Source organism: Klebsiella sp. GFKo11 (genome assembly GCF_056490265.1).
In genome coordinates, this window is record NZ_CM151369.1 from 4,473,539 (window position 1) to 4,531,209 (window position 57,671).

A 57,671-nucleotide genomic window follows, 5' to 3' on the forward strand; every position below is an offset into this window, starting at 1 on the left:
GGCATTCCCTGGTTCGAATCCAGGTACCCCAGCCATATTTCTTCGATGTTTGCGGTTCACCGCGACGGTATTGGGGTATCGCCAAGCGGTAAGGCACCGGTTTTTGATACCGGCATTCCCTGGTTCGAATCCAGGTACCCCAGCCATCGAAGAATATGATAAGATTTTGGCTACGTAGCTCAGCTGGTTAGAGCACATCACTCATAATGATGGGGTCACAGGTTCGAATCCCGTCGTAGCCACCATACAAGGACTTATTGATTTAGTTCGATAAATCCAAAAAAATTGTTGGGGTATCGCCAAGCGGTAAGGCTCTGGTTTCTGATACCAGCATTCCGAGGTTCGAATCCTCGTACCCCAGCCAATTTTAAAAGTCGCTCACATTGTGGGCGCACCCGTTGGGGTATCGCCAAGCGGTAAGGCTCTGGTTTCTGATACCAGCATTCCGAGGTTCGAATCCTCGTACCCCAGCCACTTAATAGTAAAAAGCTCGCTTCGGCGGGCTTTTTGCTTTATGAAATCCGAAAAATCTAATCTGAAGTTTACATCTACGTTAGCTCTGGATACATTGCAGAGAAAATGCGTAAAAGGATTTGCGATGAACTATCAGGTTTTCCCGATTTTTACCCGAATAACAACGCTGCTCTTTTTTCTGTTCAGCTTCATGTCTTGCTTCTTCGGGATTTCTGCCTTATTAACATATTGTGTTCTGGTTGGTTTATTCTTTCCTATTAGCATATCAATGCGTCTTCATCGCCTCAACGAAACTGGTATCGCGCTTACGCTTACTGAAAATACCCAATGGATAACCTATATTCATGGCTTCCCGGCTCAGGAACAACGCGCTGTACTTAAAAATCCATGCTTCTGGTCAACAGAGAGAATCCAACAATTTTTTATCCGCTGCTTTGTGGGAAAGATGGTTTTACAGGGGAGCTGTATCGCCATACTTGCTTATGAGTTTCAGTCTTTCAAAGGAAGCGAGGTTTCCGTAATACTTGCATTGCTGGCGTTACTGTATCTGCTCTATATGTCAGCCAAAAGCGCACATATGCTCTATTTAGTAGCGACTAATCAATGGCAGTGTGAATCCCTGACAACCTCCAGAGGAAGTATCTGGTATCAGGGATTCTTGCCAACAAAAGAAGGTAGAGACACGCTGTTTGCAAGGTTATGTTAAACGCAGATTACAATCCCAACGCGTACTTCAGTGCCTGTCGCTTCAGGACACCAGCTCGCCCGGCAGCCATCAGACCGATATTTCGCAGCATACGGATTGGTGCCAGATCGTTGCTGAACCCGGCATAAAACAGATCCATCCCCGTTTGCATAATCAGGTTATCTGCTCTGCGCCGGGCCTGGTAGCGCTTGAGTACAGGCAGACTGGCCCACTCTTCACCATGCTCGCGCGCACGAGAAAGAATATCCAGCAACGCATCAACATCACGATAGCCTAAATTCACCCCCTGCCCCCCCAGCGGATGAATGGTGTGCGCGGCGTCGCCCACCAACGCCAATCCCGGCTTAACGTATTGCAGCGCGTGGCGACGGGTCAGCGGGAATGCACCCGCGCTTAGCGGTGTGACCTCACCCAGACGAGACGGGAAATGGCGGGCAATTTCTTGCCGCAGCTGAGCCATATTCATTCCCTGCAGTTGGCGGATCCGCGCGGGCGTGTCGTACCACACGAGTGAAGCCCAATGGTCGAACAGCGGTAAAAATGCGCGCGGTCCCGTTGGAGTGAACTGCTGCCAGGTACTATCACCGGGATCGTCCACGCACTGCACGCTTATCAACATACAGGATTGCTGATACTGCCACGCCTGGACGCCGATTCCCGCCAGTTGCCGTACCTGCGAGTTCGCGCCGTCCGCGCCAATAACCAGTCGTGCGTCGTACTGATTATCATCAGTCAACGTTAGTGAAGCATGCGTTTCTTCGTGGCGCATTTCCTTCAATGACGCTCCCACATGAAGAGAGACTTGCGCATGGGCTTCCAGCGCCTGCCATAAAGCAAGCTGGAGGACGTTATTTTCCACCATGTAGCCCAGCTCAGGCAGCTCTAGTTCTGCCGCATTAAAGGCAACATGGGCACTTTCCCACTCCCAAGTCTCTAGTTGACGATAAGCATGGGCGCGCATCGCCCGAACTGAATCCCAGACACCCAGACTTTTCAGTAATCCTACGGATGAAGCGCTGATTGCCGAAATACGCACATCTGGAACCGAGGTCGCATCAAAAGTTGGCGGCGCATTTTTTTCAATCACCGTCACCGTAAAGCCGCGCTGTGCCAGCCCCAATGCCAGGGCGCCGCCAACCATTCCGCCGCCGACGATAACGACATCTGTTGCATGAATTGTCATGGCTATTATCCTTAAACTCGAATCCCTTGAGTTTACCGGATTTTTATTCACCTTGCGGTGATTACGGTCGTACTGGTCAGGGCGCGGTCAAAGCATTACAATACGCGCCCTGCAATCCTGGCTTTATATCCGTCACCCTTCACATTGCAGAGCAACATCCGGTGAAGACGCTGACTTTGGGTATACCTAATTAAGCATGAGCAAGTCGATGACAAAAAAACTCCATATTAAAACCTGGGGCTGTCAGATGAACGAATACGATTCATCAAAGATGGCCGATCTGCTGGATGCCACGCACGGGTTTCAACTCACCGAAGTGGCAGAAGAAGCGGATGTGCTGCTGCTCAATACCTGCTCAATCCGTGAGAAGGCCCAGGAAAAAGTTTTCCATCAGCTCGGTCGCTGGAAACTGCTGAAAGAGAAAAACCCCAACCTGATCATTGGCGTTGGCGGCTGTGTGGCTTCTCAGGAAGGCGATCATATTCGCCAGCGCGCTCACTATGTCGATATTATTTTCGGGCCGCAGACCCTGCACCGCCTGCCGGAAATGATCAACTCCGTACGCGGTAATCGCAGCCCGGTTGTCGATATCAGCTTCCCGGAAATCGAAAAATTCGATCGCCTGCCGGAACCCCGTGCCGACGGGCCAAGCGCATTTGTTTCGATCATGGAAGGCTGCAACAAATATTGCACCTATTGCGTGGTGCCTTACACCCGCGGTGAAGAAGTCAGCCGCCCGAGCGACGATATTCTGTTTGAAATCGCACAGCTCGCGGCTCAGGGCGTGCGTGAAGTTAACCTGCTCGGGCAGAACGTGAACGCCTGGCGCGGTGAAAACTACGATGGCACCCCTGGCAGTTTTGCCGATCTTCTGCGCCTGGTTGCGGCGATCGACGGTATTGACCGGATTCGTTTTACCACCAGTCATCCGATCGAATTCACCGATGACATTATTGAGGTTTATCGCGATACACCAGAGCTGGTGAGCTTCCTGCATCTGCCGGTGCAGAGCGGTTCTGACCGCGTACTGAATCTTATGGGGCGTACCCATACGGCTCTGGAATACAAAGCGATTATCCGCAAACTGCGCGCGGCACGTCCTGATATTCAGATTAGCTCCGACTTCATCGTCGGCTTCCCTGGTGAAACCACCCAGGATTTCGAGCAGACCATGAAGCTGATTGCGGATGTGAATTTCGACATGAGCTACAGCTTTATCTTCTCCGCGCGCCCGGGCACCCCGGCAGCCGATATGGTCGATGACGTACCGGAAGAAGATAAGAAACAGCGCCTGTATATTCTGCAGGAGCGAATCAACCAGCAGGCAACGGCATGGAGCCGTCGTATGCTCGGCACCGTGCAGCGTATTCTGGTGGAGGGCACTTCACGTAAAAGCGTTATGGAGCTTTCCGGCCGTACCGAGAATAACCGCGTGGTCAACTTCGAAGGTTCACCTGAGATGATTGGCAAGTTTGTCGATGTCGAAATCACCGACGTCTGGACAAACTCTCTGCGCGGTAAAGTGGTACGTACCGAAGACGAAATGGGCCTGCGCATCGCAGAAACGCCGGAATCGGTGATTGCTCGTACCCGTAAAGAAAACGATCTTGGCGTCGGTATCTACCAGCCATAATCCGTTCAGGCCTGCCGACTCCGGCAGGCCTTGTATTTCCTCTCCTGAACCCAATATCTACAGCGATGCTTGCGCCATATTCCGATGACGTGAATAATTTCCTGACAGGCCGGTGAACGTTTACCTTCCGGCTACCTATGCATAAGAGGAACAGTTTGAACACAGACACTCGCGAAATCACCCTTGAGCCCGCTGATAATGCCCGTCTGCTGAGCCTTTGCGGCCCGTTTGATGACAACATTAAACAGCTGGAACGCCGTCTCGGCATCGAGATTAATCGTCGTGACAATCACTTTAAAATAACCGGTCGCCCGATTTGCGTCACCGCTGCGGCGGATATCCTGCGCAGCCTGTATGTCGATACTGCACCGATGCGCGGCGAACTTCAGGATATTGAACCAGAACAAATTCACCTGGCGATCAAAGAAGCCCGCGTGCTGGAGCAAAGCGCCGAAAGCGTGCCGGACTTCGGCAAGGCCATCAATATCAAAACTAAGCGTGGCGTGATCAAACCGCGCACGCCGAATCAGGCGCAGTATATTGCCAATATTCTTGACCACGATATTACCTTCGGCGTTGGTCCTGCCGGGACCGGGAAAACCTACCTTGCAGTTGCTGCTGCGGTCGACGCGCTGGAGCGTCAGGATGTTCGCCGTATTCTGCTGACCCGTCCGGCCGTTGAAGCCGGGGAAAAGCTGGGCTTCCTGCCTGGCGATTTGAGTCAGAAAGTCGACCCGTACCTGCGCCCGCTGTACGACGCGCTGTTCGAGATGCTCGGTTTTGAGAAAGTCGAGAAGCTGATTGAGCGCAACGTGATTGAAGTCGCGCCGCTGGCCTATATGCGCGGTCGTACGCTGAACGATGCCTTTATCATCCTTGATGAGAGCCAGAACACTACCATCGAACAGATGAAGATGTTCCTGACCCGTATTGGTTTTAATTCCAAAGCGGTTATTACCGGCGACGTGACGCAGATTGACCTGCCGCGCAGCACCAAATCCGGCCTGCGCCACGCGATTGAAGTGCTGGCCGAAGTCGATGAGATTAGCTTCAACTTCTTCCATAGCGAGGACGTGGTGCGCCATCCGGTTGTCGCCCGCATCGTTAATGCCTATGAAGCGTGGGAAGAAGCGGACCAAAAACGTAAAGCAGAACAGGCCGCCGAGCGTAAACGCGAAGCCCAGGAGCAGGAACACAAATGAGTCAGGTTATTCTCGATTTACAGCTGGCTTGCGCAGATAACAGCGGTATGCCGGATGAGGCGCAGTTTCAACGCTGGGTTGATACCGTCATCCCGCAGTTCCAGGAAGAGTCGGAAGTCACGATCCGTCTGGTCGATGAAGCGGAAAGCCATGAGCTGAATATGACCTATCGCGGGAAGGACAAGCCGACTAACGTGCTGTCTTTCCCGTTCGAAGCCCCACCTGGCATCGAATTACCACTGCTTGGCGATCTGGTCATCTGCCGTCAGGTCGTCGAGCAGGAAGCAAAAGAGCAAAACAAACCGCTGGAAGCGCACTGGGCGCATATGGTTGTCCACGGTAGTTTGCATCTTTTGGGCTACGACCATATCGTTGACGAAGAAGCGGAAGAGATGGAATCCCTCGAAACAGAGATAATGCTTGCTCTGGGCTATGAGGATCCGTACATTGCCGAGAAGGAATAACCTGCCGCCGGCTTTGCCGGCGACTGGCCGCTATGCCGGACGCTGAGTATACGCGTGACGAGCGACTATTTAACCAACATGAGAACCCATACGACGCCATGAGCGACGACAATTCACACAGTAGCGACACAGTAAACAGCAAAAAGGGATTTTTCTCCCTGTTACTCAGCCAGCTCTTTCACGGTGAACCCAAAAATCGTGACGAACTACTGGCGCTGATCCGTGATTCCGGGCAAAACGATCTTATCGACGAAGACACGCGCGATATGCTCGAAGGGGTAATGGATATCGCCGACCAACGCGTCCGCGACATCATGATCCCTCGCTCGCAGATGATTACCCTGAAACGCAACCAGACGCTGGACGAGTGCCTCGATGTGATCATCGAATCAGCCCACTCGCGTTTCCCGGTGATCAGCGAAGATAAAGATCACATTGAAGGGATTTTGATGGCCAAAGATCTGCTGCCGTTTATGCGCAGCGACTCGGAAGCCTTCAGCATGGAAAAAGTGTTGCGCCCGGCGGTTGTCGTGCCTGAAAGCAAGCGGGTTGACCGTATGCTGAAAGAGTTCCGCTCCCAGCGTTATCATATGGCTATCGTTATCGATGAGTTTGGTGGCGTCTCGGGTCTGGTGACCATTGAAGACATCCTTGAACTGATCGTCGGCGAGATCGAAGACGAATACGATGAAGAAGAAGATATCGATTTTCGTCAACTGAGCCGCCACACGTGGACGGTACGCGCGCTCGCCTCAATCGAAGATTTCAACGAAGCCTACGGAACCCACTTCAGCGACGAAGAGGTCGACACCATCGGCGGACTGGTGATGCAGGCATTTGGTCATCTGCCAGCCCGCGGCGAGTCTATCGACATTGATGGTTACCAATTCAAGGTCGCAATGGCTGACAGCAGACGTATTATTCAGGTACATGTAAAACTTCCTGATGACGCGCCTCAGCCGAAGCTGGAAGACTAATCCAACGGGACGATTAACCTAAATGGTATTTGCCTCTCTTATTGAACGCCAGCGCGTACGCCTGCTGCTGGCGTTGTTATTCGGAGCCAGCGGAACGCTGGCTTTTTCACCTTATGATGTCTGGCCAGCGGCGATTATTTCGCTAATCGGTTTGCAAGGTTTAACCCTTAATCGTCGACCGGTGCAAAGCGCCGCTATTGGTTATTTCTGGGGGCTAGGCCTGTTTGGTTCCGGGATTAACTGGGTCTACGTCAGCATCGCGCAGTTCGGCGGGATGCCGGGGCCGGTCAACGTTTTCCTGGTTGTTCTGCTGGCGGCTTATCTGTCCCTTTATACCGGGTTATTCGCCGGTATTCTTTCGCGCCTGTGGCCGAAAACCAGTTGGATACGCGTGGCTGTCGCTGCACCGGTAGTGTGGCAAATTACCGAATTCCTGCGCGGTTGGGTATTAACCGGTTTCCCATGGCTACAATTTGGCTACAGCCAGATTGACGGGCCCCTGAAAGGCCTAGCCCCTGTTATGGGCGTTGAGGCGATAAACTTCCTGCTGATGGTTGTCAGCGGCCTGCTGGTGCTGGCGCTTATGCAGCGTAGCTGGAAACCGCTGATCGCCGCCGTAGTGCTGTTCGCCCTACCCTTCCCGCTGCGTTACATTCAGTGGTACCAGTTGCTACCGGAGCGAGCCACCCAGGTCTCGCTGGTACAAGGGGATATTCCTCAGGAGATAAAGTGGAATGAGGGCCACCTGGCCAGAACGCTGGAAACTTATCTGGATCTCACCCAGCCGCAAATGGGCAAATCTCAGCTCATCATCTGGCCGGAGTCGGCAATTCCGGATCTGGAAATTAACCAGCAGCGGTTCCTCAGCACGTTGGACGATCTACTACGGTCGAAAAACAGCTCACTGATCACCGGCATCGTCGATGCGCGTTTGAACGCGCAAAATCGCTACGATACCTACAACACGATTATTACCCTGGGCAAAGACAATCCTTACAGCTACGACTCAAAGAATCGCTACAACAAGAACCACCTGGTACCGTTTGGCGAGTTTGTACCGCTGGAATCGATCCTGCGTCCGCTGGCTCCGTTCTTCGATCTACCGATGTCCTCTTTCAGCCGTGGTCCTTACGTGCAGCCACAGCTTGTCGCGCATAATATGCGTCTGACGGCGGCCATTTGCTATGAAATTATTCTTGGCGAACAGGTGCGCGATAACTTCCGCCCGGATACTGACTTCCTGCTGACCATCTCTAACGATGCGTGGTTCGGGAAATCTATCGGTCCGTGGCAGCACTTCCAGATGGCGCGGATGCGTGCGCTAGAGCTGGCCCGTCCGCTGCTGCGCAGCACAAATAATGGCATTACTGCCGTCATCGGCCCACGCGGTGAAATTCAGGAGATGATCCCGCAGTTTACTCGTGCCGTATTGACCACCAAAGTGACCCCGACGTCTGGTCTGACACCGTACGCCCGTACGGGGAACTGGCCGCTGTGGGCACTGACCGTCCTGTTTGGTTTTGGTGCACTACTGATGAGCCTGCGAGCTCGCAAGCAGTAAGCAAAATGGGGGGAAACGAACGCTCTTCCCCCATGTCCCATTAGTCAACATCAGGAAGACAGGCTACGTCACCATACTGCGGGTGACGAACCAGCACCCTCGGAGCAAGCGACTTATCGCGATCCAGCACCGTCAGCGCTTTTGCCCCCAACACGTATATCTGCTTGCCATCGGCTGAAAACCGAACTTGCCTTGCGCGGCTGGCAGGGTAACCCCCCACAACCTGGCTCGCATCCACGCTGAGCAGAACGATATATCCTTCCAACCCATAGGTCGATAGCGCGATATATCGACCATCCGGGCTTATCGCTTCAGCAGAATAGATACTTCGGCTGCACCATTGAGCCAGTAGCTTCGGCTGCTGTGATGTCTGGCCAATCCGTGAAATTCCCAGGCTGTCGGCAAAAATAACCTCACCCGTTTCCGGGCGAAAACCGACAACGCTCGTCATCCCCTGGGTATCCCCCGCCGGATAATCCACCTTCTGGTGGGTACTGGTATCAATGCGCACGATATCGCTTCTCCCCATATCGGGGACCAAAAGCGTTTTTTCATCCGACGAGAGCGCAATTGGCCTTATGTTAGAGCCGCCACTCTTACCTGCTCCGTCATATGTTCCCAGTGGAATATCGCCGATCGGCTGATATGACGTAAGGTCAATAGCTGAAATAGTGTTGCTGGTCCGGTTCATTATCCAGGCACGCTTACCGTCGCGAGAAATCACCATCGCGTCCGGGCTACGCCCCGTCGCCACCCGAATCACCGACAATGAATCCGGTTCAAACCCTGTCGCATAGAGCCGCGTTTCATCCGGACTAAGCTTCAGCGCCCTGACCCCCCGATCGCCACAATCACTACAGCGCCCTTTGTAATTTGCGGCCCTTACCGTACCAGTAAACGTCCTCAAAACCTTGTGCTGTTCCAGGCTGTAAACCGTGATGGTGTTGTTATCCTCAACCGCCGCGTACAGCGTCTTTCCATCCTTACTCAGCGCGATGTCGTTAATGTCAGGTATCTCAGCCAGTGTCCTGCCGCGGGCCTCCTCATTGCTTACCGGCTCTGGCAGCCTGATCATATGCTTTTCACGTTCATCAGCCAGCACCTTTCTTCTCAGCTGCCGCTCTTTCTCAACGGACAGGGGATAAAACTCATCACGCAGGCTCGCCCTGACCTCCAGGTCCGATTCATCAATCTGCCGGTGCGCAAGCCACGTCCCGCCCAGCAACAGCGCGCAGCAGCCGCAAAAGAGTAATGCATCCAGAAGCAGCTTTTTTCGCGATCCCATCTGAATCAGGACTATCGCAAAACCGATGGCTGCTCCGGCGCACAGTCCGCCGACGTGGCTGGCATTATCAACCTCCTGCTGAGTACCATACCAAAGCGTTAGCACGACCATGCCCAGCACGGAATACAATCTTCGCCGATCGTTTTCACTGCGCGTGCCTGGCTCCGCAAAAACCAGCGCGACTATTGATGCACCGGCCAGCCCCATAATGGCGCCGGACGCACCGATGCTGATAATCACCTGCGGTGCCAAAGACAAAAAATGGATGACAGTTTCACCACCAGTCCCCCGGTCGCTCAGTGCATAGCAGGCGCTCACGAGAGAACCGAAAGAGCCGGATAGCAAATACACAACCAACAGACGCCACCTGCCCAGCAATCTTTCAGCAACAGCGCCAATAACCGCCAGAGCAAGCATATTCAAGAACAGATGAGAAAAAGAGCCATGGAGAAAAAGGCTGGCAACCAGTCGCCAGGATTCGCCGGTTAACGTTAGCGCCGCAACGTTTGCTCCTAAGTGAATCAGCGTCGCGTGATTAATATCACCATCCACAGATGATCGAGAAAAATAGCCAAACCAAACCACGTTCAGGGCAATAAGGAGAAATGTTACATAAGGGATCTTAACGACGACGAAAGAAGGCGAGTTGAAATGTTGTGCAGCCATAGCGATTTTCTTCCCTGAAAATATGAACGCTAATAAGACCGCTATTTTAACTTAGAAATCAACTTATGCCGATGTGAACAGGGTGATCTCTCACTCAATTCAGCTTACTTCACCAGGTTCTGGCACGTGAATTGCAAAATAAATCTTAGAGATGAATTGCATTCGTCTACTGGCCACACGCTTGCACCGACACGGAGCAAGAGCAGCACTTAAACAGTGCAGCAAAGGATTTATGCCTCTTATTGGTGCGGTATGCTTCGCAAAAATCAACAATATAAGAGCAAAATCTTTACATTAAGCCAAACTAAATGCTAACAAGCATATACAAATACTGCACACAAAGATGGCAGCAATAAAAAGCACACACATTCACAATGGGCATCAATAGCGTCAATGACGCTGAGGATAAGGAGTCGGATATGCAATTACGTAAACTCGCCGCAGCAATGCTGGCCATAGGTCTGACCGCCAGCGCGGCGCATGCAGAAGATGCTGCACCTGCCACCGGGCAGAGCACTCTGGATAAAATTGCCAAAAACGGCGTGATCGTCGTTGGCCACCGTGAATCCTCCGTTCCGTTTTCTTACTATGACAACAAGCAGCAAGTCGTCGGCTATTCTCAGGACTACTCCAACGCCATTGTTGATGCTATCAAGAAGAAGCTGAACAAACCTGACCTGCAGGTAAAACTGATTCCGGTCACCTCGCAAAACCGTATCCCGCTGCTGCAAAACGGTACTTTTGATTTTGAATGCGGCTCCACGACTAACAACCTCGAACGGCAAAAACAAGCGGCCTTCTCCGACACGATCTTTGTTGTCGGTACGCGCCTGCTGGTGAAAAAAGGCGGTGCGATTAAAGACTTCGCGGACCTGAAGGATAAAGCCGTTGTTGTGACGTCGGGAACGACCTCAGAAATTCTGCTGCATAAGTTGAACGATGAGAAAAAAATGAATATGCGCATCATCAGTGCGAAAGACCATGGCGACTCTTTCCGCACCCTGGAAAGCGGTCGTGCAGTGGCCTTTATGATGGATGACGCGCTGCTGGCTGGTGAGCGAGCAAAAGCGAAGAAACCGGATAACTGGGAGATTGTAGGCACCGCTCAGTCTCAGGAAGCCTACGGCTGTATGCTGCGTAAAGACGATCCGCAGTTCAAAACGCTGGTAGACGAAACCGTCGCCCAGGCCCAGACCTCTGGCGAAGCGGCAAAATGGTTCGACAAATGGTTCAAAAACCCAATTCCGCCGAAGAACCTGAATATGAATTTCGAACTCTCTGAAGAGATGAAAGCGCTATTCAAATCACCAAACGACAAAGCTCTTAACTAATTAAAAAAACAAGGGGCGGGAAATCCTGCCCTCCCGATTGTTACTACAGCACGGACAGACTATACGGTGGCTGGTCGTTCCCCAGCCGCCGTGAATACCGCAACAAGCTGAGCAACAATCTTCGAGGGTAGCGCTGCTACCCTTTTTTTTCCAGGAGTCATTTATGTCAATAGACTGGAACTGGGGCATATTCCTGCAACAGGCCCCGTTCGGCAACACCACCTATTTAGGCTGGCTTTGGAGCGGTTTTCAGGTCACCGTCGCACTGTCGGTAACGGCCTGGATTATCGCCTTCTTCGTCGGTTCACTATTCGGTATTTTACGCACCGTTCCCAATCGCCTGTTATCAAGTATCGGTACCTGTTACGTTGAACTCTTCCGTAACGTCCCGCTTATTGTGCAATTCTTCACCTGGTATCTGGTGGTACCTGAACTGCTGCCGGAAGACCTTGGCATGTGGTTTAAGTCCGAGCTGGATCCGAATATTCAGTTCTTTGTCTCTTCCATGTTGTGTCTAGGATTATTCACTGCCGCTCGCGTCTGTGAACAGGTCCGCTCCGGCATTCAGTCGCTGCCGCGTGGACAGAAAAACGCCGGGCTGGCAATGGGGCTGACGCTGCCGCAAACCTACCGCTATGTTTTGCTGCCTAACGCCTACCGCGTTATCGTGCCACCAATGACTTCTGAAATGATGAACCTGGTGAAAAACTCGGCTATCGCCTCCACCATCGGGCTCGCCGATATGGCCGCACAAGCGGGTAAACTGCTGGATTACTCGGCTCACGCCTGGGAATCGTTTACCGCGATCACTCTCGCCTACGTGTTCATCAACGCAATTATTATGCTGGTAATGTATGTGGTTGAACGTAAAGTTCGCCTGCCGGGCAATTTGGGAGGCAAATGATGTACGATTTTGACTGGAGTTCCATTATTCCCTCCATGCCATACCTATTGGCTGGCCTGGTTATCACGCTAAAAATCACCGTTATCGCAATTGTTATCGGGATTGTCTGGGGAACAATTCTGGCCGTTATGCGCCTGTCGAGCTTCCTCCCGCTGGCATGGTTTGCTAAAACCTATGTTAACGTTTTTCGCTCTATCCCGCTGGTGATGGTCCTGCTGTGGTTTTATCTGATTGTTCCGGGCTTCCTGCAAAACGTGCTGGGATTGTCGCCGAAAACCGACATTCGCCTGATATCCGCGATGATTGCATTCTCCATGTTTGAAGCGGCGTACTACTCGGAAATTATACGCGCCGGTATTCAGAGTATCTCACGCGGCCAGTCCAGCGCCGCGCTGGCGCTGGGGATGACCCACTGGCAATCCATGAAGCTGATTATTTTGCCGCAAGCGTTTCGCGCCATGGTGCCACTGCTGCTCACCCAAGGTATTGTTCTATTTCAGGATACCTCACTGGTCTACGTCCTGAGTCTGGCAGACTTCTTCCGCACCGCCTCCACTATCGGCGAGCGCGACGGAACCCAGGTTGAAATGGTCCTGTTCGCAGGGGCCGTATATTTTATTATTAGTCTCAGCGCATCGCTGTTGGTCAGCTGGTTGAAGAAAAGGACTGTGTAATGATTACCCTGAAAAACGTTTCAAAATGGTATGGTCACTTTCAGGTACTGACCGATTGCTCCACGGAAGTGAAAAAAGGCGAAGTTGTGGTCGTTTGCGGGCCATCGGGTTCGGGCAAATCAACGCTGATTAAAACCGTTAACGGTCTGGAACCCATTCAACAAGGTGAAATCATCGTTGACGGCACCACGGTTAATGATAAAAAAACCAATCTGGCCAAACTTCGCTCCCGCGTTGGGATGGTGTTCCAGCACTTTGAACTGTTCCCACATCTGTCAATTATCGAAAATCTGACGCTGGCTCAGGTCAAGGTGCTTAATCGCGATAAAGCCGCTTCCCGCGCCAAAGGGTTAAAATTACTGGAGCGTGTAGGTCTCTCAGCTCATGCAGATAAATTTCCAGCCCAGCTTTCCGGCGGTCAACAACAGCGTGTGGCGATTGCCCGGGCGCTATGTATGGACCCTATTGCGATGCTGTTTGACGAACCCACCTCTGCGCTTGACCCGGAGATGATTAACGAAGTACTGGACGTCATGGTTGAACTGGCTAATGAAGGAATGACTATGATGGTGGTGACCCATGAAATGGGCTTTGCCCGCAAAGTGGCCAACCGGGTGATCTTTATGGATGAAGGGAAAATTGTCGAAGATGCTGATAAAGAAGCCTTCTTCGCTAATCCTCAATCCGAACGAGCTAAAGATTTCCTCGCAAAAATTCTGCACTAAATTTCAGGCGTGTACGTAAAGTACACGCCGCCCCCCTCAGTCATATTCAATATGATTGAATATTAAAGTCAAAATAATCACATGTTATATATCAAATCTCATCTGTAATAATTCACAAGATGAAATAATCAATTCAAATAAAATTCAGGTTTTGTATCGTAGCCTGAATAATCTCGTATAGCTAACATAGCGCAACTTTTTACAACGACGCCGAGTATGTCGTTAAGTGATTTATTTTGGCGTTTTATAAAAAATAAAATTTTTTAAAGAGTGAGTACCTGATTCGCCTTACTGACAAAATAGCCCCAAGTCGGAGACAGGCAAGCTGGGGTATACTTATCAAATGAAACAAATGGACATTGCTTCATGAAAAAAAACCAAAAAAAACTGCTCAACGCTATTTTGATTTATCTATTTCTTTCAGCATCCACCTTCGCGAATGTATCCACCAGCCATACCAACCAGACTGAGCAGGATAAAGCACGCCAAAGCGCATTAAAACCTGAGCAACAGGAATATCAGTCATCACGATCTGGATCCTATAAACATAAATTAGTCTTTCCATCGGAGACAACGTGCCAATATATCAATAAGGTCGACATCATTTCCGATGATGAAAAATTAACCCAGCGTCTGTTAGGCGGTATTGCTATTCAGGCGGAACACCAATGCCTGGGCATTGCAGGTATACGCATACTCACTGCAACCTTACAAAACGAATTAATTACTCAGGGTTATATCACTTCGCTTATTGATGTTCCTTCACAATCTCTGAATAGCGGTATCCTAAAAATTACGCTCACCTATGGTCACATTGGTGACATCACCTGGTCTGCGGACAATAAAGCAACAACCAGCCTATGGAACTCTATGCCTTCTGCCAGCGGAGACATACTGAAGCTGACCGATCTAGAACAAGGAATGGCTAACCTGCAGCGTACCCCAGGTTCATCAGCTCGAATGAAAATTGTTCCCGGACAAAAAAACGCTGAGAGTGATATTCAACTCACACGTGATTTGACAAAGAAATGGCAAATCGGCGCCTGGCTGGATGACGCCGGAAGTCGCGCCAGTGGACGTTATCAGGGCGGTGGTGCACTTTATCTTTATGATTTAACCACCCTGAATGACATTTTGTACTTCTCAGCCGGCGGTGACGTTGAATTCAATCAACATGATGATGGTAACCAGAATAGCAGCCTTTATTACTCCATCCCCTTTGGCTACTGGTCATTAAGCCTCTACGGCTCACAGAGTGAGTATCTTCAACAATTTAAGGGTAACTACTCGGTTACTGAATATAAAAGTAAAAACCGTTATGCCAGTGCAACGCTGTCGCGCCTGCTTTCACATACTCGGCAACAGAAAACAACGCTGGATGCCCGCATAGCAAAGAGCACATCGCACTACTATTTTGGCGGTAGTGAACTCAGCGTAATGCGCAAGCAAAATCCGGTTTGGGAGTTAACCTTACGCCAGCAGCGTTACTTTGATAAAAAGATCGTCGAGGCCAGCCTGGGCGTACAGCGTAGTTTGCCCTGGCTAAGCTCCACGCCCACTCCGGAGGAGAAAGCCGGGCTCTATAGCAAACTTTCACGCGTGGTCCATTTGGATATCCAGGCCTATATGAAATTTGCCCTGACAGGCGATCGATTCAGCTACGCTCCGCATATCAATGCTCAATTTAGTCCTGACATATTATCTACCGATAATAAATTCAATATTGGTAACCGTTGGACTGTACGTGGTTTCGATGGCGAAAATACCCTTTCTGGTAACCAGGGCTGGTACTGGAGTAACGATTTTATTTGGGACATCCCCCACCCCGGCCAGCAGTTTTATTTAGGCCTGGATATTGGCCGTATTACCGGCGAGGAACAATACAAAAAAGGGAAAGTCATATCAGGTGCAGTAAGCGGGCTCCGTGGAGAATTATTTTCGACTCAGTATGATTTTTTCATTAGCACGCCACTCATCAAACCCGATAGCTTTCATACCGACCCGTTTAATCTCGGCTTTTCATTAAAATGGAGATATTAGTACTGTCATTTATTCAAACCCACTAATTGTTAATTTTCTCATCCAATAATATTTAAAGGTATTAATTTAATGTTTAAATTCAAACTTTCTTACGTCATGCTGGCGGCAGCGCTTAGCTCAAGCTTTGTTTACGCCGACCCAACTACCTATACCCACTCTTCTGGCACTAAAGTCATTGATATTGAAAAACCCAATGCGGCTGGTGTATCACATAACATGTATCGTGATTTTAATGTTGACAGCAAGGGCCTGATTCTCAACAACAGCGCTAACGATCTTAAACACGATTCGCTGGGTAATATAGCAAAGAACAATAATCTGACTGATGGTAGCGCCTCCGTTATTCTTAATGAAGTTATCTCAAACAAATCCAGCGCGTTGAACGGTTTTATTGAGGTTGCCGGGCAGAAAGCTGATGTCATCATCGCTAACCCAAACGGTATCAGCTGTTCAGGCTGTAGCTTTATCAACACCAATAAAGCGGTACTCACCACCGGCAAGGTTAATCTGTCCGACAGTGGAGAAATCAGCAGTTATACCGTCACCGGAGGTATGTTGACCATTGGGCAAAACGGAATGGATGCCACGAATAGTTATGCCGCTCTGCTCGCAGACGTGATAGCGATTAACGGTACAGTTAACGCGGCCAACGCTACTGTGGGCGCTGGAAATTTTACATTTGATAATAGTACTGGCGCAATGACCTCTGCCGGGAAATCCGCCACGGTGATGCAAACATTGTTCCCTGAATACAGCGTCGACATCAGCAATCTCGGCGGTATTAAGGCGAACAGCATTAGCATGGTCGGCAATAATCTGGGCTTCGGCGTACGTAATAAAGGTACTATTGTTGCGAATACCACTCTTGCCATGACCAGCAATGGTTCACTGACCAATGAAGGTTCCATTGCCAGCAATGGTATGGTCACTCAGATAGTTTCTGCCGGCAATCTTAAAAATACTGGAAATATCTCTACCACTAATACCACCCTGCTCAACAGCTTGAGTTCACTTACAAATAGTGGGACTGTCTCCAGCACTCGTCAGTTGTTAGTCAATGCATCTGGAAATATCGAAAACACAGGTACCCTAAAAGCCAGCACCGCATTGAGCATAGCGACTAACGGTAGCCTGACAACAACATATGGCTCTAACCTGCGTTCTGATAACCAATTAGTAGTGGTTGCTCTCGGCAATATCGATAATGGAGGTTCCACCAGAGGTAATAACACAATAGTAACTTTTGGAGGAGACACACTTAAAGTAACCGGGAATATTTACGGCTATGATACATTGACAGTTCAGGCTAATAAGAGCGGCAGCATGACCTCAGGTGAAATTACCAATTCAGGTACTATGTCAGGAAAAAATGTAACTGTACAGACAAATGGTACTCTGGCAATAGATTCAGGTCACCTACTTGCCTCAGAGTCGTTAACTACCCATAGTTACTGGTTAAATAACGCCAAAGGTAATATTCGCGGTGATGATGCAACGATAAACTTAAATAACACGGTAACCAGTAACACCGGTCATATCATTGGCAAAAAAATAAATATAACAACAAAACTAGATCTACTTAATGAAGGTCTCATTCAGTCTTTAGGTGATTTAGATATTAATACTCAGGGTCGCGGTAATATCATCAACCGTAGCGTTTTCAAAGCGGCTGGAACCATGACCCTGGATGCCACAAAAGTCATAAACGGCGGCTACGGTTGCGGTTGGTTCAATCTAAAAACATGCGGTACAGGGTCGCTAAGTGCCAACAAGCTAATTCTGAACTCTACTCATAATTATGCCAGCAATATGGGCGGAAATCAGTACTTCAAAGTAACCGAAGTTAACACCAGATAATACAATTCATTAACTATATCTGCTGGCGTTTATCACGCCAGCATCTTTACACCTTCAACTATCTGTGCAGAAAATGACTATCTCTGTGGGATATCCCGCTCTGAACCTCTTAATTTGACTAAGATCACGATAAACAAACACAGCTCCCTTATCCTGCAACTTCTTTTCTTCTACTTTGATGAATGCAATGGATAATGCAAACCTTGCTATTGGTATCGATCTCGGTACCACCAATAGTTTAATCGCCGTCTGGCAAAATGGTGCCGCACAACTCATCCCAAATAAATTTGGTCAATACTTAACACCATCAGTAATTAGTCTTGATGATAACAATCAGATTCTGGTAGGAAAACCGGCAGTTTCACGCAAAACGTCCCACCCGGATAAAACAGCAGCATTATTTAAGCGGGCAATGGGTAGTAATACGAACTGGCAACTTGGTAATGAGTCCTTTTCCGCACCAGAATTATCTTCGTTGGTATTGCGTTCATTAAAAGAGGACGCAGAAGAGTATCTGCAGCAACCTATCCATGATGTCGTCATCTCTGTCCCCGCTTACTTTAGTGATGAACAGCGCAAACATACGCGCCTGGCGGCGGAACTGGCGGGCCTGAACGCGGTTAGATTGATAAACGAACCGACCGCCGCAGCTATAGCCTACGGGCTACATACTCGCCAGAATACGCGCTCACTCATCTTCGATCTCGGAGGCGGCACCTTTGACGTCACCGTGCTGGAATACGCTTTTCCTGTGATTGAGGTTCGCGCTTCTGCGGGTGATAACTATCTTGGTGGAGAAGACTTTACTCGATTATTGCTGGAGGATGCACTCAAACGCTGGCAATTAGATCCACTGAAAATTAGCCGTAATGCCCTCTCAGCCCTCTATAGCCAACTCGAAAGCGCAAAATGTAATGGATTGTTCCCGCTCAGCTGTACGTGGCAGCATCAGGAATGTTTACTGGAAATCAGCTGGCACGAAGATGAACTGGAAACGCTATGGCTGCCGCTGCTTAACCGCCTTCGCGCCCCAATAGAACAAGCGCTTAGAGATTCGTTACTGGCCCCCGAACAGATAGACAGCCTGGTGCTGGTTGGCGGCGCATCCCAGCATGCTCTGGTACAGCGCATTGCCGTACGCCTGTTCGGAAAAATGCCGTATAAAAATTACGATCCCAGTACCATCGTAGCTCTGGGAGCCGCGACGCAAGCCGCTTGCCGCCTGCGTCATGAAGATATTGAAGAAGTAATCCTCACCGACGTCTGCCCCTATACCCTGGGCGTCGAGGTTTGCTCAAACGGCACTGACGGCGTGTTCTCGCCAATTATTGAGCGAAACACCACCGTACCGGTATCAAAGGTCGAAACCTATTACACCCAACATCCGGAACAGAAATACATTGAAGTCAGCATCTACCAGGGCGAAAGCCATAAGGTGAAAAATAATATTCTGGTTGATGAATTATCTATCGAGCTGACTAAAACAGGCTCCATTCAGTCGCTGGATATCCGCTTTAGTTATGATATCAATGGCCTTCTGGAGGTGGATGTTATCTTCCCTGATTCCGGCCAGCGGATCTCGAAGGTGATTAACCGCAGCCCGCTCCAACTCAGCCAACAGCAAATTGACGCCAGTCGAGTGCGCCTGGAAGCGTTAAAAATCTGCCCCAGAGACCTGCTGATTAATCGAACATTTAAAGCACAGTTGGAAGAAAAATGGTCTCGGGCATTAAGTGATGAACGCCAGTGGATTGGGCACATCATTACCGAGTTTGAGAATGCACTGCGGGAAAACGACGCGCAGGCCGCCGAGAATATTCGCCGAAAAACCTGCGCGGAGTTGGGTATCGCGCTAGACCTCGATGCCCCCTGAATTAAGGCATCTTATCTATATTATGCTGGAGCACGCGCTCCAGCAGATTTATACATCAACCAAAAAGGTGCAAAATCCGACTTAACGCCCCAGCGACCAGAAAAATGTAGAAAATCACTTTAACAACGCTGAATACGCTGAACGGTTTTGTATTGCTGTTGGCACTATCCGATTGATCGACACCATCTGCGGTCGACGTTTCTGTCCCTGGTGGCATCAGGGCACCAATAATCAGCGCCTCAAAGGGACAAAGATCGTCCGCCATCTGCCTCTCAACCAAAGGAAGGTAGTGCTTTGTTGCTGGTAATTTCTGACGAACCAATAGCTCAGCGAGATGATACAGAGGCCAGCGCGGATGCGAACGGTATTGTTTATCAATCTCCGGGAATTTACTTTGCAAAACACGCGTCACAAAACAACGGCTCAATGGCGATAATATCCCGCTATGCAGGGCTTCAGCCCACAGTAAACGCGTGCGGGCGCTGGTGCCGTGGAAGTAAGCCAACTCTTCACCCTCGCTGCCCCGCTGCTCATGCCTTTCAACTGCCAGGACCACCAGCGGATAGTCGTCAGGGCGATTCTGGCGGCACCAGTGCAGCAGCAGATTATCCATCTGCGTAGACGGCTCCTGTTTCCACAGAGCGCAAAGCTCAGGCAGCAGGCTGTCACCTTCACCACAATAAACACGCTGAGTATATTCATAATATTGTGGGCTGCTATTATCCGGTTCATCCTCTCTCCACGCTTTCGCAACGGGAATCAGCTCCGGGATCCCCCATTGCAGCGAGCTGTACCAACGCAGAAAACGTCGCTGGAACTGAAGATCATCCGGTACAATCGTTACGCCATGCTGATTGATAAACTGGGAAAAAAACGCGGGATGGTTGAAAAAAGATCCTTCCAGAGCAGCATAAAATGCGATGGTCTGATTTTGCACTTCTGCGGGTAAATGCAACAACAGCGAGTAATCGAACATATCGCCATGTTGAACGTCCCGTAGAAAATCTTCCAGTGCTTCTCTATCCACCGCTTCGCCACCGTCAAGTCGCTCCCAGCTCAGCCTTTCCGCCAACAGCCTCAGACACATATACGAAACCGGATACGCTTCCTGAGCAATGGCGTACAGAGGCCAGCGCAGCCTCTCTACCAGCTTAATAGGGAGCGTGTTAATTTGCTGAATAAAACGCTGCCAGGCTGCTGGTTGAAATCGCCGTTCATCGCAGGCCAGCAAATCGCGAAACACTTCCTGGATTTCATTAATCTGCTGCGTATTCGCATCCACCACCACCACTGGCGCAGCGGGTTTTTTAGCTTCCTGCAAAGCGCTTTCATAAGCCTGACGAAGCGCTTTAAACCCCTGAGGATCGCTTTCCGGGTGGAACGACGGTAGCAATGCCAGGTAGGCCTGACGAATAGCATCTGCATCGTGGGTATACTCAATACCAAGAACTTCCCAACATGTTTTCATAGGTCGCTAACATCCTTGAGCGTTTCCGGGCATTCGGGATAATCCATTAATGGCCGCCACGGCAACGTGGCGTAAAAACTATCCTCTTGCGACACCAGGTCCCGAAACATGCGTTCACCCGCTTTGTCATATTCTTTATGCGCTAAAAATATTCTTAGTTCCTCCAGATCATCTCCTTCTGGCGATTGCCAGTACAGCCGTCCCAGCGAGTAGGCGGCGTAATACTGCACCCAGCCGCTATAAAAATGCAGCACCCGAAGATGCACCCGCGATTGCAGCCATAGGCTCTCCTCTTGCGTTAACCATTTATTGAGTACACCCACTCGGCACAGAAACCCCATACGAACATAATCCCAGGCGCGTATCCCCCCTTCGCCACAGCACATCGCCGTTTCGGCAACAAACTGCGCGAAAGCGCGCCCTTTGTCACCCAGCCCATCACAGATAAGTGCCTGCCACTCCTGCGGCGAAAAGCGAAACCAATTGCAATAAAAACCAGCCAACTGTGTCGCATGGCCATCATCCGTCATGCGATAAACGGTTTGAATTAATTCATCGCGATTTTCAATACCCCAGGAAGAGGCGAGATCGAAAAACTTCATTCCTTCATACATTTTTGGTGACGTGTGTGATGGGGAACAATCGTGGTTCAGAATTTCCATTGGAGTAGAAAGTGCAAATAATAAATATTGATCGTCTTTATTCATAAAGCAGTATCCATTGCTATCGATTTTATATTTCAATCGATAATGATATTTTGATCGTGTTATTCAGCCGTAATATACGGTGAGTATAAATCCAATGGAGATAAAAAGAACGAGCGGCATTTTCTTAAAAACAAAGGCCAATATATTGATGGGATTTATATTGGCCTTCTAATTTATTCTAAATTCTACTCAACAACGCCCGATGCATATTTATCACGCCGGGCCTCATTATTTATGGTTCGAATGGCCGACGCTGAAACTGATCGTGCCCGCATTTTGGGCAGCGTGGCAGTACATCTGGGGTATAGACCGGCAGATGATAATGACACTTCTCACACACCAAATTTCCCAGTCCCACCACTTCACCACTGTGGTAAACGCCGTGATGGCTGAGATCCTGAAACACCTCACGCCACTCAAGCTGAGTTTTATCCGTAATATCCGCTAACTCCTGCCACAGGCTTTCTTTAATCACGCGCATAAAGACGCTATCGGTGAGTTCATCCTGACTCTCTTCATAGCTGAGCGCGAACTCCTCCAGATCACGTCTGACAGCACGGATAACGTTCTCGATTTCGCTCTGCGTTAACTCGCCGGACTGGCTGATTTTAATCCTGGCCTGCTCCACCAGCGCATCAATATCGCGTTCTCCATTGCGTAACCGCTCGCTAAGCGTCGACACCAGCTCTCGGTAGAATTGAGCAACCTTGTTCATCATTTCGCCTCCGGTGTGGTTAACTTCTTATAATAATAGACGTTATTTTCCCGGTGCTTTGCCAGTTAGCCCACATAGTCGTGAAATTTTCTCCGCCGCTTTCATCCATGGAAAGTGTGCGAAAGGCTGTTTTGACGTTGGCGTTTGGGCTATGCTATGCCGATCTGAAATAACACATCCATTGGCTACGCTTTGTAGCTGTATTGAACACAGGACCACTGGCTGCCATGCAAGAGCAATACCGCCCGGAAGAGATAGAATCGAAAGTCCAGCTTCACTGGGACGATAATCGTACATTTGAAGTAACTGAAGACGAGAGCAAAGAGAAGTATTACTGCCTGTCGATGCTTCCTTATCCTTCTGGTCGACTACACATGGGCCACGTGCGCAACTACACCATCGGCGACGTGATTGCTCGTTACCAGCGTATGCTGGGCAAAAACGTACTTCAGCCTATCGGCTGGGATGCATTCGGTCTGCCTGCTGAAGGTGCAGCGGTAAAAAATAACACCGCTCCGGCCCCGTGGACCTACGACAACATCGCCTACATGAAAAACCAGCTGAAAAAGCTGGGATTCGGCTATGACTGGAGTCGTGAAGTTGCGACCTGTACCCCGGAATATTACCGCTGGGAACAGAAGTTCTTCACCGAACTGTATAAAAAAGGTCTGGTCTATAAAAAGACCTCAGCCGTTAACTGGTGTCCGAACGATCAAACCGTTCTCGCCAACGAACAGGTTATCGATGGCTGCTGCTGGCGCTGCGATACCAAAGTTGAGCGTAAAGAGATCCCGCAGTGGTTTATCAAAATCACCGCCTACGCGGACGAGCTGCTGAACGATCTGGATAACCTAGATCACTGGCCGGATACCGTGAAGACCATGCAGCGCAACTGGATTGGTCGCTCTGAAGGCGTCGAAATCTCCTTCGACGTGAACGAGTATGCTGACAAGCTGACGGTCTATACCACCCGTCCTGACACCTTTATGGGTTGCACCTACCTGGCCGTTGCAGCGGGTCACCCGCTGGCGCAGCAGGCTGCTGCCAACAACCCAGCGCTGGCTGCCTTTATTGACGAATGCCGCAATACCAAAGTTGCCGAAGCGGATATGGCGACCATGGAGAAAAAAGGCATTGATACCGGCTTTAAGGCAATTCACCCGCTGACCGGCGAAGCCATCCCGGTATGGGCGGCAAACTTTGTGCTGATGGAATACGGTACTGGCGCAGTGATGGCCGTTCCGGGCCACGATCAGCGCGACTACGAGTTCGCCAGCAAATATGGTCTGAACATTAAGCCGGTTATTCTGGCTGCTGACGGGTCTGAACCCGATCTGTCCGCTCAGGCGATGACTGACAAAGGCGCGCTGTTTAACTCTGGTGAGTTCAGCGGTCTTGATCACGCAGCGGGCTTCAACGCTATCGCTGACAAACTGGCTTCTCTCGGCGTTGGCAAACGTAAGATCAACTACCGCCTGCGTGACTGGGGTGTATCCCGTCAGCGCTACTGGGGCGCGCCGATCCCAATGGTCACCCTGGAAGATGGCACAGTAATGCCAACGCCGGAAGATCAGCTGCCGGTTATCCTGCCGGAAGATGTGGTGATGGATGGGATCACCAGCCCAATCAAGGCCGACCCTGAGTGGGCGAAAACCACCGTCAACGGTCAGCCTGCGCTGCGTGAAACCGATACTTTCGACACCTTTATGGAGTCTTCCTGGTACTATGCGCGCTATACCTGCCCGCAGTATGACGAGGGAATGCTGGACCCGAAAGCGGCAAACTACTGGCTGCCGGTTGATATTTATATTGGCGGTATCGAACACGCCATCATGCACCTGCTCTACTTCCGCTTCTTCCACAAGCTGATGCGCGATGCGGGCATGGTTAACTCCGACGAACCGGCTAAACAACTGCTGTGTCAGGGTATGGTGCTGGCGGATGCCTTCTATTACGTCGGCGAAAACGGCGAGCGCAACTGGGTTTCCCCGAAAGACGCGACCGTGGAACGTGACGAGAAAGGCCGTATCGTTAAAGCCTTCGACCCGCAAGGCCGCGAGCTGGTGTATACCGGCATGAGCAAGATGTCTAAGTCAAAAAACAACGGCATCGACCCGCAGGAAATGGTTGAGCGTTACGGCGCGGACACCGTGCGTCTGTTTATGATGTTCGCCTCTCCGGCAGACATGACCCTCGAGTGGCAGGAGTCTGGCGTAGAAGGTGCTAACCGCTTCCTGAAGCGCGTCTGGAAACTGGTTTACGAACACACCACCCAGGGTGCTGTTGCCGCGCTGGATGTTGCCAGCCTGAGCGAAGATCAGAAAGCGCTGCGCCGCGACGTGCATAAAACGATTGCCAAAGTAACCGATGATATCGGCCGTCGTCAGACCTTCAACACCGCCATTGCGGCGATTATGGAGCTGATGAACAAGCTGGCGAAAGCGCCGCAGGAAAGCGAACAGGATCGCGCGCTGATGCGTGAGGCTCTGCTGGCGGTCGTGCGTATGCTCAACCCGTTCACCCCTCATGCCAGCTTTACTCTGTGGCAGGAGCTGGGCGGCGAAGGCGACATTGACAACACGCCGTGGCCGGTCGCTGATGAAGGCGCGATGGTTGAAAACACCACCCTGGTCGTCGTCCAGGTAAATGGTAAAGTTCGTGGTAAAATTACCGTTGCGGTGGATGCAACCGAAGAGCAGGTTCGTGAACGTGCTGGTCAGGAACATCTGGTCGCGAAATATCTTGACGGTGTGACCGTGCGTAAAGTCATTTACGTTCCGGGTAAACTGCTCAATCTGGTCGTTGGCTAAGCGCGGGAGGAAGCGTGCGATATCTGGCAACATTGGTGTTATCTCTGGCGGTGTTAATCACCGCCGGTTGCGGCTGGCATCTACGTAGTACTACGCAGGTTCCAACCGCAATGAAAACCATGATCCTCCAGTCGGGCGATCCGAATGGTCCATTAAGTCGTGCGGTCCGTAATCAGCTGCGTCTGAACGGTATCGAACTGGTCGATGCCAGCACTTTGCGCAAAGATATTCCTTCTTTGCGTCTGGAATCATCGTCGATTCAGAAAGATACAGCATCTATTTTCCAGGATGGCCGTACGGCAGAATATCAAATGGTGATGACGGTGAATGCCAGCGTGCTGATCCCGGGCCATGATATCTATCCGATCACGACCAAAGTCTATCGCTCGTTCTTCGATAACCCGCAGGCGGCGTTAGCGAAAGATGCTGAGCAGGACATGATCATCCAGGAGATGTACGATAAAGCCGCGGAACAACTGATCCGTAAGCTGCCAAGCGTTCATGTCGCGGATGTCGAAGCCACAAAAGAGGATGAGAAGCCGGTCGCCACGACCCCAGCATCTTCAACCTCCGGCAACCGCGTCTCCACTACGCTGGGTAACTGATGATTCGGTTGTACCCGGAACAGCTCCGCGCGCAGCTCACTGAAGGGCTGCGCGCGGCCTATCTGCTGCTTGGCAACGACCCACTGCTGTTGCAGGAAAGTCAGGACGCGATACGCGAAGCCGCTGCTGCCCAGGGCTTTATCGAACACCACTCCGCCACTATTGATGCCAGCACCGACTGGTCTGCCCTGTTCTCTCTGAGCCAGGCGATGAGCCTGTTTGCCAGTCGTCAAACGCTGCTGCTGATACTGCCGGAAAACGGCCCTAATGCCGCCATCAATGAACAGCTGGCGACGCTTGTCGACATGCTTCACGACGACTTATTGCTGATTGTTCGCGGCAATAAGCTAACAAAAGCTCAGGAAAACGCCGCGTGGGTGACAACCCTTGCCAATCGTGCGGTACAAGTGAGCTGCCAGACGCCGGAATATGCCCAGCTACCGCGCTGGCTCGCCGCACGCGCAAAACAAAATAATCTGCAGCTTGATGACGCAGCCAGCCAACTGTTGTGCTACTGCTATGAAGGCAATCTGCTGGCACTGGCGCAGGCCCTCGAACGTCTGTCATTACTGTGGCCTGACGGCAAACTGACGCTACCGCGCGTTGAACAGGCGGTGAATGATGCCGCTCATTTCACCCCTTATCACTGGGTTGATGCGTTACTGGCAGGCAAAAGTAAGCGCGTCCTGCACGTGCTGCAACAACTGCGTCTGGAAGGCAGCGAACCGGCAATTCTACTGCGAACACTCCAGCGTGAGCTGCTGCTGCTGGTGAACCTGAAACGACAATCTGCTCATACTCCGCTGCGTTCGTTATTCGATAAGCATCGGGTGTGGCAGAATCGCCGGCAGTTGGTCAGCGATGCTCTCGCTCGCCTCAGTGCCGACCAGTTACGTCAGGCCGTCACGTTATTGACCCGTGCAGAACTCACCTTCAAGCAGGATTACGGACACTCCGTCTGGCCCGAGCTGGAAAGTCTCTCTTTGTTGCTCTGCCATAAAGCACTGGCAGACGTTTTTATTGATGGTTGATATGACTCAGTTGCAGGCTATGTACGGCGGCACCTTCGATCCGGTGCACTATGGTCACCTTAAACCGGTGGAAATTCTGGCTAACCAAATCGGTCTGAATAAAGTCATTATTGTACCCAACAATGTGCCGCCGCACCGCCCGCAGCCTGAGGCCACCAGCGACCAGCGTAGGCACATGCTGGAGCTTGCCATCGCCGATAAGCCTTTGTTTATCCTTGACGATCGTGAACTTAAACGTGATACACCGTCATATTCGGCGCAAACATTGCGGGAGTGGCGCCAGGAGCAAGGGCCGAAACAACCGCTGGCCTTTGTTATTGGCCAGGATTCGCTTCTCACCTTTACCACCTGGCACGACTATGAAAGCATTCTTGATAACGTTCATTTGATCGTTTGCCGGCGTCCGGGCTATCCGCTGGCAATGGATTGCGAACAAGATCAGCTGTGGCTGGACAAACATCTGACCCACGATGTTGAGCGCCTGCACAGCAGCCCAGCAGGCGTTATCTATCTGGCCGAGACGCCATGGTTTGATATCTCGGCAACAATAATCCGCCAGCGTCTTGAGACGGGTGAATCCTGCGCCGATATGCTGCCAGCAGCAGTACTGGACTATATCCGCCAGCAAAAGCTTTATTGTTGACCCGGCGCTGGCGATGCCGCTGATAAACAGAGTATCGTTGTGCTTCGTCTCTTTCCTCATTAGCGAGGTTAATCATGAAATTATGGTTAGTTCGTCACGGTGAAACCGAGGCCAACGTCGCGGGCCTGTACAGCGGGCATGCTCCAACTTCATTAACCGAACGTGGCGTCAGGCAAGCGCACGCCCTGGGAAAGCGCCTTCATGCTGTCCCCTTCCAGCGCGTATTTTGTAGTGAACTCGAACGAACGCAACGCACGGCCAGCCTGCTGCTTGGCGAACGAGAAATTCCCCAACACTGTTTTCCCGAACTCAATGAAATGTTCTTTGGCGACTGGGAAATGCGCCACCATAGGGAGTTACAGCATGAGGATGCGGAAAACTACGCCGCCTGGTGCGCCGACTGGCAGCACGCCGCCCCCACCAACGGTGAAGGCTTTCAAGCGTTTGCCCAGCGGGTTTCCGGCTTTACCGCCACCCTCCCTCAGTATCAACAGCTTGAGCATCTATTAATCGTCGGTCATCAGGGCGTCCTTAGCCTGTTGATTGCCCAATTGCTCAACATGCCGGCTGCCTCAATGTGGCACTTCCCCATCGAGCATGGCGCATGGAGCATGGTCGATATCCAACCAGATTTCGCCACGCTTCGGGTGCTAAATAGCCAGGCCGTTTGGCTAGCGGAAGAAGAATTGCGTGCAGACCATTGACAGGCCAAAGCAGACTGTTATTCTCCGCAGCCAGGCTGCACCCGCCATTTGAAGTTTGCAGAAATTGTTTTACAAAAATGGCGATGCAATCATCGGCGATGGATGGGATGATAGCCGCCTTCACCGCCTGTCTATCGACATTTATCCCGACTTTGTCACCAGTTCGGGTATACTGTCAGGCTGTTTATTATTATCACACTTCACACTCACCCAGGGGGAACTCTTGCAGGGTAAAGCACTCCAGGATTTTGTTATCGACAAAATTGATGACCTGAAAGGTCAGGACATCGTAGCCATTGACGTTCATGGCAAATCCAGCATTACAGATTGCATGGTTATCTGCACAGGCACCTCCACGCGCCATGTTATGTCCATCGCCGATCACGTTGTGCAAGAATCTCGCGCCGCCGGTATGCTGCCGCTGGGCGTTGAAGGTGAAGCTGCTGCCGATTGGATTGTTGTGGATCTTGGCGACGTTATGGTTCACGTCATGCAGGAAGAGAGCCGTCGTTTGTACGAGCTGGAAAAACTCTGGAGTTAATGCGTGAAGCTGCACCTGGTGGCCGTTGGCACCAAAATGCCGGACTGGGTTCAGACCGGCTTTAGCGAGTATCTGCGCCGTTTTCCAAAAGATATGCCGTTCGAACTGGTGGAGATCCCCGCCGGTAAACGCGGTAAAAATGCTGACATCAAGCGCATCCTTGAAAAAGAAGGGGAAATGATGTTAGCGGCCGCAGGAAAAAACCGCATCGTGACCCTGGATATCCCGGGGAAACCGTGGGATACGCCACAGTTGGCGCGCGAACTGGAGCGCTGGAAACAGGATGGCCGCGACGTCAGCCTGCTCATCGGCGGCCCGGAAGGCCTTTCTCCAGCTTGTAAAGCGGCAGCGGAACAAAGTTGGTCGCTCTCAACGCTCACATTACCTCACCCGCTGGTTCGCGTACTGGTGGCCGAGAGTCTTTATCGGGCGTGGAGCATTACCACCAACCACCCTTACCACCGTGAGTAATGATGACCAGGGTAGACTAAGCAGCGAATGAAATTACAGAATTCTTTCCGCGACTATACGGCTGAATCCTCGCTGTTTGTGCGCCGGGCGCTGGTCGCTTTTTTGGGGATTTTGCTGCTTACCGGCGTACTGATCGCCAACCTTTATAACGTGCAAATTGTGCGTTACACAGACTATCAAACACGCTCGAACGAAAACCGCATCAAGCTGGTCCCTATTCCGCCGAGTCGCGGCATTATCTACGATCGCAACGGTACGCCGCTGGCGCTTAACCGCACAATTTACCAGCTGGAAATGATGCCGGAGAAGGTCGATAACGTACAGCAGACGCTGGATGCGCTGCGTGACGTCATCGACCTGACCGATGACGATGTGGCGAACTTTAAAAAAGAGCGCTCGCGCTCGCATCGCTTTACCTCTATTCCGGTGAAAGTGAACCTTACCGAAGTCCAGGTGGCTCGTTTCGCGGTTAACCAGTACCGCTTCCCCGGCGTGGAAGTCAAAGGCTATAAACGCCGTTACTATCCCTATAATTCCGCCCTTACCCACGTTATCGGCTACGTCTCTAAAATTAACGATAAAGACGTCGATCGCCTGGATAAAGAGGGGAAGCTGGCTAACTATGCCTCGACGCATGACATCGGTAAACTCGGTATTGAGCGCTACTATGAAGATGTGCTGCACGGGGAAACCGGCTATGAAGAGGTCGAGGTTAACAACCGTGGTCGCGTGATTCGTCAGCTTAAGGAAGTCCCACCGCAGGCCGGGCGCGATATCTATTTAACGCTCGACCTGAAACTACAGCAGTATATTGAAACGCTGCTCGCGGGAAGCCGCGCGGCCGTCGTTGTAACCGACCCACGAACCGGCGCGATCCTCGCATTGGTATCGACTCCAAGCTACGATCCGAATCTGTTCGTTGACGGCATCTCCAGTAAAGATTATTCAGGGCTGCTCAACGATCCGAATACGCCGCTGGTCAACCGCGCGACTCAAGGGGTATATCCTCCTGCCTCGACGGTTAAACCCTACGTCGCAGTCTCAGCGCTCAGCGCGGGCGTAATCACCCGTAATACCAGCCTGTTTGACCCCGGCTGGTGGCAACTGCCAGGTTCAGATAAGCGCTATCGCGACTGGAAGAAGTGGGGCCACGGGCATCTGAACGTCACTAAAGCGCTGGAAGAGTCTGCCGATACCTATTTCTATCAGGTTGCTTACGATATGGGTATCGATCGCCTGTCCGAATGGATGAGCAAATTCGGGTACGGCCACTATACTGGCGTTGATCTCTCGGAAGAACGCTCCGGCAATATGCCTACCCGTGAGTGGAAGCTCAAACGCTTCAAGAAGCCGTGGTATCAGGGCGATACTATTCCGGTCGGCATCGGTCAGGGCTACTGGACCGCAACGCCTATTCAGATGAACAAAGCGCTGATGATCCTGATTAACGACGGTGTCGTCAAAGTGCCGCACCTGCTGCAAAGCACGGTTGAAGATGGCAAACCAGTACCATGGGTACAGCCGCACGAACCGCCGGTCGGCGATATTCACTCTGGTTTTTGGGAAATCGCCAAAGACGGAATGTATGGCGTAGCCAACCGTGGAAACGGTACTGCACATAAATATTTCGCCAGCGCGCCGTATAAAATTGCGGCGAAATCGGGCACCGCCCAGGTCTTTGGCCTGAAAGCCAATGAAACCTATAACGCGCACCGAATCGCAGAACGCCTGCGTGACCACAAACTCATGACGGCATTTGCCCCTTATAACAACCCCCAGGTTGCCGTTGCAATCATTCTCGAGAACGGCGGCGCAGGGCCTGCAGTCGGTACCATTATGCGCCAGATTCTCGATCATATAATGCTGGGCGATAACAACACCAATCTGCCGAGTGAAAATCCGGCGGTCACGGCTGGGGAGGATCAATAATGACGGATAATCCAAACAAAAAATCGCTATGGGATAAAATCCATCTCGATCCCACCATGCTGCTTATCCTGCTGGCGCTACTGACCTATAGCGCGCTGGTTATCTGGAGCGCTAGCGGTCAGGACATGGGCATGATGGAGCGCAAAATCGGCCAGATCGCCATGGGCGTCGTTATCATGATCGTCATGGCGCAGATCCCGCCGCGTGTGTATGAGGGCTGGGCTCCCTACCTCTACATCGTCTGTATTATCCTGCTGGTGGCGGTGGATGCCTTTGGCGCAATTTCCAAAGGGGCGCAGCGCTGGCTGGATCTCGGTATCGTCCGTTTTCAGCCCTCGGAAATCGCGAAGATTGCCGTACCGCTGATGGTGGCGCGCTTTATCAACCGCGATGTTTGTCCACCATCGCTAAAAAATACCGCTATTGCGCTGGTGCTGATTTTCTTACCCACGCTGCTGGTTGCCGCGCAGCCTGACCTCGGAACTTCGATTCTGGTAGCGTTATCCGGCCTGTTTGTCCTGTTCTTGTCTGGGCTGAGCTGGCGTCTGATCGGCATTGCGGTGGTGCTGGTCGCCGCCTTTATCCCCATCTTGTGGTTCTTCCTGATGCATGATTATCAGCGCCAGCGCGTGATGATGCTGCTCGACCCGGAAACCGATCCGCTCGGCGCGGGCTACCACATTATTCAATCAAAAATCGCTATCGGCTCCGGTGGACTACGCGGAAAAGGTTGGCTGCACGGCACCCAGTCCCAGCTGGAATTCTTACCGGAGCGCCATACCGACTTTATCTTTGCCGTTCTGGCAGAGGAGCTGGGGCTGATTGGCGTACTGATCCTGCTGGCGCTGTATATTTTGCTTATCATGCGTGGGCTATGGATCGCCTCCCAGGCGCAAACGACCTTTGGTCGGGTTATGGCTGGGGGTTTAATGTTGATTTTATTCGTTTATGTCTTCGTAAATATTGGTATGGTAAGTGGTATTTTACCAGTGGTGGGGGTACCTTTGCCGCTGGTCAGCTACGGGGGCTCTGCCCTAATCGTATTGATGGCCGGGTTTGGTATCGTCATGTCGATCCATACTCATAGAAAAATGTTGTCGAAAAGCGTTTAAGGGGTTCGCGATGCGTAAGCAATGGCTGGGGATCTGCATAGCAGCAGGGCTGCTGGCGGCATGTCAGAGTGATGACGTTCAACAGAAAACGGTCAGCACTCCACAGCCGGCCGTTTGTAATGGACCAACTGTGGAAATCAGCGGTGCGGATCCACAGTATGAAACGCCTAACGCAACGGCGAATCAAGACTACGAACGCGATGGCAAAAGTTATAAAATCGTCCAGGATCCCTCTAACTTTACCCAGGCTGGTTTTGCCGCGATTTACGATGCAGAGCCGAACAGCAACCTGACCGCCTCAGGGGAAGCCTTCGACCCGACGCAGCTCACCGCCGCGCATCCGACGTTGCCGATCCCAAGCTACGCGCGGATAACAAACCTCGCCAACGGGCGAATGATCGTGGTACGAATCAACGATCGCGGACCTTACGGCAACGATCGCGTCATCTCGCTTTCACGTGCCTCAGCCGATCGTCTGAATACCTCGAACAATACCAAAGTGCGTATCGATCCGATCGTTGTCGCCCCAGATGGCTCACTTTCCGGCCCCGGTATGGCCTGTACGACCGTTGCTAAACAGACCTACGCCCTGCCCGCACGTCCGAATCTTGATGGTGATAACGGTGCAGCCATCGGTCAACCCGCGCAAACTGATGTTCATGCCATCAGCAACTCAACTTTAAAGCCAGAAGATAGCACCGGCGCACCGGTAAACAGCGGCGGGTTCCTTGGCGCGCCAACGCCGCTGAACAGTGGGGTGCTGGAAAGCAGTGAGCCAGTTGTGCAAACCGCGCCGGTTACAGCTCCAGGTTCGGTCCAGGGCGGCGTAGCGCCTGCCGTAGCGGCGACTGCTGCGGTAACACCAGCGGCTGCCACCACCAGCGGCGACTTCGTCGTACAGGTAGGTGCCGTCAGCGATCAGGCCCGTGCGCAGCAGTATCAGCAGCGCCTGAGCCAGCAATTCTCCGTACCCGGCCGCGTGATGCAAAACGGCGCGGTATGGCGTATTCAATTGGGTCCATTCAGCAGCAAAGGGCAAGCCAGCACGGTTCAACAACGCCTACAAAGCGAAGCTCAGCTGCAATCATTTATTACTCGCGCCAACTAAACGCGTCGGGCTGTTGTCCTCCGCTCACCACGCATGACAAAGTCATTAACAAAGTCATGCGCAATGTCGGATGCTGGCCCGCAGTGCATTTGCTATAGTAAGGCACTTTTTTTAACTCCATCACGGATGCCGTTGTTCAGACCATGAAGACCTCTTTCACCGCTCGTTTACTTGTTACGGCGCTCTCCGTGGCAGCGCTATCCTCAGCTGCCCGCGCCGATGACCTGAATATCAAAACTATGATCCCTGGCGCCCCGCAGATTGATGCCGAATCCTGGGTTCTTATCGATTACAACTCAGGCAAGGTATTGGCTGAAAATAACGCCGATTCCCGTCGCGACCCGGCGAGTCTGACCAAGATGATGACCAGCTATGTTATTGGTCAGGCGATGAAAGCGGGCAAGTTTAAAGAATCCGATCTGGTCACCGTTGGTAACGATGCGTGGGCGACCGGTAACCCAGTCTTTAAAGGCTCCTCACTGATGTTCCTTAAGCCTGGTATGCAGGTACCGGTTTCCCAGCTGATCCGCGGTATTAACCTGCAGTCAGGTAATGACGCCTGTGTGGCGATGGCCGACTATGTCGCTGGTAGCCAGGATGCCTTCGTCGGCCTGATGAATAACTACGTTAACGCTCTGGGTCTGAAGAACACCCATTTCCAGACCGTTCATGGCCTGGATGCCGATGGTCAGTTCAGCTCGGCGCGTGATATGGCGCTGATTGGCCAGGCGCTGATCCGCGATGTGCCGAACGAATACACCATCTACAAAGAAAAAGAGTTCACCTTTAACGGGATTCGCCAGCTCAACCGTAACGGCCTGCTATGGGATAAAAGTCTGAGCGTCGACGGCATTAAAACGGGCCATACGGACAAAGCGGGCTATAATCTCGTGGCTTCGGCAACCGAAGGCCAGATGCGCCTGATCTCTGCCGTGATGGGTGGACGTACCTATAAAGGCCGTGAGTCCGAGAGCAAAAAACTGCTGACCTGGGGCTTCCGCTTCTTTGAAACCGTTAACCCGATTAAAGCCGGGAAAGAGTTCGCCTCTGAACCCGCCTGGTTTGGTGATAACGATCGCGCCTCCCTCGGTGTGGACAAAGACGTTTATCTGACTATCCCTCGTGGTCGTATGAAAGACCTGAAAGCCAGCTATGTCCTGAACAATGCCGAACTGCACGCGCCGCTACAGAAAAACCAGGTTGTTGGCACCATTAATTTCCAGTTGGACGGTAAAACTATCGATCAGCGCCCGCTGGTCGTACTGCAGGAAATTCCGGAAGGCAATTTCTTCGGCAAAATCATTGATTACATTAAGTTAATGTTCCATCACTGGTTTGGTTAAAAATCGAACACTTGAAAGTGTGATTTGCGTCCCCATATACTAGGTATCCTGATAACTCCCACACGTCGTGGGAGTTATTATTTTTTGTTGTAACACCGGAGCTGACATGAAAACCAAACTTAACGAACTGCTTGAATTCCCTACCCCTTTTACTTACAAAGTAATGGGACAGGCGTTGCCGGAGCTGGTTGACCAGGTGGTTGAAGTGGTACAGCGCCATGCACCAGGTGATTACTCTCCGACGGTAAAACCCAGCAGCAAAGGCAACTACCACTCGGTCTCCATCACGATTAACGCCACACATATCGAGCAGGTAGAAACCCTGTACGAAGAGTTGGGTAATATTGAAATCGTGCGAATGGTGCTGTAAACCGATTGCTTGACCCGGCCTTTGTGCCGGGTAATCCTCTCTTTCTCGCTGTGATATACTCCCCACTCAAGTTATTCTCTCTCTGCGGAGACGTTGTTTTGCAGCACAATAAAATCCTCATCCGCCAACTCGGCCTGCAACCTTACGAACCTATCTCGCAGGCAATGCATGAGTTCACCGACACTCGCGACGACTCCACCCTGGATGAAATCTGGTTGGTCGAGCATCATCCAGTGTTCACTCAGGGCCAGGCCGGAAAAGCCGAACATGTTCTTGTTCCTGGCGATATCCCAGTGATTCAGAGTGACCGTGGCGGGCAGGTTACCTATCATGGTCCTGGGCAGCAGGTGATGTACGTCCTGCTGAACCTTAAACGTCGTAAGCTGGGTGTACGTGAGCTGGTCACCCTTTTAGAGCAAACCGTCGTGAATACGCTAGCAGAATCTGGCATTGAGTCGCACCCCCGCGCCGATGCTCCCGGCGTCTATGTCGGCGAGCAAAAAATCTGCTCTCTGGGCCTGCGTATCCGCAAAGGTTGCTCATTCCACGGTCTGGCGCTGAATATCGCCATGGATCTGTCACCATTCCTGCGAATTAACCCATGTGGTTACGCTGGTATGGAAATGACTCAAATGCGTCAGTGGCAGCCGAATGCTCGTCCAGAAACCGTTGCTCCGCAATTGGCCGCGAATCTGTTGGCACTGCTCAATAATCCACCGTACGAATACATTTCAGTCCGGTAATTATTACGTCCCGTGGTCGCGGGACGTCACATTTCCCTCTCACAACAAATTAAGTCTTTATATTTGCTGTGTATTATCACGTATCAGAATGAGTCTGGTCGTTATAATGATGCTATTCACCATTATCGGAAATATAGAGTGGAAGAAAATAACGCTCCAGCAGAACCAACTGACCCACAAGATGATCGCCACGGGCGGCAGATGTTTCGCATTTTGCGTAACATAGACCTGAACTTACTGACTATTTTTGAAGCCGTTTATGTGCATAAAGGCATCGTTAATGCGGCAAAGGTGCTCAACATCACCCCCTCAGCGATCAGTCAATCAATCAACAAACTGCGAGCACTCTTCCCCGATCCGCTGTTTATTCGCAAAGGCCAGGGCGTAACGCCTACCGCCTATGCAACGCATCTTCATCAGCATATTAGTCAGGGAATGGAGGCTTTTCTCAACGCGCTGGATTTAACCGGTGATACGCACCAAGAGCGAGTGATAACCATCGCGACCTCTCCGGCTATCGGAGCGTTGATAATGCCGGTAATTACCAAAAAACTGAGAGCCGTCTTTCCTCAGGTATTGCTGCATAATATCGCCATCAACGACGCCGTCAGCCAGTTGAATCAGCGTCAGGTCGATCTGTTGATCGACAGCTTCGCGCACGCCGGGCTGTCGATTACGCATCATGTGTTATTTCAGGATAGTGTGCACATATACTGCCGGGCAGGCCATCCAGCGTTAAAAATGCCGGCAACTCCAGAAAACCTTCGTCAATATGAATTCGCGCTGCTGCAACCTGAGCACCATCGCTATGCAACAATTCTGCGTCGCCTGCATGAGCACCTGGGCGAGCGTCGCTGCGGCTTCAGTAGCTACAATTTGTTAACTCAGGCCGCACTGGTCAGTGAAAGCGAGATGCTGGGGCTGATTACTTCCGGAATGTTCTCCCTGGTAGAGCGCATATGGCCGTTAAAAATGCTTGATTTCCCACCTTTACAGGCGGAAAAAATTGATATTTCGCTACATTACAATAAGCTCAGCGCGCAAGAACCCTTATTGAAAGAGATTGTAGAGACCATTCGCCAGGCCTTTTAGGTGATAAAGCACGTGTGGGAAAAACATAAAACAACAACTATTTTACAATTTGCCGTGTTACCAGGCTGCTTTCTGCCCCGCATCAATGGTATACTGCCTGCGCTTAATTCAAAAATAGTTGATAAATACAACATTTTCTTGAATTGATTCGCTTTCCTTCGTGACTTGCAACTGGAACACGCACGCTATGAGTAAACCCATTGTGATGGAACGCGGTGTTAAATACCGCGACGCCGATAAAATGGCCCTTATCCCGGTGAAAAACGTGGCAACTGAGCGTGAAGCTCTGCTCAGAAAACCGGAATGGATGAAAATCAAACTTCCGGCTGACTCGTCCCGTATCCAGGGGATCAAGGCAGCGATGCGTAAGAACGGCCTGCACTCCGTGTGCGAAGAAGCCTCTTGCCCGAACCTCGCGGAATGTTTTAACCACGGAACGGCGACTTTTATGATTCTGGGTGCCATCTGTACCCGTCGTTGTCCGTTCTGCGACGTGGCGCACGGGCGCCCGGTCACTCCTGACGCCAACGAACCGCAAAAGCTGGCGCAAACTATTGCCGATATGGCCCTGCGTTACGTTGTGGTGACCTCCGTTGACCGTGACGATCTGCGCGATGGCGGCGCTCAGCATTTTGCCGACTGCATCAGCGCTATTCGCGAGAAAAATCCGACCATCAAAATTGAAACCCTGGTTCCGGACTTCCGCGGTCGTATGGATCGTGCTTTGGAAATCCTCCAGGCGACACCGCCGGATGTGTTTAACCATAACCTGGAAAACGTGCCGCGCCTGTATCGCCAGGTTCGTCCGGGAGCCGATTACAACTGGTCTCTGAAGCTGCTGGAGCGTTTTAAAGAAGCACATCCGGAGATCCCGACTAAATCGGGTTTGATGGTTGGTCTAGGTGAAACGAACGCCGAAATCGTTGAAGTGATGCGCGATCTACGTCGTCACGGCGTCACGATGCTAACTTTAGGTCAATATTTGCAGCCAAGCCGTCATCACCTGCCGGTACAGCGTTATGTTAGCCCTGATGAGTTCGAAGAGATGAAAGGTGAAGCCATGGCAATGGGCTTTACCCACGCCGCCTGCGGGCCGTTCGTTCGCTCGTCCTATCATGCTGACCTGCAAGCCAAAGGTATGGAAGTGAAGTAATCCGTACCTCGACTGCTGCGTGAAACCTGGTAGCGCAGCAGTTTACTTTTCTGTTCTGCTATTCCCGAAATTCCCCATTGAAATGAATTAACCCAGCGCGGTAACAGTTGGTTGCATCTTTTTAGGCCAAATAACGTATATATAACAAAAAGAGGCCGCAACGACTAACGCTGCGGCCTCTTTGCCGTCCAGGTTCACACCTGTCGGCAGCGTGCTCCCCTCCACCGGGAAGCACGAAGTGAATTACTCTTTATGAGAGAGTTTCTGTGCCGGGATCTCTTCCTCTGCACTGGTTTTCTTCGCACTATCATCGTCATCGTTCATGGCCTTTTTAAAGCCTTTGATGGCCGAGCCCAGGTCTCCACCCAGCGTGCGTAATTTTTTGGTACCAAACACTAAAATAATCAGCGCTGCGACTACCAGCAGTTTGGTAATACTAATCTCACCCATAGCTAACCTTCTTCTCTAATACAAGCTGCGAATACGCCATCATACACGCATACAATTAACGGCTATTTGACGCGCGGACACAATAGCAATCTGTAACAAGGTGAATCAAGCCTTGTTTAAAAAAACGTCATAATAATTGCGGTGGCGCAAAGCGACGATTCTGCAACACCGGCAAGCGTTCCCGTACCAGCTGAAGATAATCAGCTGAAAGCTCAGCAAAAATCAACTGCGGCTGTTCTCCTGCCCCAGCGATCGTCATTCCAAGAGGATCAACAATACGACTCTGTCCAATATTGCGGGTTCCGCACTCACCTGCCGCGATAATATAACAGGTAGTATCCAGCGCCCGCGCCGCCAGCAACGTCGACCAATGATGTTCCTTAAGCGGCCCTTTCACCCACGCAGTGGGTAATACTAAGAGTTGCGCCCCGCTGAGCGCTAGCGACAGCGCCAGTTCAGGAAAACGCAAATCGTAGCAGGTCATCAGCCCGACGCGCATCCCATCAACCTCAATAAGCGGCGGAATTTGCTGTCCGGCATCGACCAACCGGGATTCCTGAATATTGAAAGCATCATACAGGTGTAGCTTCTGATATTGCGCAATAATCTTACCCTGACGTAAAGCCACCAGCGTGTTAGTTGCCCGCCCCTCGCCTGAAGGCACGTGCAAAGTCAGCACCGTCGTCAGCACGCTGTTTTTACTTTCCGCCAGCAGTAACTGTAAAAAGCCGCCATCCAGGAGTTGGGCTGATTTAACCGATAAATCCGCATCGTTGTCATCTCGAGCAAGAAGCGCTTCTGGTAATACCAATAACGAAGCCCCCCTCCCGACAGCCTGACGCATCAGCACGACGCAAGTCTGCGCATTGGTCGTCCAGTCTGGCGTTACGGCAAATTGTCCGGCAGCAACAAGCATCTTTTCTCTCCCATCAGGTAATTCATAGCCAGCAAGGTATTTCGCGCGCTACACTCGAAGTTTAGTATCAATCAATAAACAGGGAACGACCGTGTTGCAACTCCTTTTGGCTGTATTTCTTGGCGGCGGCACTGGCAGCGTTTTACGCTGGTGGCTGGGTATGAAGCTTAATCCCATGCACCACGCTCTCCCCATTGGTACTCTTACTGCTAACCTGCTAGGGGCATTTATTATCGGAGCCGGTCTGGCCTGGTTTAATCGACTGACGGGTATCGATCCGATGTGGAAACTGCTTATCACCACCGGCTTTTGCGGCGGACTGACAACCTTCTCCACATTTTCCGCCGAAGTGGTGTTTCTTCTGCAGCAGGGGCGCTTTAGCTGGGCATTGCTGAATATCGTCGTCAACTTATTAGGCTCGTTTGCCATGACGGCAGCGGCATTCTGGCTATTTTCTCAGGCAGCAAGCCGCTAACTACAGGCAAAAAAAAACCCGCTAAGAGCGGGTTTTTATATTCTACTGACGCGTTGCTTAGATAGGCATTACGTTTGCAGCAGAAGGGCCTTTGGCACCGTTAGTGATTTCGAACTCTACACGCTGACCTTCAGCCAGAGTTTTGAAACCGTTGGACTGGATTGCAGAGAAATGTACGAATACATCTTTGCTGCCATCTTCCGGAGTAATGAAACCGAATCCTTTGGACTCATTAAACCACTTAACGTTACCTTTAATCTTAGACATCAAAATTACCTTTATATGAAAAAATCGACACTAATACTGTGTCGGGCATCAGTACACCAATTGTGGTACCTTTTGTCCAGCGCAACTTTGCTAAAAAGTGATAAAAGTCTCTATCTTTTTGTAGACATATAACTTTAATCATTGTTTTTTCAGAACATAGTCCGCTTATCACTTTTGTTGCAATGCAATGCCGTGCTGGTTAAAACTGGATGCGCGCCCACGCAAAGTAAACGTTACCGTTGTTATAGGTACCTGGAATATAGGTCATTTGGAATGTTGCAGGACCGTAACCAATGGAGGCCAGAGGCAGCACAACTGGAATAGGGATATAGTTCCAGTTATCACGCGCCGTTACGCCAAGGGTATAGCCTAAGCCAAGATGGAAGTTATCGTCAGCCAACGGACGCCAGGTTTTTTCCCAACCGTAGCCGCCAATGGGCTCCCATTTGTTATAGGAGTCTTTGAAGGCCATGAGGTAAATACCATTCCAGTTCCCTTTATCATCCCAACGCGAAATGCCGAAGCCCGCCCCCCAGGGACGTTCGTTATACTTATCCGTTTTTTCTTTATCGTAGGCGAAACGAGCATGCCAGGTCACCGCCGGTATGAAAAGATCGTAGTGCTCAGGCTCATTCCAGGTCTGCGCAATGTTATCACTTAGCGTGTTGTAACCATCGCGCAGCGTTGAGCTAAACGATGCGTTAGCAGTAGCGGATGAGAGCAGCAGTCCCAGGCATCCAAGAAAAAACCGGTGATGCTTCCAATTAGTAGAACATGTGTTTTTCAATAAACGTCCCGATGACTTTTTCGTGGATCTCTACTGAACGCGAGAAGCAGATTGTTTTACGAGCCAAGCGCTTAATGCGGGTGCGCAGCGTCAGGTTATTGCGCTCAATCCGTTGGGTGAATATTTTTCCGGTCAGATGCTTATCCTTCGGCACCTCCCGGCCATAGCTGCCCCAGTCGTCGCTGGTGATCATGCCGATGTTGAATGGCGTAAGCAGTGCCAGTAGTTCCCGGCAGGTTTCATCGGTACGGGGACCAAAAGTGTAGGCCAGTACACCCCCTGTTTTGGTGTTATACGCGTACCAGAGCCAGTGTTGCCGGGCTTTACTGCCAACGAAACTCCATTGCTCATCAAGTTCGCAGATAAGCGCCACATCAGCATGAGCAACGGGCGAAGACGTTATTCGCTTTGGCGTGAGTTTTTTAAAGTCCGGATGACGGTGTTAATGCCAATTTTCAGTGTTCTGGCGGTATCGCGAACCCCGGCGCCATTGAAGGCCATTTCAGTGATCAGCTCTTTAATGCCCGGCTTACGGGCCTCATAAGTGTAAGTGAGCTGAAAAACGCGGTGGCAGTCACGGCAGCGAAATCTGTCATGGCCTTTAGGGTTCTGACCATGGCGGTAGACCTGTGCAGACTGACAACGAGGACAATGAATGTTAACGCTGGCCATGAAAGAACCTCAAAAGCCCGCATTATACATCAGATTCAACTAATTAGAGGCATCACCAACTCGGTCAACCGTTCCTTAACTGCTCAGCATTAACACTTCTCTATTACCAGTATCATTTTTAAGGCGGGTTAAGATAGCAAAGATAAACTTAATAATACCTTAACGGAATTAGGCAAACTCTTGATTTGTCCGGTACAAAAATCTGAAAATCATCACGACTGGCCTTTTGGCCACGTCCCCATTGTACGGCAATTAAGGTATTCTCACCGATTTATTGATTTGCATCAGCGAGTTCAGCCCGTTTTTTAGGCACATTCGCTCACTTAATTTTTTCTTCGCTTTATTTATCAGCAGATTCTTTGGGTTAATGGTTTAGGGGTAAAAGATGCTTACGCTAGTAGAGATCCTCATTGGGATTGTGGTCATTGTGGGCGTCGCCCGCTATATCATTAAAGGCTATTCAGCCACCGGCGTGTTGTTCGTCGGCGGTTTAGTATTACTCATCGCCAGCGCACTAATGGGGCATAAGATTCTACCTGGTGATGCAAAGAGCACTGGTTACTCCGCCACAGATATTATCGAATACGTCAAGATTCTGCTCATGAGCCGCGGCGGCGACCTCGGCATGATGATAATGATGCTCTGTGGTTTCGCGACCTACATGACGCATATTGGCGCCAACGACATGGTAGTGAAACTGGCCTCAAAGCCGCTGCGCTATATTAACTCTCCATACCTGTTAATGATCGCCGCCTATTTCGTGGCCTGCCTGATGTCACTGGCAGTCTCTTCAGCGACCGGTCTCGGCGTGCTGTTGATGGCAACCCTGTTCCCGGTGATGGTCAACGTCGGCATTAGTCGCGGCGCGGCGGCCGCTATTTGCGCCTCTCCGGCTGCGATTATTCTCTCCCCCACTTCTGGCGACGTGGTGCTGGCCGCCAAAGCCGCCGAAATGCCGTTGATAGACTTTGCCTTTAAAACCACCCTGCCTATTTCCATTGTGGCCATCATCAGCATGGCTATCGCCCACTTTTTCTGGCAGCGCTATCTCGATAAAAAAGAAAATGCCTCGCACGAAATGCTGGATGTGAACGAGATAACCACCACAGCCCCTGCTTTTTACGCCATCCTGCCGTTTACACCTATCATTGGCGTACTGATTTTCGACGGTAAATGGGGTCCGGAACTGCACATCATCACGATCCTCGTTCTCTGCATGCTATTGGCTGCAGTACTGGAGTTCTTTCGCGGCTTTAATACCAAAAACGTGTTTAATGGTCTGGAAGCCGCTTACCGAGGTATGGCGGATGCTTTTGCTGGCGTAGTCATGCTGCTGGTTGCCGCAGGCGTCTTTGCCCAAGGGCTGAGCACCATTGGTTTTATCAATGGCCTGATTTCTATCGCCACCTCATTTGGTTCAGCCAGCATTATCCTGATGCTGGTATTGGTGATACTGACAATGCTGGCGGCGATGACCACCGGTTCCGGCAACGCACCATTCTATGCCTTCGTTGAGATGATCCCGAAGCTGGCACACTCTTCCGGTATCAATCCCGCTTATCTTTCCATCCCGATGCTGCAGGCGTCTAACCTTGGACGAACTATTTCACCCGTCTCCGGCGTGGTGGTCGCGGTTGCCGGGATGGCAAAAATATCACCTTTTGAAGTGGTTAAACGCACCTCAGTCCCCGTTCTGGTTGGGCTGTTGGTCGTTATAGTCGCTACCGAAATTTTGGTCCCGGGCAGTGCTATTCACTAGCCGTGAAACCACGCGAAAAGGCGCCTGTTGGCGCCTTTTTTATGCTTTAATAACTCAATGTTATTAATGACCGTCAGTCATCAGGAATAAAAATGTTCAGGAAGGATTTCGTCGCCATTGCTCTGTTGCTTATTTCTACTCAGGCCAGTGCAGACCCGCTAATAGCAACGCAATACGGCGATTTCGACCGCTACGTGCTGGCCCTCTCCTGGCAAACGGGATTCTGCCAAAGCATGCATGACAAAAACCGTAGCGAGCCGGATGAGTGTCGTTTACAGCAAGAAAGCGCAAATAAAGCCGATTTCCTGACCGTACACGGTTTATGGCCCAGTTTGCCAAAATCCATCGCCGCACGCGGCGTAGACGAACGTCGCTGGATGCGTTATGGCTGCGCGACACGTCCACTCCCTAACATGCCAGAAGCCAAAGCCGGAAGAAAATGCCAGGCAGCGGAAACCGGTCTGTCGCTAGAGATGGCGAATAAGCTCAACGGCGTGATGCCAGGTTCCGGTGGCAATTCGTGCCTTGAACGCTATGAATATGCCAAACACGGCATTTGCTTCGGTTTTGATCCTGATAACTACTTCGGCGCTATGGTTCGTCTGAACGGTGAAGTCAAACAGAGTGCTCTGGGGGGATTCCTCGCACAACACTATGGGCAAACCGTGAGCCGTGAGCCGTGAGGGTTTCGATGCCGTAGTCGCGCAAGCCTTTGGAAAACAGAACGTTAAAGCGTTTAAATTAACTTGCAGCGGCAACCCTGCCTATCTGACCGAGATGCAAATCTCGATCAAAGCCACAGCCATAAATGCCCCACTTTCCGCAGATTCATTTTTGCCTCAGCCCCATCCAGGTAATTGTGGCAAGCAATTTGTATTAGATAAAGTGGGTAGCTAAAGGAAGCAGACTCTGATGCCGTTATCATAAATTTCATACGGCTCAGCTATTGATCATTGATGAATGTGCGTTTAATCACTTCAAACCGTCGACAAGTCTCAGTATGATGAGAGGACATTAACCCTTGCCATTTTCGGCGAGGGTTTTCTTTTACGGATAGGTTCCTGGATAACATGGAGTATGCGATGACCAGACCCGCAATCATCATTAATGAACTCGATGCAGAACGCATCGACCGACTGCTGGAACAACCGGCTTTCGCCAACTCTCCGGTGGCGGATGCATTGAACGACGAACTGGACCGGGCACAGATGCTCGCCCCGGAAGCCATGCCGCATGATGTCGTCAGCATGAATAGCCAGGTCAGATTTCGCGATTTAACAACGGGTGAAGAACGCGTACGTACGCTGGTTTTCCCCTCTCAGGTCACGGATAGCGCTACGCAGCTATCGGTCATGGCCCCGGTCGGCGCAGCCCTACTGGGCCTGAAAGTTGGCGGTACCATTCACTGGGAATTACCCGGCGGCACCTCAACGCATCTTGAAGCACTGGAACTGCTGTATCAACCGGAAGCCGCAGGCGATTATCACCGTTAATCTCCCTACTGCCTGAGGCGTTTCGCGCTTTATTCAGAGGATGTATTCGCATCCTCTTTCTGCATATTTCACTGCCCTTGCTGCTTTTGACAAATTTTTACGCCCTCCTCTACCCGATCTGACAGTTTTGCGACCTGAATGGCACAATATTCTCCTATAATATGTTGATATAGAAACCAACGAACAAGGAGGAAGCATATGTACAAGACGATCATTATGCCTGTTGATGTTTTTGAGATGGAGCTGAGCGATAAAGCCGTCCGTCATGCGGAGTTTTTAGCCCAGCAGGACGGGGTTATCCATCTCCTTCACGTACTTCCCGGTTCATCAAGCTTCACAATGAGTCGCTTCACAGCAGACCTGCGTCGCTTTGAAGAACATTTACAGCATGAAGCAGAAACCCGTCTACAAACGATGGCCGGGCATTTCAGCATTGACCCATCGCGAATCAAGACGCATGTCCGTTTCGGCACCGTGCGTGATATGGTCAATGAACTAGCAAATGAAATTAAAGCCGATGTGGTGGTCATTGGTTCACGCAACCCTTCAATCAGCACGCATCTGCTGGGTTCCAATGCCTCAAGTGTGATTCGCCACGCCCATATCCCGGTAATGGTTGTTCGGTAAGCTGAACGTGATTGAGATAAAAAAGAGGCTACCCCAGGGTAGCCTCTTTACTTTGCAGGTTTGGTCTTACTTTATTATGAATTATGCAATCGTAGTGCGAATCAGGTAATCGAATGCGCTCAGGGACGCTTTCGCACCTTCGCCCGTGGCGATAATAATCTGTTTGTACGGTACGGTGGTGCAGTCACCGGCAGCAAAGACGCCCTTCACGTTGGTTTCACATTTCGCATCAATGATGATTTCACCCATGCGGTTACGTTCAACTGCGCCTTCCAGCCAGTTGGTATTCGGCAGCAGACCGATTTGCACGAAAATCCCGGACAGCGCCACGTGATGCTCATCGCCGCTAACACGGTCACGATACTGCAAACCGGTTACCTTACTACCGTCACCCACCACTTCCGTGGTTTGCGCATTCAGAATAATATCGACATTCTTCAGGCTGCGAACTTTATCCTGTAATACCTGATCCGCCTTCATTTCCGGCGCAAACTCAAGCAGAGTCACATGTTCAACTACTCCGGCGAGATCAATCGCCGCTTCAACGCCTGAGTTACCGCCGCCGATAACCGCAACGCGTTTACCTTTAAACAGCGGGCCATCGCAGTGTGGGCAATAGGTTACGCCTTTAGTACGATACTGATCTTCGCCTGGCACGTTCATGTTACGCCATTTCGCACCGGTCGCAATAATAACGCTACGCGCTTTCAGCACCGCGCCAGAGGCGGTCTCAATCTGATGCAGACCCCCTTCAACGGTAGCCGGAATCAGTTTAGATGCGCTCTGAGAGTCAATAACATCGACATCATATTCATTGACGTGCGCTTTCAAAGCGCCAGCCAGTTTCTGGCCTTCGGTTTTCGGCACAGAGATATAGTTTTCGATATCTACGGTATCCAGCACCTGGCCGCCAAAACGTTCCCCCATCAGGCCAGTACGAATACCTTTACGTGCGGAGTACACCGCCGCCGCCGCACCTGAAGGGCCGGAGCCAACAATCAGCACATCATAAGCTTCACGTTTATTCAGCTCTTCTGCCGCGCGTTTTTCCGCGCCGGTATCGACTTTAGCAACGATTTCGCTCAACGTCATACGACCCTGGCCAAATTCCTGACCGTTCATAAATACTGCCGGAACGCCCATCACGTTGCGATCGGTGATTTCGTTCTGGAACGTGCCGCCATCAATTGCCGTATGCTTGATGCGCGGGTTCAGTACCGCCATCAGGTTCAGCGCCTGAACAACATCCGGGCAATTATGGCAGGTCAGTGAATAATAGGTTTCAAACTCAAAATCACCGTCGATATCGCGTATCTGCTCCAGCAAAGTCTGCGCTTCTTTTGAAGGATGACCGCCCATCCACAGCAATGCTAAAACTAAAGAGGTGAATTCATGTCCCAGCGGAGAACCAGCAAAGCGCGGCCCCTGCTGTGAACCCGGATTCGTAATCAGGAAAGAAGGCTTGCGCACCGGCAAGCTATTTTCTTCTTTAAAGGTGACTTTGTCTGACAATTCAGCAATTTCAGCCAGCAGTTCCCTGATTTCTGCCGATTTAGCGCCGTCATCCAGCGTGGCAATCAGCTCAACAGGTTTAGTCAGTTTCTCAAGATAAGCCTTGAGCTGGGTTTTCATGTTGGTGTCGAGCATTTTTAATCTCCTGGGCTTAAAACATCATCATGCAAACGGCCTGGTCCAGGCTGCCTGAATGCGCTTGCATCATAGTGTTGGAATAAAACGGGCGCGGCGCACCCGCTTGAGGATTAATTCGCCAGTATTTCGCGTGACAGGAAGGCAGCAAGCTTATGAATCCCCGGGAGCTTACATAAGTAAGTGACCGGGGTGATTAAGCGAAGCCAACACACCTGTAGCGCGAAAGACGCTGCGAATTTTAGATCTTACCGACCAGATCTAAAGAAGGAGCTAAAGTCGCTTCACCTTCTTTCCACTTAGCCGGGCAAACTTCACCTGGGTGAGAAGCTACGTACTGAGCAGCTTTGATTTTACGCAGCAGGTCAGACGCATCACGGCCGATACCTTCAGCGGTAACTTCGATTGCCTGGATAATACCCTGCGGGTCGACAACGAAGGTTGCACGATCTGCCAGACCTTCATCTTCACGCATATTCTCGAAGTTACGGGTCAGGGCGCCAGTCGGGTCACCGATCATCGCGTATTTGATTTTCGCGATGGTATCAGAGCTACCATGCCATGCTTTGTGGGTAAAATGAGTGTCAGTAGAAACGGAGTACACATCGACACCCAGCTTCTGCAGCTCTTCGTAATGGTCCGCAACGTCGCCTAATTCAGTCGGGCATACGAAGGTGAAGTCAGCCGGGTAGAAGAAGAAGACGCTCCAGCGGCCTTCGGTATCTTTCTCGGTAACTTCGATGAATTCACCGTTTTTGAACGCCTGGTTTTTAAAAGGTTTGATTTTGGTATTAATTAAGGACATCTATACTTCCTCCGTGTTTTCGTTGAGGTCTAAGTTAACGAATTTTTCCTGACTCGACCAATGCGTTTGCATTATCAAATCAATAAGCGTTATCTAACAACCGGAACAAGACAACTTTGTGAACCTATCAATGCGATCGCAGCCTTACGCCGATTTTCGCATCATATGTTGCTGAAAAGTAAAAAGGCCGCCCAATCAGGCGGCCCCGTTACCTGAAATACCCGTAGGTAGATTCAGCGCCAGGCTGACTGGCTATGTGTTGCGCTCTACACCTTAATGTAACAGCATAGGGATTACATCACCCGCTGGCTTAAAGGGCAATCTACCCAGCTCCAGGTCCTACCTATGGCTGCAATAGGTTTTACCACTATACTTACTCTCCCCATTGATTTAACAAGGAATGATCATGTTAAAACGTCTGTTTTTCCTCAGTCTTTTACCCTTATGCAGCTATGCCGAGGATCTTCCCGCCCCCGTAAAAGCAATTGAAAAACAGGGTATTACCATCATTAAGTCCTTCGAAGCGCCTGGCGGAGTAAAAGGTTGGTTAGGAAAATATCAGGATATGGGCGTCGCCATCTACCTGACGCCTGATGGCAAGCACGCCATTTCAGGCTATATGTATGATGAGAAGGGTACCAACCTCAGCGAACAGTTATTTCAGAAAGAGCTGTATACGCCTGCAGGCCAGGAGATGTGGAAAAAGCTGGAGGGAGCCAGCTGGCTTCTTGACGGCAAAAAAGAGGCTCCCATTGTCCTGTACGTCTTTGCTGACCCGTTCTGTCCCTACTGCAAACAATTCTGGCAACAGGCTCGTCCGTGGGTAGACGCAGGAAAAGTTCAGTTGCGCACCCTCTTAGTCGGTGTCATCAAACCTGAAAGCCCAGCCGCGGCGGCAGCGATTCTTGCCAGCAAAGATCCGGCGAAGACCTGGCATGACTATGAGCAATCCGGCGGTAAAATGCGGCTGGATGTGCCAACGTCCATTCAGCCAGAACAAATGAAGGTACTTAATTTCAACCAGCAATTAATGGATGAACTCGGTGCTAACGTGACTCCGGCCATTTACTATATGAATAAAGAAAATACACTTCAGCAAGCGATCGGACTTCCAGATAAAGAAAAACTACAGATTATGATGGGTGCAAACTAAGCGTTCTTAAACTAACGCATTCTGCCTGGTTTGCCAGTACACAAAAGGATCTGGCGGAATGCGCTTCTGTGGTATATATTTAGATAAACTTAATGCAATACTTAGTTTTAAATAATAAAAAAATGAATAATCACACAGTGAATATCATGCAAGCACATAATACTCCCTTTTTTACTCTCGCCAACTTAACAGGACGTTGATAATGGCTAATCTTTACGATCTCAAAAAATTTGACCTTAACCTATTGGTTATTTTCGAATGCATTTACCAGAATTTAAGTATCAGTAAAGCAGCGGAAACGCTCTTTATTACTCCTTCAGCGGTCAGTCAGTCGCTACAGCGCCTGCGAAATCAACTTAATGACCCGCTGTTTGTCCGCTCTGGTAAAGGGATAACGCCCACGACAGTAGGCGTTAACCTGCATCATCATCTGGAAAAAAATCTTAACCAGCTCGAACAAACCATCAATATCACCAATCGTTCGGAGTTAAGAAAACGCCTTGTTGTTTATGCGCCGCAACTTTTTATTACCCCAAAAACAACAAATTTAATTCATATGTTATTAGATGATTCAAATCTTCATGTTGAACATCACGATCTTCTGGCATCGGGGGAATCCGTCGAGAGCTTGTTATCCTACCGTAAAGCCGATCTGATATTTAGTACCTCGTCGCTATCATCCAGGGCCACGGTGTGCAAACCTGTTCAGGAACTTGAGATTTCGCTTGTTTGCAGCGAGAACCACCCTCGATTAGCGTCGCTAACGACAACTAAAGCCATACTTCAGGAGAGCTTCACGTATTATCTTTCTAATGACCTGGGGGCTAAATCCTTTCAGAGTCAGGCAGCTGGTCTTCTGGCTGATAGAAAAATCTCTTTCAGTAGCGACTCCTATATCGCGATTCTTAATGTTATTCAGCAAACTAATTTAATTGGTTTTGTACCCACCTGCATTCTGGAACATATAAACTTTAATAATAAATTTAAAATTGTAGATGCTCCCTTCAAAATCCCTACAATCATGATTTACATGCTCTACAATCGCGTTAACCTTGATGATCCTAACTTCATGAAATTCATCAATGATTGTGAGAAAAATAATATTTTCGCATGAATAATGATAATATATCACCAGCATGAATAATAACTAATATCTTGATTAAGAAAGAAATATAATGTAACTACACAGTATCTTTGATATCAAAGGAATAATGGCTGTGTCTTTTATAAAACTTCCATTACCAGAATCCGTTCTGCAAGCCAGTCAGCAGCGAATAGAGTGGGTAATGGAAAACTTCTCTCGCATTTGCGTCTCCTTTTCCGGCGGAAAAGACTCCACAACCATGCTGCACCTCACCGCGCAGCATGCTCGTCAAACAGGTAAAAAGATTTGCGTTCTATTTATTGACTGGGAAGCGCAATTTTCCTGTACCATTGCCCACTGCGAAAAGATGCGCGAAGAATATCGCGACGTCATTGAACAATTTTATTGGGTGGCATTACCTTTAACGACCCAAAACTCCCTCACCCAATTTAATCCAGAATGGCAATGCTGGGAACCCGGCGCTGACTGGGTACGCCAGCCTCCAGCAGATGCAATTACCGACCCGGATTATTTCCCGTTTTATCAGGTGGGGATGAGTTTTGAAACGTTCGTCCGCGAATTTGCCGACTGGTTCTCGCAAAACCGGCCGGCCGCGGTCATGGTCGGCATTCGTGCCGATGAATCGCTTAATCGGTTTATCACCATTTCCTCGCAGCGAAAACTGCGCTTTGCTGATGACAAACCCTGGACCACCTCAGCACCCGGTGGTCACGCGTGGTATATCTACCCTATCTACGACTGGAAAACCGCCGATATCTGGACCTGGTTTGGCAAAAGCGGTCTGACCTACAACCCACTCTATAACCTGATGTACCAGGCAGGCGTCCCGTTACGCTATATGCGGATCTGCGAGCCCTTCGGCCCGGAACAGCGTCAGGGGCTTTGGCTTTATCATGTATTAGAACCCGAGCGCTGGGCCGCGATGTGTCAACGCGTCAGCGGCGTGCACTGCGGCGGCGTCTACGCCGGGCACGATAATAAGTTCTACGGGCATCGCAAGATGGATAAACCCGAGCATCATACCTGGAAAAGTTACGCCCTGTTTTTGCTCGACAGCATGCCGGAGAAAACAGCGGAGCATTATCGCAATAAAATTGCCGTCTATCTCCATTGGTATCAAAAACAAGGGATGATGGATATTCCCGACACCCAGGCGGCAGATATCGGCTCCAAAGACATTCCTTCATGGCGGCGCATCTGCAAGGTGCTATTGAACAATGATTACTGGTGCCGCCAGCTCTCTTTTAGCCCAACCAAATCTAATCAATATAAACGCTACCGTGAGCGTATGAATCAAAAGCGTCAGCAATGGGGGATATTATGCAACGACAATTAATTCAAGAACTTGAATGCTATCTTCAGTCATTGAGGGGAGAGGAGGAAAAGATTACAGCACTTAACGCCTTTCGCCAGATTTTACATGAATATAGTCCATTCAAATCACAACCCGTCGATTGCGTATTATGGGTCAAGCAGGAGACCGTTACGCCTAATGATTACAACCCAAACAACCTTGCTCCGCCGGAAAAAAGGCTGCTATTCACTTCCCTGGAAACAGATGGTTTTACTCAGCCCATCGTGGTGCTGAAACAGGGACAGGAACACTACTCGATTGTCGATGGTTTTCATCGCCACGAGCTAGCCAACGGCAAAGCAGCGCTGAAAAAACGACTGAAAGGCTATCTCCCCGTCACCTGCCTGGAAAGCAGTACCGCCAAGCGCGATACCCTGATGGCCGCCACCATTCGCCACAACCGGGCGCGCGGTCGTCATCAGATTCATGCAATGTCGGAGATTGTCCAGGAGCTGGCGCATCTCGGCTGGTCAGACGATAAAATCGGCAAAGAATTAGGAATGGACTCAGATGAAGTATTACGCCTGAAGCAAATCAACGGTCTGGTGGAGATGTTCGGCGACCGTCAATTCTCTCAGGCATGGACCGTTAAATAGCTACAAACGACACAGGCGTTCTGCCGCAGCCAGCAGCGTTGCTGGCTGTTTCGCGAAGCACAGGCGAATCAGCTTATGCGGGAACGGGTCAGCGCAGAATACCGACAGCGGGATCGCCGCCACGCCAATTTCTGTGGTTAGCCAGCGGCAAAAACTCACATCATCCAGATCCGAGATTGCGCTGTAGTCCGCCAGCAGGAAATAAGTCCCTTCACAGGGCAAAATTTCAAGACGGCTAGTACGCAGCGCATCAATAAACAGATCCCGACGCTCGCGGTAAAACTCCGGTAGCTGACGATAGTGCTCCGGTTCGCTGCGCAGCATATCGGCAATCGCCAGCTGAGCAGGCGTATTGACGGCAAACGTCAGATACTGATGCACTTTACGCAGTTCGGCGCTAATGACGGCAGGCGCCACGCAGTAACCCACCTTCCAGCCGGTCATGTGAAAAGTTTTGCCGAATGAAGAAACCGCCACCGCCCGTTCGCGCAGCTGCGGATGCGCCAGCACGCTGGCATGCCCTTCGGCGGCAAAGCAGATATGTTCATAAACTTCATCGCTAATCACATAGATTTCACGATCGGCAATCGCCTGCCACAGAGCGGCAAAATCTTCGCGCTGCCATACCGTCGCCGACGGGTTGTGCGGGGTATTGAGGATCACCAGCCGGGTTTTGTCGCTAAGCGTTTCGGCAAACTGCTGCCAGTCAACGCGAAAATGAGGCGGCTGGAGAGCAATACGCTTGAGCACGCCGCCCGACAGCTCAATCGCCGGGGCATAGCTGTCGTAGCTCGGGTCAAAGCAGATAACTTCGTCACCGGTGCGTACCAGCGCGGTAATCGCCGCATACAGCGCTTCCGTCGCCCCTGCGGTCACGGTCACGTCGCTGTTAGCATCGGGACGGTAACCGTACAACTCTTCGGTTTTGTCGACTATCGCTTCGCGTAGCGCCGCCACGCCGGTCATCGGGGCATACTGGTTAGCTCCCTGCGCAACATGATACGCCAGCCGCTCCTGCAAAAAGCGCGGGCCATCAAAATCCGGAAAGCCCTGCGACAGGTTAATCGCCTGATGCTGCTGAGCCAGGGCGCTCATTTGGGTAAAAATAGTGGTGCCTAATGAAGGGAGTTTACTCTCAGGAATCAGTGGCTTATTGCTCATTCTTTTTGTACCGTCTGTGATGCTGTTGTTGAAGCCACTATAACACGATGCTAATATTTGGCAATCAAGACGCTTAGACGTCTAAATGATAATGTTATTTCGCTTATGATTTAAATGCAGCTATCAACACAACGCCACCGTCAGCACGACCCACCGCTCACTCTGGAGAACTCATGATCCGCGCTATCGTGACCGATATTGAAGGCACCACCAGCGACATTCGCTTCGTCCATAACGTCCTGTTTCCCTACGCCCGCGAACGCCTGGCCGGCTTCGTCACCGCTCAGCAGTTTGTCGAGCCGGTAAAGACCATCCTCGATAACCTGCGCGAAGAGATAGCCGAGCCTGGAGCCAGCACCGCGCTGCTTATCGACACACTATTTGCCTTTATGGATGAAGACCGCAAATCTACCGCCCTGAAGGCGCTACAGGGAATTATCTGGCGCGATGGCTATGTGAACGGCGACTTCACCGGCCACCTTTATCCGGACGTTCTCCCGGCGCTGGAAAAATGGAAGTCTCAATGTATTGATCTCTATGTATATTCCTCAGGCTCCGTTGCCGCGCAGAAATTGTTATTTGGCTACAGCGATGAAGGTGATATTACTCATTTGTTCAACGGCTATTTCGATACCCTGGTAGGCGCTAAGCGTGAAGTGCAGTCCTACCGCAATATTGCTGAACAACTGGGGCACCCTCCTGCCGCGATCCTGTTCCTGTCCGATATCCATCAGGAGCTGGATGCCGCAGAAGAAGCCGGTTTCCGTACCGTACAACTGGTGCGCGGCGACCGCGACCCGGCCAGCCATCATCCGCAAGTTCAGCGTTTTGACGATATTCATCCGGAGCAGATCCCAGCATGAGCGCATTAACCATTTTTTCCGTGAAAGACCCGCAAAACCCGCTCTGGCACAGCACCAACGCCGAAGAGATCCAGCAACAGCTCAACGCCAAAGGCGTACGTTTCGAGCGCTGGCAGGCCGACCGCGATTTAGGCGCGGCACCGACTTCAGAAACGGTCATTGCTGCCTATCAGCATGCAATTGATAAGCTGGTTGCAGAGAAAGGCTACCAGAGCTGGGACGTGATCAGCCTGCGCGCGGATAACCCGCAGAAAGATGCGCTGCGGGAAAAATTCCTCAATGAACATACTCATGGAGAAGACGAAGTGCGCTTCTTCGTCGAAGGCGCCGGTCTGTTTTGCCTGCATATTGGCGACGAGGTGTTTCAGGTCCTGTGCGAAAAGAACGATTTGATTTCCGTCCCTGCGCACACGCCGCACTGGTTTGACATGGGGTCAGAGCCGAACTTCACCGCGATCCGCATTTTCGATAACCCGGAAGGCTGGATTGCCCAGTTTACCGGCGACGATATCGCCAGCGCCTACCCGCGCCTGGCATAACGCCAGAATTTAGTTTCCCGGAGGCGCCTGGCGCGCCTTGTCCGGGCTACCCACCCCGTAGGCCGGGCAAGGCGCCAGCCGCCGCCCGGCAATTCCCGGCACCTAAGCCCGAAGAAACCTCGGTGGATCGAAAGCGGTCACCGGTGGCAGTACATCACGCCACGGTTCAATTTCCACCCAGCAACTTTGGGCGCTACAGCCCTGCCCCAGCCGCGAGCTTCCGCGATCTTCAGTTAACACGTTAGGATTACCGTGTTTATCCAGCGAACCCTTTTCATTTGGGTCCAGCGGATCGTACCAGGCTCCGGTCGACATCTGCACTACGCCTGGCAAAATCTGTTCGCTAAGATGTACCCCGGCCAGAATCGCCCCACGGGCGTTATAAACCTTCACCACGCTGCCTTCGCTAATGTCCCTCGCCTGCGCATCCAGCGGGTGCATCCACAACGGCTCACGCCCCTGAATTTTTGTCGCCCGGCTTACGCTACCGTGATCGTACTGACTATGTAACCGGGTACGCGGCTGGCTGGAGAGCAGATGCAGCGGCCAGCGCGCTGCTTCTTGCCGTTGCCAGGCCGCCTCCTGCTCATCCCACCATGGGTGACCGGGGCATTCACGATAGCCAAATCCGGCGATAGTTTCGGAAAATAGCTCAATCTTGCCGGACGGCGTAGAGAGCGGATAGCGCTGCGGGTCGGCGCGAAAATCGGCCAGAAATACCTGCGGTTTTTCAGGCGTGCTGTATTCCAGTACCCCTTGTTGCCAGAACGCCTCGAACGACGGCAGCTCAACTCCCTCTTCCCGGGCGCGTGGTCGCGACTCTTCATAGATTTGCCGTAGCCACTGCCCGGCATCACGTCCTTCGCTAAAGCGCTCGCCGCAGCTCAGCCTTTCGGCAAGGTCGCAGAAGATGGTGTAATCGTCGCGCGCTTCGCCTACCGGCGGGATCTGCGCGCTCATGGCAATCATAAAGCCGTCGTGGCCGCCGCTGCCGATATCTTCCCGCTCAAGCGAGGTGGTGACCGGCAGAACGATATCGGAGAATTTGGCCTGCGCGGTCCAGTACTGTTCATGTACCACGACGGTTTCCGGCCGCCGCCAGGCTTCACACAGACGGTTAATATCCTGGTGATGATGAAACGCGTTGCCGCCCGCCCAGTAAACCAGGCGAATATCGGGATAGCGCAAATGCTGACCGTCAAACTCATAGGCTTCGCCCGGATGCAGCAGCATATCGGAGAGCCGCGCCACCGGGATCACGCTGTTCACCGCGTTTTTGCCAGCCGGAAGACGTGGGCCGGAAAACGCTTTACGCGCCGCTCCCGCCAGATTGGTACAGGCATAACCAAATCCCAGTCCGCCGCCCGGCGTACCAATTTGCCCCAGCAGCGCGGTGAGCGCTACCGTTGCCCAGTAAGCCTGCTCGCCCTGGCGCGCCCGCTGAATCGACCAGGAAATATTCACCATCGTGCGCTTGTTGGCCATCTCACGCGCCAGCGCAACAATCTGCGGAGCGTCAATGCCGGTTATCGCCGCCGCCCACTCCGGCGTTTTCGCGACGCCGTCACTCTCCCCCATCAGGTAGGCGCGATAAGCGGCAAATCCCACCGTATGGCTGGCGACAAAGCCGCTGTCGTACAGGGATTCGTTAATCAGAACGTAACAGAGCGCCAGCAACAGAGCGGTATCGGTCCCCGGACGAACGGCAAGCCACTCGGCGCTCTCCACGGCGCTCAGGTCATTACGCACCGGGCTGATATTGACGAAGCGCGTTCCCTGCTCCTGCATCTTCTCCAGCCAGTATTTCAGCATATGGTCGTTGGCGCCGCCGCCGTTGACCTGCGAATTACGCAGCGGCAGGCCGCCAATCGCCACAAACAGCTGGCACTCCCGCGCCAGCTCGGAGAAATGGGTGTGCTGACGGTGCAGTGGGCTTAGCGGCCCGAGGATATGCGGCAGAATGCGTTCACCCGCCGCGCTGCTGTAGGTGTTGGTGCTGGCGGTATAGCCGCCGAATGACTTGAGGAAACGGTGCAACTGGCTTTGGGCATGGTGAAAACGCCCGGCGCTGGCCCAGCCGTAGGAACCGCCGAAAATGGCTTCATTGCCGCAGCGCGCTTTGACCGACTTCAGCTCGCGGGCCAGCAGGTCGAGCGCCACCTCCCAACTCACTTCTACAAACGGCTCTTTGCCACGACCCTCTCGCGAAGCCGGGCCATTTTGCAGGTAACCCGCGCGTACCGCCGGGCGACGAATTCGCGTCTTGCTGGTGACCGCATCGGGGAGCGACTGACCGATACTGGAGGGATTTTTATCCCAGGGCACCGGCGTCACCGCATCAATCTTGCCGTCGCGAGCCTGTACTTGCCAGGTTCCCCAGTGCATCACGGTCAGATTATGTTGTTTTCTCATATTGCCTGTTTTCTTCTCACCCGATAAAGGTCGCCATAATAAAGCGCACGAATCTTGGGAATAAAATACGTATCACCATACAATCTGCTATAGAGAAAGGATTCTCCACGCAGAATAGGTCTACGTTATTCCAGGATGCGATATATTACAGCGACAGAATAATTATAATTACGTAGCAATCTTTATTTGAATAAATAAGACTTGCAAGCAAATTAAATCCACAAAATAAAAATGGATAAAATCGCATCATGAAATATTTTCAGGTTGCAGATGACAAATTTACGTTTTCCTCAGGCAAATCTGCGATATAACATTGTTGATATAACTTAGACATATTTTGTATTTGAGGTTGCATGGCTGTTATTGTCATGCTACTGCTCCGCAGCCACCTCCATCACAGGACCATAATAAGAATGTCGCAGAAAATGAAATTATTGCCCATCGCGCTGGGCCTGCTCTCGCTCGCCTCCGTTAACGCCCTGGCGGCCGA

53 protein-coding genes, 5 tRNA genes and 1 pseudogene (2 of these 59 running past the window's edge) are annotated in these 57,671 nt (G+C 51.2%); 45 read left to right on the top strand and 14 right to left on the bottom strand.

The features are described 5' to 3' along the window. The 6 genes from AC07P6_RS21680 to AC07P6_RS21705 all read left to right on the top strand — a co-directional run. A tRNA-Gln gene (locus AC07P6_RS21680) sits at positions 1–35 on the top strand (it extends 40 nt beyond the left edge of the window). 36 nt (positions 36–71) lie between these two features. Next, a tRNA-Gln gene (locus tag AC07P6_RS21685) sits at positions 72–146 on the top strand. 22 nt (positions 147–168) lie between these two features. Further along, positions 169–245, top strand: a tRNA-Met gene (locus tag AC07P6_RS21690). A gap of 44 nt (positions 246–289) precedes the next feature. Continuing rightward, a tRNA-Gln gene (locus tag AC07P6_RS21695) sits at positions 290–364 on the top strand. 35 nt (positions 365–399) lie between these two features. Further along, positions 400–474, top strand: a tRNA-Gln gene (locus AC07P6_RS21700). Between the two features lie 124 nt (positions 475–598). After that, positions 599–1,180 (top strand): hypothetical protein, encoded by a 582-nt coding sequence (locus tag AC07P6_RS21705; RefSeq protein WP_478314603.1) that lies wholly within the window; start codon positions 599–601, stop codon positions 1,178–1,180. Positions 1,181–1,187: 7 nt separating this feature from the next. On the opposite strand, the gene ubiF is transcribed toward AC07P6_RS21705, so the two are convergent. Continuing rightward, positions 1,188–2,363: a 3-demethoxyubiquinol 3-hydroxylase gene (gene ubiF / locus AC07P6_RS21710; RefSeq protein WP_478314605.1), complete on the bottom strand. Its 1,176-nt coding sequence runs from the start codon at positions 2,361–2,363 to the stop codon at positions 1,188–1,190. Positions 2,364–2,571: 208 nt separating this feature from the next. Here ubiF and miaB point away from each other — a divergent pair, with 208 nt between their 5' ends. The 5 genes from miaB to lnt all read left to right on the top strand — a co-directional run bounded on the left by miaB (position 2,572) and on the right by lnt (position 8,200). Further along, entirely contained in the window at positions 2,572–3,996 is a 1,425-nt protein-coding gene (miaB, locus tag AC07P6_RS21715) for a tRNA (N6-isopentenyl adenosine(37)-C2)-methylthiotransferase MiaB (protein WP_181483040.1), read from the top strand. 155 nt (positions 3,997–4,151) lie between these two features. After that, positions 4,152–5,198: a PhoH family protein gene (locus tag AC07P6_RS21720; protein ID WP_181421762.1), complete on the top strand. Its 1,047-nt coding sequence runs from the start codon at positions 4,152–4,154 to the stop codon at positions 5,196–5,198. Then, positions 5,195–5,662 carry an rRNA maturation RNase YbeY gene (gene ybeY, locus AC07P6_RS21725; RefSeq protein ID WP_181483041.1) on the top strand — a complete coding sequence of 156 codons (468 nt, stop codon included), beginning with the start codon at positions 5,195–5,197 and terminating at the stop codon, positions 5,660–5,662. The genes AC07P6_RS21720 and ybeY overlap by 4 nt, the downstream gene beginning before the upstream one ends. Before the next feature lie 98 nt (positions 5,663–5,760). After that, complete coding sequence (gene corC, locus AC07P6_RS21730; protein WP_095095048.1) at positions 5,761–6,639, top strand: CNNM family magnesium/cobalt transport protein CorC; 879 nt, start codon at positions 5,761–5,763, stop codon at positions 6,637–6,639. Between the two features lie 22 nt (positions 6,640–6,661). Continuing rightward, entirely contained in the window at positions 6,662–8,200 is a 1,539-nt protein-coding gene (gene lnt / locus AC07P6_RS21735; RefSeq protein WP_478314609.1) for an apolipoprotein N-acyltransferase, read from the top strand. Positions 8,201–8,240: 40 nt separating this feature from the next. Here the strand turns inward: lnt and AC07P6_RS21740 are convergent, their stop codons facing one another. Beyond that, a complete protein-coding gene (locus AC07P6_RS21740; RefSeq protein WP_478314610.1) occupies positions 8,241–10,151 on the bottom strand; it encodes a rhomboid family intramembrane serine protease in 1,911 nt (636 codons plus the stop codon). Between the two features lie 419 nt (positions 10,152–10,570). On the opposite strand from AC07P6_RS21740, the gene AC07P6_RS21745 reads away from it, so the two are divergent. The 7 genes from AC07P6_RS21745 to AC07P6_RS21775 all read left to right on the top strand — a co-directional run bounded on the left by AC07P6_RS21745 (position 10,571) and on the right by AC07P6_RS21775 (position 19,555). Then, complete coding sequence (locus AC07P6_RS21745; protein WP_434659780.1) at positions 10,571–11,482, top strand: amino acid ABC transporter substrate-binding protein; 912 nt, start codon at positions 10,571–10,573, stop codon at positions 11,480–11,482. A gap of 163 nt (positions 11,483–11,645) precedes the next feature. After that, positions 11,646–12,386 (top strand): amino acid ABC transporter permease, encoded by a 741-nt coding sequence (locus AC07P6_RS21750; protein WP_181483045.1) that lies wholly within the window; start codon positions 11,646–11,648, stop codon positions 12,384–12,386. Beyond that, entirely contained in the window at positions 12,386–13,060 is a 675-nt protein-coding gene (gene gltK / locus AC07P6_RS21755; RefSeq protein ID WP_478317053.1) for a glutamate/aspartate ABC transporter permease GltK, read from the top strand. Before AC07P6_RS21750 ends, gltK begins: the two co-directional genes overlap by 1 nt. After that, a complete protein-coding gene (locus tag AC07P6_RS21760; RefSeq protein ID WP_110273342.1) occupies positions 13,060–13,785 on the top strand; it encodes an amino acid ABC transporter ATP-binding protein in 726 nt (241 codons plus the stop codon). The genes gltK and AC07P6_RS21760 overlap by 1 nt, the downstream gene beginning before the upstream one ends. A 366-nt stretch (positions 13,786–14,151) precedes the next feature. Further along, the gene (locus tag AC07P6_RS21765; RefSeq protein WP_478314613.1) at positions 14,152–15,825 is read left to right on the top strand and encodes a ShlB/FhaC/HecB family hemolysin secretion/activation protein; all 1,674 of its coding nucleotides are present in this window, start codon (positions 14,152–14,154) and stop codon (positions 15,823–15,825) included. Positions 15,826–15,894: 69 nt separating this feature from the next. Continuing rightward, positions 15,895–17,682 carry a two-partner secretion domain-containing protein gene (locus AC07P6_RS21770; RefSeq protein ID WP_478314615.1) on the top strand — a complete coding sequence of 596 codons (1,788 nt, stop codon included), beginning with the start codon at positions 15,895–15,897 and terminating at the stop codon, positions 17,680–17,682. A gap of 187 nt (positions 17,683–17,869) precedes the next feature. After that, complete coding sequence (locus AC07P6_RS21775) at positions 17,870–19,555, top strand: Hsp70 family protein (RefSeq protein WP_478314617.1); 1,686 nt, start codon at positions 17,870–17,872, stop codon at positions 19,553–19,555. A 55-nt stretch (positions 19,556–19,610) separates the two neighbouring features. Here the strand turns inward: AC07P6_RS21775 and AC07P6_RS21780 are convergent, their stop codons facing one another. The 3 genes from AC07P6_RS21780 to AC07P6_RS21790 all read right to left on the bottom strand — a co-directional run bounded on the left by AC07P6_RS21780 (position 19,611) and on the right by AC07P6_RS21790 (position 22,445). Further along, entirely contained in the window at positions 19,611–21,023 is a 1,413-nt protein-coding gene (locus tag AC07P6_RS21780) for a J domain-containing protein (protein ID WP_478314619.1), read from the bottom strand. Beyond that, positions 21,020–21,730 (bottom strand): DUF1266 domain-containing protein, encoded by a 711-nt coding sequence (locus tag AC07P6_RS21785; RefSeq protein ID WP_478314621.1) that lies wholly within the window; start codon positions 21,728–21,730, stop codon positions 21,020–21,022. Before AC07P6_RS21785 ends, AC07P6_RS21780 begins: the two co-directional genes overlap by 4 nt. Before the next feature lie 232 nt (positions 21,731–21,962). Then, a complete protein-coding gene (locus tag AC07P6_RS21790) occupies positions 21,963–22,445 on the bottom strand; it encodes a zinc ribbon-containing protein (protein ID WP_478317055.1) in 483 nt (160 codons plus the stop codon). A 227-nt stretch (positions 22,446–22,672) separates the two neighbouring features. Between AC07P6_RS21790 and leuS the strand changes: the two genes are divergently transcribed. The 15 genes from leuS (at position 22,673) to lipA (ending at position 38,100) form a co-directional block, all read left to right on the top strand. Next, complete coding sequence (gene leuS / locus AC07P6_RS21795; protein ID WP_434659790.1) at positions 22,673–25,255, top strand: leucine--tRNA ligase; 2,583 nt, start codon at positions 22,673–22,675, stop codon at positions 25,253–25,255. A gap of 14 nt (positions 25,256–25,269) precedes the next feature. After that, the gene (gene lptE, locus AC07P6_RS21800; RefSeq protein ID WP_181483054.1) at positions 25,270–25,860 is read left to right on the top strand and encodes an LPS assembly lipoprotein LptE; all 591 of its coding nucleotides are present in this window, start codon (positions 25,270–25,272) and stop codon (positions 25,858–25,860) included. Beyond that, positions 25,860–26,891, top strand: a complete 1,032-nt coding sequence (gene holA / locus AC07P6_RS21805) for a DNA polymerase III subunit delta (RefSeq protein ID WP_478314624.1) — start codon at positions 25,860–25,862, stop codon at positions 26,889–26,891. The genes lptE and holA overlap by 1 nt, the downstream gene beginning before the upstream one ends. Then, positions 26,884–27,534: a nicotinate-nucleotide adenylyltransferase gene (gene nadD / locus AC07P6_RS21810; RefSeq protein WP_304256990.1), complete on the top strand. Its 651-nt coding sequence runs from the start codon at positions 26,884–26,886 to the stop codon at positions 27,532–27,534. Before holA ends, nadD begins: the two co-directional genes overlap by 8 nt. A 74-nt stretch (positions 27,535–27,608) precedes the next feature. Next, complete coding sequence (locus tag AC07P6_RS21815; protein ID WP_304256988.1) at positions 27,609–28,238, top strand: adenosylcobalamin/alpha-ribazole phosphatase; 630 nt, start codon at positions 27,609–27,611, stop codon at positions 28,236–28,238. A 223-nt stretch (positions 28,239–28,461) separates the two neighbouring features. Continuing rightward, the gene (gene rsfS / locus AC07P6_RS21820) at positions 28,462–28,779 is read left to right on the top strand and encodes a ribosome silencing factor (protein ID WP_004100162.1); all 318 of its coding nucleotides are present in this window, start codon (positions 28,462–28,464) and stop codon (positions 28,777–28,779) included. A gap of 3 nt (positions 28,780–28,782) precedes the next feature. Beyond that, positions 28,783–29,250 (top strand): 23S rRNA (pseudouridine(1915)-N(3))-methyltransferase RlmH, encoded by a 468-nt coding sequence (gene rlmH / locus AC07P6_RS21825; RefSeq protein WP_004100160.1) that lies wholly within the window; start codon positions 28,783–28,785, stop codon positions 29,248–29,250. 27 nt (positions 29,251–29,277) lie between these two features. Next, positions 29,278–31,179, top strand: a complete 1,902-nt coding sequence (gene mrdA, locus AC07P6_RS21830; RefSeq protein ID WP_110273333.1) for a peptidoglycan DD-transpeptidase MrdA — start codon at positions 29,278–29,280, stop codon at positions 31,177–31,179. Beyond that, complete coding sequence (mrdB, locus tag AC07P6_RS21835) at positions 31,179–32,291, top strand: peptidoglycan glycosyltransferase MrdB (protein ID WP_110273332.1); 1,113 nt, start codon at positions 31,179–31,181, stop codon at positions 32,289–32,291. The genes mrdA and mrdB overlap by 1 nt, the downstream gene beginning before the upstream one ends. Positions 32,292–32,301: 10 nt before the next feature. After that, a complete protein-coding gene (gene rlpA, locus AC07P6_RS21840) occupies positions 32,302–33,399 on the top strand; it encodes an endolytic peptidoglycan transglycosylase RlpA (protein ID WP_182236941.1) in 1,098 nt (365 codons plus the stop codon). A 143-nt stretch (positions 33,400–33,542) separates the two neighbouring features. After that, entirely contained in the window at positions 33,543–34,742 is a 1,200-nt protein-coding gene (gene dacA, locus AC07P6_RS21845) for a D-alanyl-D-alanine carboxypeptidase DacA (RefSeq protein WP_110273330.1), read from the top strand. 106 nt (positions 34,743–34,848) lie between these two features. After that, positions 34,849–35,112, top strand: a complete 264-nt coding sequence (gene ybeD / locus AC07P6_RS21850; RefSeq protein ID WP_004100153.1) for a DUF493 family protein YbeD — start codon at positions 34,849–34,851, stop codon at positions 35,110–35,112. 98 nt (positions 35,113–35,210) lie between these two features. After that, complete coding sequence (lipB, locus tag AC07P6_RS21855; protein WP_304256983.1) at positions 35,211–35,855, top strand: lipoyl(octanoyl) transferase LipB; 645 nt, start codon at positions 35,211–35,213, stop codon at positions 35,853–35,855. A 138-nt stretch (positions 35,856–35,993) separates the two neighbouring features. Next, on the top strand, positions 35,994–36,947 hold the full coding sequence (locus AC07P6_RS21860; protein ID WP_182236945.1) for a YbeF family transcriptional regulator: 954 nt from the start codon (positions 35,994–35,996) through the stop codon (positions 36,945–36,947). 187 nt (positions 36,948–37,134) lie between these two features. After that, positions 37,135–38,100: a lipoyl synthase gene (lipA, locus tag AC07P6_RS21865; protein ID WP_142512026.1), complete on the top strand. Its 966-nt coding sequence runs from the start codon at positions 37,135–37,137 to the stop codon at positions 38,098–38,100. Positions 38,101–38,343: 243 nt separating this feature from the next. On the opposite strand, the gene tatE is transcribed toward lipA, so the two are convergent. Continuing rightward, positions 38,344–38,550 carry a twin-arginine translocase subunit TatE gene (gene tatE, locus AC07P6_RS21870; protein WP_110273326.1) on the bottom strand — a complete coding sequence of 69 codons (207 nt, stop codon included), beginning with the start codon at positions 38,548–38,550 and terminating at the stop codon, positions 38,344–38,346. Between the two features lie 127 nt (positions 38,551–38,677). After that, positions 38,678–39,466 (bottom strand): deaminated glutathione amidase, encoded by a 789-nt coding sequence (locus tag AC07P6_RS21875; RefSeq protein ID WP_478314628.1) that lies wholly within the window; start codon positions 39,464–39,466, stop codon positions 38,678–38,680. 91 nt (positions 39,467–39,557) lie between these two features. Here AC07P6_RS21875 and crcB point away from each other — a divergent pair, with 91 nt between their 5' ends. After that, a complete protein-coding gene (crcB, locus tag AC07P6_RS21880) occupies positions 39,558–39,941 on the top strand; it encodes a fluoride efflux transporter CrcB (RefSeq protein WP_182236949.1) in 384 nt (127 codons plus the stop codon). Between the two features lie 57 nt (positions 39,942–39,998). Here the strand turns inward: crcB and cspE are convergent, their stop codons facing one another. From cspE to AC07P6_RS21895, 3 genes are all read right to left on the bottom strand, one after another. Further along, on the bottom strand, positions 39,999–40,208 hold the full coding sequence (gene cspE / locus AC07P6_RS21885) for a transcription antiterminator/RNA stability regulator CspE (protein WP_004100146.1): 210 nt from the start codon (positions 40,206–40,208) through the stop codon (positions 39,999–40,001). 199 nt (positions 40,209–40,407) lie between these two features. Next, on the bottom strand, positions 40,408–40,995 hold the full coding sequence (gene pagP, locus AC07P6_RS21890; RefSeq protein ID WP_478314630.1) for a lipid IV(A) palmitoyltransferase PagP: 588 nt from the start codon (positions 40,993–40,995) through the stop codon (positions 40,408–40,410). Continuing rightward, a protein-coding gene (locus AC07P6_RS21895; RefSeq protein ID WP_087786203.1) for an IS1-like element IS1N family transposase occupies positions 40,973–41,667 on the bottom strand; the annotation gives its coding sequence in 2 pieces (ribosomal slippage) (positions 40,973–41,421 and positions 41,421–41,667; 696 coding nt in all). The genes pagP and AC07P6_RS21895 overlap by 23 nt, the downstream gene beginning before the upstream one ends. A gap of 385 nt (positions 41,668–42,052) precedes the next feature. On the opposite strand from AC07P6_RS21895, the gene dcuC reads away from it, so the two are divergent. The 4 genes and pseudogenes from dcuC to uspG all read left to right on the top strand — a co-directional run bounded on the left by dcuC (position 42,053) and on the right by uspG (position 45,546). After that, entirely contained in the window at positions 42,053–43,426 is a 1,374-nt protein-coding gene (dcuC, locus tag AC07P6_RS21900; protein WP_287859292.1) for an anaerobic C4-dicarboxylate transporter DcuC, read from the top strand. Between the two features lie 92 nt (positions 43,427–43,518). After that, positions 43,519–44,323 (top strand): annotated as a pseudogene (gene rna, locus AC07P6_RS21905) (ribonuclease I). Positions 44,324–44,508: 185 nt separating this feature from the next. Further along, positions 44,509–44,919, top strand: coding sequence for a nucleoside diphosphate kinase regulator (gene rnk / locus AC07P6_RS21910; protein ID WP_478314632.1), 411 nt, complete (start codon positions 44,509–44,511; stop codon positions 44,917–44,919). A gap of 198 nt (positions 44,920–45,117) precedes the next feature. Further along, positions 45,118–45,546: a universal stress protein UspG gene (gene uspG / locus AC07P6_RS21915; protein ID WP_112214531.1), complete on the top strand. Its 429-nt coding sequence runs from the start codon at positions 45,118–45,120 to the stop codon at positions 45,544–45,546. An 81-nt stretch (positions 45,547–45,627) separates the two neighbouring features. On the opposite strand, the gene ahpF is transcribed toward uspG, so the two are convergent. Further along, complete coding sequence (gene ahpF, locus AC07P6_RS21920) at positions 45,628–47,193, bottom strand: alkyl hydroperoxide reductase subunit F (protein ID WP_182236956.1); 1,566 nt, start codon at positions 47,191–47,193, stop codon at positions 45,628–45,630. Positions 47,194–47,434: 241 nt separating this feature from the next. Beyond that, complete coding sequence (gene ahpC / locus AC07P6_RS21925; protein ID WP_052284784.1) at positions 47,435–47,998, bottom strand: alkyl hydroperoxide reductase subunit C; 564 nt, start codon at positions 47,996–47,998, stop codon at positions 47,435–47,437. Positions 47,999–48,404: 406 nt separating this feature from the next. Here ahpC and dsbG point away from each other — a divergent pair, with 406 nt between their 5' ends. The 4 genes from dsbG (at position 48,405) to AC07P6_RS21945 (ending at position 52,206) form a co-directional block, all read left to right on the top strand. Beyond that, positions 48,405–49,151, top strand: a complete 747-nt coding sequence (gene dsbG, locus AC07P6_RS21930) for a thiol:disulfide interchange protein DsbG (protein ID WP_434659798.1) — start codon at positions 48,405–48,407, stop codon at positions 49,149–49,151. Positions 49,152–49,353: 202 nt separating this feature from the next. Beyond that, entirely contained in the window at positions 49,354–50,265 is a 912-nt protein-coding gene (citR, locus tag AC07P6_RS21935) for a DNA-binding transcriptional repressor CitR (protein ID WP_478314635.1), read from the top strand. 103 nt (positions 50,266–50,368) lie between these two features. Continuing rightward, positions 50,369–51,592, top strand: coding sequence for a phosphoadenosine phosphosulfate reductase (locus AC07P6_RS21940; RefSeq protein ID WP_478314637.1), 1,224 nt, complete (start codon positions 50,369–50,371; stop codon positions 51,590–51,592). Then, positions 51,577–52,206: an IbrB-like domain-containing protein gene (locus AC07P6_RS21945; RefSeq protein WP_434659800.1), complete on the top strand. Its 630-nt coding sequence runs from the start codon at positions 51,577–51,579 to the stop codon at positions 52,204–52,206. The genes AC07P6_RS21940 and AC07P6_RS21945 overlap by 16 nt, the downstream gene beginning before the upstream one ends. On the opposite strand, the gene AC07P6_RS21950 is transcribed toward AC07P6_RS21945, so the two are convergent. Beyond that, complete coding sequence (locus AC07P6_RS21950) at positions 52,207–53,352, bottom strand: pyridoxal phosphate-dependent aminotransferase (protein WP_478317057.1); 1,146 nt, start codon at positions 53,350–53,352, stop codon at positions 52,207–52,209. It abuts the gene before it with no gap. Between the two features lie 188 nt (positions 53,353–53,540). Between AC07P6_RS21950 and mtnC the strand changes: the two genes are divergently transcribed. Both mtnC and AC07P6_RS21960 read left to right on the top strand, forming a co-directional pair. After that, on the top strand, positions 53,541–54,230 hold the full coding sequence (gene mtnC, locus AC07P6_RS21955) for an acireductone synthase (RefSeq protein ID WP_478314639.1): 690 nt from the start codon (positions 53,541–53,543) through the stop codon (positions 54,228–54,230). Further along, entirely contained in the window at positions 54,227–54,769 is a 543-nt protein-coding gene (locus AC07P6_RS21960; protein ID WP_434659801.1) for a 1,2-dihydroxy-3-keto-5-methylthiopentene dioxygenase, read from the top strand. The genes mtnC and AC07P6_RS21960 overlap by 4 nt, the downstream gene beginning before the upstream one ends. A 102-nt stretch (positions 54,770–54,871) precedes the next feature. Here the strand turns inward: AC07P6_RS21960 and AC07P6_RS21965 are convergent, their stop codons facing one another. Beyond that, positions 54,872–57,181, bottom strand: a complete 2,310-nt coding sequence (locus AC07P6_RS21965) for a molybdopterin-dependent oxidoreductase (protein WP_478314641.1) — start codon at positions 57,179–57,181, stop codon at positions 54,872–54,874. Positions 57,182–57,594: 413 nt separating this feature from the next. Here AC07P6_RS21965 and AC07P6_RS21970 point away from each other — a divergent pair, with 413 nt between their 5' ends. Next, positions 57,595–57,671 carry the 5' end (the start) of a sugar ABC transporter substrate-binding protein gene (locus AC07P6_RS21970; RefSeq protein ID WP_478314643.1) on the top strand. Its footprint extends 904 nt past the window's final position, so only the first 77 of its 981 coding nucleotides appear in the window; the start codon lies at positions 57,595–57,597; its stop codon lies off the right edge, out of view.

Bases quoted from the DNA above. Each gene is read 5' to 3' on its own strand.
- AC07P6_RS21705 (WP_478314603.1), top strand. From the start codon at position 599: ATGAACTATCAGGTTTTCCCGATTTTTACCCGAATAACAACGCTGCTC.
- ubiF (WP_478314605.1), bottom strand. From the start codon at position 2,363: ATGACAATTCATGCAACAGATGTCGTTATCGTCGGCGGCGGAATGGTT.
- miaB (WP_181483040.1), top strand. From the start codon at position 2,572: ATGACAAAAAAACTCCATATTAAAACCTGGGGCTGTCAGATGAACGAA.
- ybeY (WP_181483041.1), top strand. From the start codon at position 5,195: ATGAGTCAGGTTATTCTCGATTTACAGCTGGCTTGCGCAGATAACAGC.
- corC (WP_095095048.1), top strand. From the start codon at position 5,761: ATGAGCGACGACAATTCACACAGTAGCGACACAGTAAACAGCAAAAAG.
- lnt (WP_478314609.1), top strand. From the start codon at position 6,662: ATGGTATTTGCCTCTCTTATTGAACGCCAGCGCGTACGCCTGCTGCTG.
- AC07P6_RS21740 (WP_478314610.1), bottom strand. From the start codon at position 10,151: ATGGCTGCACAACATTTCAACTCGCCTTCTTTCGTCGTCGTTAAGATC.
- AC07P6_RS21745 (WP_434659780.1), top strand. From the start codon at position 10,571: ATGCAATTACGTAAACTCGCCGCAGCAATGCTGGCCATAGGTCTGACC.
- AC07P6_RS21750 (WP_181483045.1), top strand. From the start codon at position 11,646: ATGTCAATAGACTGGAACTGGGGCATATTCCTGCAACAGGCCCCGTTC.
- gltK (WP_478317053.1), top strand. From the start codon at position 12,386: ATGTACGATTTTGACTGGAGTTCCATTATTCCCTCCATGCCATACCTA.
- AC07P6_RS21760 (WP_110273342.1), top strand. From the start codon at position 13,060: ATGATTACCCTGAAAAACGTTTCAAAATGGTATGGTCACTTTCAGGTA.
- AC07P6_RS21765 (WP_478314613.1), top strand. From the start codon at position 14,152: ATGAAAAAAAACCAAAAAAAACTGCTCAACGCTATTTTGATTTATCTA.
- AC07P6_RS21770 (WP_478314615.1), top strand. From the start codon at position 15,895: ATGTTTAAATTCAAACTTTCTTACGTCATGCTGGCGGCAGCGCTTAGC.
- AC07P6_RS21775 (WP_478314617.1), top strand. From the start codon at position 17,870: ATGGATAATGCAAACCTTGCTATTGGTATCGATCTCGGTACCACCAAT.
- AC07P6_RS21780 (WP_478314619.1), bottom strand. From the start codon at position 21,023: ATGAAAACATGTTGGGAAGTTCTTGGTATTGAGTATACCCACGATGCA.
- AC07P6_RS21785 (WP_478314621.1), bottom strand. From the start codon at position 21,730: ATGAATAAAGACGATCAATATTTATTATTTGCACTTTCTACTCCAATG.
- AC07P6_RS21790 (WP_478317055.1), bottom strand. From the start codon at position 22,445: ATGAACAAGGTTGCTCAATTCTACCGAGAGCTGGTGTCGACGCTTAGC.
- leuS (WP_434659790.1), top strand. From the start codon at position 22,673: ATGCAAGAGCAATACCGCCCGGAAGAGATAGAATCGAAAGTCCAGCTT.
- holA (WP_478314624.1), top strand. From the start codon at position 25,860: ATGATTCGGTTGTACCCGGAACAGCTCCGCGCGCAGCTCACTGAAGGG.
- nadD (WP_304256990.1), top strand. From the start codon at position 26,884: ATGGTTGATATGACTCAGTTGCAGGCTATGTACGGCGGCACCTTCGAT.
- AC07P6_RS21815 (WP_304256988.1), top strand. From the start codon at position 27,609: ATGAAATTATGGTTAGTTCGTCACGGTGAAACCGAGGCCAACGTCGCG.
- mrdA (WP_110273333.1), top strand. From the start codon at position 29,278: ATGAAATTACAGAATTCTTTCCGCGACTATACGGCTGAATCCTCGCTG.
- mrdB (WP_110273332.1), top strand. From the start codon at position 31,179: ATGACGGATAATCCAAACAAAAAATCGCTATGGGATAAAATCCATCTC.
- rlpA (WP_182236941.1), top strand. From the start codon at position 32,302: ATGCGTAAGCAATGGCTGGGGATCTGCATAGCAGCAGGGCTGCTGGCG.
- dacA (WP_110273330.1), top strand. From the start codon at position 33,543: ATGAAGACCTCTTTCACCGCTCGTTTACTTGTTACGGCGCTCTCCGTG.
- ybeD (WP_004100153.1), top strand. From the start codon at position 34,849: ATGAAAACCAAACTTAACGAACTGCTTGAATTCCCTACCCCTTTTACT.
- lipA (WP_142512026.1), top strand. From the start codon at position 37,135: ATGAGTAAACCCATTGTGATGGAACGCGGTGTTAAATACCGCGACGCC.
- tatE (WP_110273326.1), bottom strand. From the start codon at position 38,550: ATGGGTGAGATTAGTATTACCAAACTGCTGGTAGTCGCAGCGCTGATT.
- AC07P6_RS21875 (WP_478314628.1), bottom strand. From the start codon at position 39,466: ATGCTTGTTGCTGCCGGACAATTTGCCGTAACGCCAGACTGGACGACC.
- cspE (WP_004100146.1), bottom strand. From the start codon at position 40,208: ATGTCTAAGATTAAAGGTAACGTTAAGTGGTTTAATGAGTCCAAAGGA.
- dcuC (WP_287859292.1), top strand. From the start codon at position 42,053: ATGCTTACGCTAGTAGAGATCCTCATTGGGATTGTGGTCATTGTGGGC.
- rnk (WP_478314632.1), top strand. From the start codon at position 44,509: ATGACCAGACCCGCAATCATCATTAATGAACTCGATGCAGAACGCATC.
- uspG (WP_112214531.1), top strand. From the start codon at position 45,118: ATGTACAAGACGATCATTATGCCTGTTGATGTTTTTGAGATGGAGCTG.
- ahpF (WP_182236956.1), bottom strand. From the start codon at position 47,193: ATGCTCGACACCAACATGAAAACCCAGCTCAAGGCTTATCTTGAGAAA.
- ahpC (WP_052284784.1), bottom strand. From the start codon at position 47,998: ATGTCCTTAATTAATACCAAAATCAAACCTTTTAAAAACCAGGCGTTC.
- dsbG (WP_434659798.1), top strand. From the start codon at position 48,405: ATGTTAAAACGTCTGTTTTTCCTCAGTCTTTTACCCTTATGCAGCTAT.
- citR (WP_478314635.1), top strand. From the start codon at position 49,354: ATGGCTAATCTTTACGATCTCAAAAAATTTGACCTTAACCTATTGGTT.
- AC07P6_RS21945 (WP_434659800.1), top strand. From the start codon at position 51,577: ATGCAACGACAATTAATTCAAGAACTTGAATGCTATCTTCAGTCATTG.
- mtnC (WP_478314639.1), top strand. From the start codon at position 53,541: ATGATCCGCGCTATCGTGACCGATATTGAAGGCACCACCAGCGACATT.
- AC07P6_RS21960 (WP_434659801.1), top strand. From the start codon at position 54,227: ATGAGCGCATTAACCATTTTTTCCGTGAAAGACCCGCAAAACCCGCTC.
- AC07P6_RS21965 (WP_478314641.1), bottom strand. From the start codon at position 57,181: ATGAGAAAACAACATAATCTGACCGTGATGCACTGGGGAACCTGGCAA.